This is a genomic window from Streptomyces sp. NPDC088810 (assembly GCF_044750305.1).
Taxonomy (GTDB): domain Bacteria; phylum Actinomycetota; class Actinomycetes; order Streptomycetales; family Streptomycetaceae; genus Streptomyces.
On the sequence record NZ_JBIVJQ010000009.1, the window covers coordinates 329,529 to 375,832 of the forward strand.

30 protein-coding genes are annotated in these 46,304 nt (G+C 74.4%); 11 read left to right on the forward strand and 19 right to left on the reverse strand.

Annotated elements, in window-relative coordinates; genetic code table 11:
- Positions 1-21 precede the first annotated feature (21 nt).
- The 10 genes from ACIP4Y_RS27715 to ACIP4Y_RS27760 form a co-directional block, all read right to left on the reverse strand.
- On the reverse strand, positions 22-180 hold the full coding sequence (locus ACIP4Y_RS27715) for a hypothetical protein (protein WP_401398368.1): 159 nt from the start codon (positions 178-180) through the stop codon (positions 22-24).
- A 16-nt stretch (positions 181-196) separates the two neighbouring features.
- Complete coding sequence (locus tag ACIP4Y_RS27720; protein WP_401398370.1) at positions 197-1,549, reverse strand: MFS transporter; 1,353 nt, start codon at positions 1,547-1,549, stop codon at positions 197-199.
- A gap of 11 nt (positions 1,550-1,560) precedes the next feature.
- Positions 1,561-2,379 carry an ABC transporter ATP-binding protein gene (locus ACIP4Y_RS27725; RefSeq protein ID WP_401398372.1) on the reverse strand — a complete coding sequence of 273 codons (819 nt, stop codon included), beginning with the start codon at positions 2,377-2,379 and terminating at the stop codon, positions 1,561-1,563.
- Positions 2,376-3,449, reverse strand: a complete 1,074-nt coding sequence (locus tag ACIP4Y_RS27730) for a FecCD family ABC transporter permease (RefSeq protein ID WP_401398374.1) — start codon at positions 3,447-3,449, stop codon at positions 2,376-2,378. Before ACIP4Y_RS27730 ends, ACIP4Y_RS27725 begins: the two co-directional genes overlap by 4 nt.
- 2 nt (positions 3,450-3,451) lie before the next feature.
- A complete protein-coding gene (locus ACIP4Y_RS27735) occupies positions 3,452-4,531 on the reverse strand; it encodes an ABC transporter substrate-binding protein (protein WP_401398376.1) in 1,080 nt (359 codons plus the stop codon).
- 158 nt (positions 4,532-4,689) lie between these two features.
- Complete coding sequence (locus ACIP4Y_RS27740) at positions 4,690-5,337, reverse strand: sigma-70 family RNA polymerase sigma factor (RefSeq protein ID WP_401398378.1); 648 nt, start codon at positions 5,335-5,337, stop codon at positions 4,690-4,692.
- Positions 5,338-5,516: 179 nt separating this feature from the next.
- On the reverse strand, positions 5,517-6,194 hold the full coding sequence (locus ACIP4Y_RS27745; protein WP_401398380.1) for a hypothetical protein: 678 nt from the start codon (positions 6,192-6,194) through the stop codon (positions 5,517-5,519).
- Between the two features lie 140 nt (positions 6,195-6,334).
- On the reverse strand, positions 6,335-6,853 hold the full coding sequence (locus ACIP4Y_RS27750; protein ID WP_401398382.1) for a copper chaperone PCu(A)C: 519 nt from the start codon (positions 6,851-6,853) through the stop codon (positions 6,335-6,337).
- Entirely contained in the window at positions 6,850-9,102 is a 2,253-nt protein-coding gene (locus ACIP4Y_RS27755) for a heavy metal translocating P-type ATPase (protein ID WP_401398384.1), read from the reverse strand. Before ACIP4Y_RS27755 ends, ACIP4Y_RS27750 begins: the two co-directional genes overlap by 4 nt.
- Positions 9,102-9,335 (reverse strand): hypothetical protein, encoded by a 234-nt coding sequence (locus tag ACIP4Y_RS27760; protein ID WP_401398386.1) that lies wholly within the window; start codon positions 9,333-9,335, stop codon positions 9,102-9,104. The genes ACIP4Y_RS27755 and ACIP4Y_RS27760 overlap by 1 nt, the downstream gene beginning before the upstream one ends.
- A 257-nt stretch (positions 9,336-9,592) precedes the next feature.
- On the opposite strand from ACIP4Y_RS27760, the gene ACIP4Y_RS27765 reads away from it, so the two are divergent.
- The 5 genes from ACIP4Y_RS27765 (at position 9,593) to ACIP4Y_RS27785 (ending at position 13,609) form a co-directional block, all read left to right on the forward strand.
- Positions 9,593-9,910, forward strand: coding sequence for a hypothetical protein (locus tag ACIP4Y_RS27765; protein ID WP_401398388.1), 318 nt, complete (start codon positions 9,593-9,595; stop codon positions 9,908-9,910).
- An 875-nt stretch (positions 9,911-10,785) separates the two neighbouring features.
- On the forward strand, positions 10,786-10,989 hold the full coding sequence (locus ACIP4Y_RS27770) for a cold-shock protein (protein ID WP_007383480.1): 204 nt from the start codon (positions 10,786-10,788) through the stop codon (positions 10,987-10,989).
- A 245-nt stretch (positions 10,990-11,234) separates the two neighbouring features.
- The gene (locus ACIP4Y_RS27775; protein WP_401398390.1) at positions 11,235-12,812 is read left to right on the forward strand and encodes a DEAD/DEAH box helicase; all 1,578 of its coding nucleotides are present in this window, start codon (positions 11,235-11,237) and stop codon (positions 12,810-12,812) included.
- A 79-nt stretch (positions 12,813-12,891) separates the two neighbouring features.
- Positions 12,892-13,290, forward strand: coding sequence for a CBS domain-containing protein (locus tag ACIP4Y_RS27780; RefSeq protein ID WP_401398392.1), 399 nt, complete (start codon positions 12,892-12,894; stop codon positions 13,288-13,290).
- 31 nt (positions 13,291-13,321) lie between these two features.
- Positions 13,322-13,609: an SCO5918 family protein gene (locus tag ACIP4Y_RS27785; RefSeq protein ID WP_358647776.1), complete on the forward strand. Its 288-nt coding sequence runs from the start codon at positions 13,322-13,324 to the stop codon at positions 13,607-13,609.
- 69 nt (positions 13,610-13,678) lie between these two features.
- Here ACIP4Y_RS27785 and ACIP4Y_RS27790 read toward each other — a convergent pair whose 3' ends face one another.
- From ACIP4Y_RS27790 to sbnA, 3 genes are all read right to left on the reverse strand, one after another.
- On the reverse strand, positions 13,679-13,888 hold the full coding sequence (locus ACIP4Y_RS27790; protein ID WP_401398395.1) for a hypothetical protein: 210 nt from the start codon (positions 13,886-13,888) through the stop codon (positions 13,679-13,681).
- Between the two features lie 375 nt (positions 13,889-14,263).
- Complete coding sequence (locus ACIP4Y_RS27795; RefSeq protein WP_401398397.1) at positions 14,264-15,007, reverse strand: thioesterase II family protein; 744 nt, start codon at positions 15,005-15,007, stop codon at positions 14,264-14,266.
- Positions 15,008-15,064: 57 nt separating this feature from the next.
- Complete coding sequence (gene sbnA / locus ACIP4Y_RS27800; RefSeq protein WP_401398399.1) at positions 15,065-16,036, reverse strand: 2,3-diaminopropionate biosynthesis protein SbnA; 972 nt, start codon at positions 16,034-16,036, stop codon at positions 15,065-15,067.
- Positions 16,037-16,812: 776 nt separating this feature from the next.
- Here sbnA and ACIP4Y_RS27805 point away from each other — a divergent pair.
- Positions 16,813-17,736, forward strand: a complete 924-nt coding sequence (locus ACIP4Y_RS27805) for an AfsR/SARP family transcriptional regulator (protein ID WP_358646790.1) — start codon at positions 16,813-16,815, stop codon at positions 17,734-17,736.
- A gap of 769 nt (positions 17,737-18,505) precedes the next feature.
- Here ACIP4Y_RS27805 and ACIP4Y_RS27810 read toward each other — a convergent pair.
- The gene (locus ACIP4Y_RS27810) at positions 18,506-19,450 is read right to left on the reverse strand and encodes a TauD/TfdA family dioxygenase (protein ID WP_401398402.1); all 945 of its coding nucleotides are present in this window, start codon (positions 19,448-19,450) and stop codon (positions 18,506-18,508) included.
- Positions 19,451-19,614: 164 nt separating this feature from the next.
- Here ACIP4Y_RS27810 and ACIP4Y_RS27815 point away from each other — a divergent pair, with 164 nt between their 5' ends.
- The 5 genes from ACIP4Y_RS27815 to ACIP4Y_RS27835 are packed head-to-tail and all read left to right on the forward strand — an operon-like array spanning position 19,615 to position 32,717.
- Complete coding sequence (locus ACIP4Y_RS27815) at positions 19,615-24,237, forward strand: amino acid adenylation domain-containing protein (RefSeq protein ID WP_401398403.1); 4,623 nt, start codon at positions 19,615-19,617, stop codon at positions 24,235-24,237.
- A 52-nt stretch (positions 24,238-24,289) separates the two neighbouring features.
- Positions 24,290-25,351: a ketoacyl-ACP synthase III family protein gene (locus tag ACIP4Y_RS27820; protein ID WP_358646785.1), complete on the forward strand. Its 1,062-nt coding sequence runs from the start codon at positions 24,290-24,292 to the stop codon at positions 25,349-25,351.
- Positions 25,352-25,382: 31 nt separating this feature from the next.
- Positions 25,383-30,590, forward strand: coding sequence for a type I polyketide synthase (locus ACIP4Y_RS27825; RefSeq protein WP_401398405.1), 5,208 nt, complete (start codon positions 25,383-25,385; stop codon positions 30,588-30,590).
- Positions 30,591-30,648: 58 nt separating this feature from the next.
- Positions 30,649-32,205, forward strand: a complete 1,557-nt coding sequence (locus tag ACIP4Y_RS27830; protein ID WP_401398407.1) for a tryptophan halogenase family protein — start codon at positions 30,649-30,651, stop codon at positions 32,203-32,205.
- Between the two features lie 56 nt (positions 32,206-32,261).
- Positions 32,262-32,717 (forward strand): flavin reductase family protein, encoded by a 456-nt coding sequence (locus ACIP4Y_RS27835; RefSeq protein ID WP_401398409.1) that lies wholly within the window; start codon positions 32,262-32,264, stop codon positions 32,715-32,717.
- A gap of 109 nt (positions 32,718-32,826) precedes the next feature.
- On the opposite strand, the gene ACIP4Y_RS27840 is transcribed toward ACIP4Y_RS27835, so the two are convergent.
- The 5 genes from ACIP4Y_RS27840 to ACIP4Y_RS27860 all read right to left on the reverse strand — a co-directional run bounded on the left by ACIP4Y_RS27840 (position 32,827) and on the right by ACIP4Y_RS27860 (position 46,295).
- A complete protein-coding gene (locus tag ACIP4Y_RS27840) occupies positions 32,827-34,170 on the reverse strand; it encodes an NAD(P)/FAD-dependent oxidoreductase (protein WP_358646777.1) in 1,344 nt (447 codons plus the stop codon).
- Entirely contained in the window at positions 34,167-34,445 is a 279-nt protein-coding gene (locus ACIP4Y_RS27845) for an acyl carrier protein (RefSeq protein ID WP_358646775.1), read from the reverse strand. The genes ACIP4Y_RS27840 and ACIP4Y_RS27845 overlap by 4 nt, the downstream gene beginning before the upstream one ends.
- A 47-nt stretch (positions 34,446-34,492) precedes the next feature.
- Positions 34,493-39,538, reverse strand: a complete 5,046-nt coding sequence (locus tag ACIP4Y_RS27850; protein ID WP_401398412.1) for an amino acid adenylation domain-containing protein — start codon at positions 39,536-39,538, stop codon at positions 34,493-34,495.
- Between the two features lie 137 nt (positions 39,539-39,675).
- Entirely contained in the window at positions 39,676-40,974 is a 1,299-nt protein-coding gene (locus ACIP4Y_RS27855) for an MFS transporter (RefSeq protein WP_401398414.1), read from the reverse strand.
- Positions 40,971-46,295 carry an amino acid adenylation domain-containing protein gene (locus ACIP4Y_RS27860; RefSeq protein WP_401398416.1) on the reverse strand — a complete coding sequence of 1,775 codons (5,325 nt, stop codon included), beginning with the start codon at positions 46,293-46,295 and terminating at the stop codon, positions 40,971-40,973. Before ACIP4Y_RS27860 ends, ACIP4Y_RS27855 begins: the two co-directional genes overlap by 4 nt.
- Between the last annotated feature and the right edge of the window lie 9 nt (positions 46,296-46,304).

Below are 46,304 nucleotides of genomic sequence, written 5' to 3' on the forward strand. Positions count from 1 at the left end.
CACATACGGGTGACTCCTCGATCAGGGACGAACGGCGGGCAACGCGAGCAGGGATACGGCGAGACACACACCGCCGGCACCCGGACCGCGCGGCGAGACGGTGGCGGTCATGGCCTCGATGACGGGAGCCTGGGCACGGGCGTCGTGGTGGAAGGACACCCAGCCGGTGATTCCGCACATACGGGTGACTCCTCGATCAGGGACGAACGGCGGGCAACGCGAGCAGGGATACGGCGAGGCAGGCGGCGGTGGCGGCCAGGGCCGGACCCGCGCGGGGCACGCCGGTCAGTCCCCAGGCGGCGGTGGCCAGGGCGGGGCCGAGGGTGAAGCCGAGGCTGCGGGCGAGCTGGACCGTGGAGCCGGCGGTGGCGAGGCGGTCCGGTGGAGCCGTGCCCATGACCAGGGCCTGGGTCGGGCCGCCGTTCAGGCCCATGCCGAGGCCGGCCAGGGCCAGCCGCCAGGCCACGTCCAGCGGTGACCAGGCGCCGTCCCACGGGACGAGCAGGAGCAGGCCGGTGGCGGTGAGGGCGGCGCCGGTGACCGCCATGGGCCGGGCGCCGTACCTGTCGGCGAGGCGGCCGCCCGGCGGGCCGGCCAGGCCCATACCGAGCGGGAAGGCGAGCACGGTGAGCCCGGTCGTCGTGGCGCTGACGCCGTCGTCGCGCTGGAGGTGCAGGGCGACGACGTAGTGCGTGGCGGCGAAGCCGGCCGCCAGGGCCAGCACCGCACCGTGCGCCCGGAGCAGTCCCGGGACCCGCAGCACGCCGGTCACCGGACGCCCGCCGGGACCGCGCGACCACCACCACAGCGGCGGCACGGCCGCGAGCGCGAGCAGCAGCCACGCCGGACGGTCCGGCGCCAGCGTCAGCGCCAGCAGCAGGACCGCCACACCGGTGGCCACCGGCAGCGCGTCCCCGGCCGACCGCCGGTCGGGCCGGCGCAGCCCGCCGTCCGGCGGCAGCGCGCGCCAGGTCACCACCAGGGCGAGCACGCAGAGGGGGATCTTGACGAGGAAGACGGAGTGCCAGCCCAGGTGGTCCAGCAGCAGTCCGCCCACCGCCGGTCCGGTCACCGCGCCGAGGGGGCCGAGGGTGGCGGGCACGCTCATCGCCCGCGCTCGTTTCGGGGGCCGTACCGAGCGGATCGCGAGAACCGGCATCAGGACGAACAGCACCGCCCCGAACGCGCCCTGCGCGAGGCGGGCGGCGATCAGCCAGGCGATCCAGGGAGCGGCGGCCGCCAGCAGGCTGCACAGCGCGAAGCCGGCGGTCGCGGCGAGGACCGCGGAGCGCGTCCCCACGCCGTCGAGCCATCGCCCGGCAGGCAACAGCAGGGCCACCACGGGGAGTTGGTAACCGAGGACGGCCCACTGCGCGGTCGCGGCGGAGACGTGCAGGCCGTCGGCGATGTCCGCGAGAGCGACGTTGACGATGTTCATGTCGAGCATCGCCACGAACGACAGCAGGCCCGCCACGGCCACCAGCATCCAGCGGTCCTCACCGGCGGCTATGTGCCCGGGCCGGTCCGCACCGGGACCGTGGTCCGTCATCCTTCCGCCCCTCACCGTCGTGGCCGGGCCGCCCGAGGGCAGCCCCGTCCCGTCTCGTCCGCCGGCGCACGGTGGTCCACGGCGATCAGCGGATCGCCGGTGAGGGGATGCTCGGCGACCGCCGCCCGCACCCCGAACACCTCCGCCATCAGGGCCGGTGTGAGCACCTCGCGCGGCGGCCCGGAGGCGACCACCGATCCGGCGTGCAGGACGTGGAGGCGGTCGCACACGGACGCGGCGGCGTTGAGGTCGTGCAGCGAGACCAGGGTCGTACGGCGCCGGCCGCGCAGCAGGGCGAGCAGTTCCACCTGGTGGCGGATGTCGAGGTGGTTGGTCGGCTCGTCGAGGACCAGGACGTCGGCCTCCTGGGCGAAGGCGCGGGCCAGCAGCACGCGTTGGCGCTCTCCGCCGGACAGGGCCGTGAACCGGCGTTCCGCGTGGGTGTCCATGCCGACGTCGGCCAGGGCACGGGCGACGGTCGCCCGGTCGGTGGCGTCCTCCCCGGCGAAGGCCCGCTTGTAGGGGGTGCGGCCCATGGCGACGACCTCGCGCACGGTCAGCTCGAAGTCGCTCTCCCGCTCCTGCGGCAGGGCCGCCACGTGCCGCGCCGACCGGGCCGCGCTCAGCTCGCGCAGGTCGGTGCCGGCCAGCAGCACGCGTCCCGCGGTCGGCTTCAGGTGCCGGTAGACGGTGCGCAGGAGCGTGGACTTGCCGCTGCCGTTCGGGCCGACCAGGCCGGTGATCTCGCCCTCGGCCGCGATCAGACGGGCGCCGGCGACGACGGTCCGGCCGGCGTAGGCGACGTGCAGGTCCTCGATGGCGATCCTCAACTGCCGCTCCCCAGGCGCCGGTCCAGCAGATACAGCAGGGCCGGAGCCCCGAGCAGCGAGGTGACCACGCCCACCGGCAGCTCCTGGGTGTCCAGGGCCGTACGGCAGACGATGTCCACGACGACCAGCAGCACCGCCCCGAACAGCGCGGAGACCGGCAGCAGGCGCCGGTGGTCGCCGCCGACGACCAGGCGGCAGACGTGCGGCACCATCAGGGCGACGAAGGCGATCGCGCCGGAGACGGCGACCAGCACGCCGGTCAGCACGCTGGTGACGGTGAACAGTTCGCGGCGCAGCCGGGTGACGTCGATGCCGAGCCCGGCGGCCGTCTCGTCGCCCATCAGCAGGGCGTTCAGGCCCCGGGCGCGCGCCTGCAGCCAGAGCAGGGCGACGGGTACGGCGACGGCCGGTGCCGCGAGCAGCTGCCAGGTGGCCCCGCTCAGGCTGCCCATGAGCCAGAACAGCACGCTGCGGGTCTGCTGCTCGTCCCCGGCCTGCACCACCAGGTAGCTGGTGAACCCGGACAGGAACTGGCCGATCGCCACCCCGGCGAGCACCAGCCGCAGCGGTGCGAAGCCCCCGCTGCGCCGGGCCACCGCCCACACCGCGGCGAAGGTGGCCAGGGCCCCGGCGAAAGCGGCGCCGGACAGGCCCAGTCCGAGCGCCCCGCCCGCGCCGGCGCCGAGCACGATCGCGGCCACCGCCCCGAGGGAGGCGCCGTTGGAGACACCCAGCAGGTAGGGGTCGGCGAGCGGGTTGCGCACCAGCGCCTGCACGGCCGTACCGACGACACCGAGTCCGGCGCCGACCAGGGCGGCGAGCAGGGCGCGGGGCACCCGCAGCTGCCAGACGATCAGGTCGTCGGTGCCGGGCCGCGGCGCCTGTCCGGACAGTCTCCTGCCCACCACGCCCCACACCTCGCCGGGCGGAATGGACGTCGGGCCCCAGGACACGGCCGCCGTCAGCGCGGCCAGCAGCGCCACGGCGAGTACGGCCGACAGGGGACCGGCGCGCAGGCTGCCACGCGTTCCGGAGTCCGCCGTCTTCCGGCGCACCAGCGTGAGGGCCACGGTCAGCCGGCCTTGCCCGGGTGGACGGCTGCGGCGATGGCCGCCACCGTGTCGGCGTTCCGCACTCCCGCGATGGTCGTCTGTTCGGAGCCGATGCGCAGGAGGCGGCCTTCCTTCACCGCTTTGAGGCCCTTGGTGGCCGGGTTGGACTTCAGCCACTGTTCGGCCTCGTCGAACGCCTCCTTGTTCGCCGCCTCGCTGCCCCGGTCGCGGACCCCGAGCTGGATCCAGTCCGGGTCCTTGGCGATCACGTCCTCCCAGCCGGCCTGCCGGTAGTCGCCGTCGCAGTCGGCGAAGGCGTTGCGTGCGCCGGCCAGACTGATCACGGCGTTGGCGAGCTGGCGGTTGCAGGTGACGACGGGCTGCTTCGTACCGGCGTCGTAGTCGAAGAAGAAGTACGTCGGCCGTTCGCTCTCCGCCGTGCCGCCGACCGCCTTCCGGACGGCGGCCACCTTCTCCCGCATGCCGGTGACGAGTTCCTTCGCCCGCGCACTCGTGCCGGTGACGGCGCCGAGGGAGGTGATGTCGGCCTCGACCGCGGACAGGTCGGTCACCGGGGCCTTGCGCTGGGCCGCGCAGGCGGTCGACTTCAGGTAGATGTGCCGGATGCCCGCTGCCTTGAACTCCTCCGGCGTCGGCGCGTCGCCCGTTCCGCCGCCGCCCATGCTCCCCATGGAGGCGAAGGTGTCGATGTAGAGGTCGGCACCGGAGCCGAGCAGCTTCTCCTTGGGGATGACGGTCCGGCCGAGCACCCTCACCTGCTGCGCCTGCGCGTCGAGCGGGCCGGGCAGTGTGCCCTTGCCGGGCGGGAAGCCGGTGCCGATCACCCTGTCGCCGGCGCCGAGGCGCAGCAGCAGCTCCAGGCTGGAGGCGTTGCTGGTGACGATCTTCTTCGGGGCGGCGGAGAAGGCGGTCCTGGCGCCCGTGCAGTCGGTCACGGAGACCGGGTAGGCGTCCTGGCCGGAGCTTCCCGCCTTCTGCGCACTCTGGCTCCCGGTGTCCTTCCCCCCGCCGCCGCAGCCCGCCGCCAACAGCCCGGCGAGCACGACGGCCGCCGCAGAGCTCCCCACACGAGAACGCATCGAACAACTCCCGGATCCACTCGGTACGCGGGCGAGCCTCCGTCACCCGGTCCAGAAGTCGGGGCGCAGGCGCCGTGAGTTCCCGGGCAGTCGCACCGCTTCGGTGCCGGGTGCCGGTGCCGGAGTGCGACCGGCCGGCACCGGCACCTCCCGGGTCGTCAGGCCGCCAGGGCGGCGGGTGCGTCGGCCGCGTCCAGCAGGGCCAGCAGGGTCGCGCGGGCCCGTGCGACGCGGGAGCGGACCGTGCCGATCGGGCAGTCGCTGACCTCGGCCGCCTCCGCATAGGGCAGGCCGAGCAGCTGCGTGAGGACGAACGCCTCGCGGCGGTCGTCGGGCAGCGAGTCCAGCAGGTCCAGCAGGGCTATGCCGTCGTCGAAGCCGGGCAGGCCCTGCGGCTGGGCCCGTTCGACGGCCATCCGCCAGTCCGGGACGTCCGACAGACGGGGCCGGGCGGCGGCGTACCGGTAGCTGTCGATCACCGCGCGGCGGGCGATGGACAGCAGCCAGGCCCGGGCCGAGGAACGCCCCTCGAACCGGTGCAGGCTGCCGAGCGCCCGCAGGAACGTGTCCTGCGCCAGATCGTCCACAGCCTGGGGATCGCCGCACAGATGGGCGACATAACGCTGCACGTCCCGGTGCAGGGCGCGCACGAACCGCTCCACCGCGTGCACGTCACCGCCTCGGGCGGCCAGTGCCCATGCGGTGATCGACGCGTCGAGCGCGGCCGTCGTGTCACTGGCTGTCTCACTGCTCTTCACACTGCTTCTGTCGCTTCGGACATACGAAGCGGGCAGGGCGGAGGTCATCACCTGGTGTCCTTCTCGGGTCGACCGTGATCCGGACCGTGGGCACGCGCGAGCGGCCGGTCCGGTGAAGGGGGGAGACGGCCCTACGGCGCCGGGGTGACGAAGCGTCCGCCCCGCCGGTGCGGTCGTACGGCCGTGGCCCGAGGCGCGAACGGGCGGCCTCGGGGAACCAGCTGTCGTCAGGCGACAGCCGTCTCCGCGGGCGGACCCCGAGAAGTGATCGCGTGGACGAGAAGGAGCAGGCGCGGCGCCCGGTCCGAGCGGCGGCGCCGGATGCGGACGCGCGGACGGTCCGGGGTGACGGGCAGGGCGAGCAGGAACCGCAGCGGCGCCGCCAGCCATCCGGCCACCGCCCGCAGGATCCGGAAGGCGGCCTTCTCGCCGTACGCCAGCCACAGGCCGCACAGCAACGCGGCGAGCAGGTGGGCGGCGAGCATGCCGAACGACGAGCCGCCGCCCATGGAGTGGCCCGTCTGGCCCATCTGGCCCATGTGGTGCGCGCCCATGTGCCCCATGTCCATGGAGCCCGTGTCCATGGAACCCATCTGCATCGAGCCCATGTCCATGGAGACCATGGTGTCCATGGCGTCCGAACCGCCGGACGCCGACTGGGCGCGGGCGAACGCCTCGTGCAGCACGGTCTGGGCGGCGACCACGACCGTCACGATCAACGGCAGCCCGCGCTCACGCCCCGCCAGAGCCCAGCCCGCGGCCCCGGTCCCGACCAGGCCGGCGGCCAAGGCCCAGGCGGGCACATCGCTCCCGGACATCAGGACGTGGCCCAGGGCGGCGAGCACGACGCATACGGCCGCGAACACCGCGGCCCGTATCGTGCGAACACACCACCCTGCTGTCATGGCGCCTCATCCTCGCATCCGGGGTGCGGTCGTCGGGGACGGGTACGGAAATTGTCCGGGCATCGCACTCAATCCCCGGGCTGTGATCCAGACCACGGCGTCCCGCCGGAACCGACCGGCGTTCCCGCCCGACATCCTGTTCAGGACGCCCGATCACCGGGGCGGGTCACCACGGCGAGCGTCCTGACCGGCGCGCTGTGCTCGAAGTGCAGCGTGAAGGGCACGAGGTCGCCCGCCTGCCGGCCCGGCCCGCGCAGGGTCACGTCCACGCCGTGCGGCGACATGACCAGCTCGCCGCCGGCCGGGACGGTGACCGCGTCCACGTCGGCCTTGTACGCGGCTCCGCCGCCGGTGCTGCGGTGACGGCTGAGGGAGATCCTGCCGCGCGTGCCGGTGGAGGTCACCCGGACCAGCCGGTCGTCGGAGCCTCCGAGGTTGGAGACGGTGAAGAACGCCGCGGTCTCCGTGCTGCCGCCGTACGGCAGGAGGACCCGCCCGGACGAGACGGTGATCCGCGGCGGGCTGCCCGCCTGCCCGGCCCCGACCCAGGTGGTCAGGCCGCCCAGGGCGAGGCTGCACGCGGCCACGGGCGGGAGTGCGGCGAGCAGGGTGTCGGTCAGCCGGCGGGCCGTCGGCCGCCAGGGGTGCTGTCCGGTCATCGGGTGGGCCTCCTGGCGGGCGCGGGCTGCCAGGCACGCAGCCGCAGGCTGTTGCCGACCACCAGCAGCGAACTGGCCGACATGGCTGCCGCGGCGAGCATCGGGTCGAGCAGGCCGACCATGGCGAGCGGCACGGTGACGGCGTTGTAGCCGAACGCCCAGACGAGGTTGGCGCGGACGGTGCCCAGCGTGCGCCGGGCGAGCCGTACCGCGTCCGGGAGGGCCTCGATGTCCCCGCGGACCAGCGTCACGTCGGCCGCTGCGACGGCCGCGTCGGTACTGGTGCCCAGGGCGATGCCGAGGTCCGCGCCGGCCAGCGCAGCGGCGTCGTTCACCCCGTCCCCGACCACCGCGACCCGGTAGCCCTGCTCCTGCAGGCCGCGGACGAGAGCGGCCTTGTCCTCGGGCGAGCAGCGGGCGTGCACCTCGTCGACGCCCAGGGCCGACGCGACGGCCCGCGCGGGCGCCTCCCGGTCGCCCGTGGCGAGCACCGGCCGGACACCGAGGCGCCGCAGCCGGTCCACGGCACGGTAGCTTCCGGGGCGCAGGACGTCCCCCACCTCGATCAGGGCCTCGGCCACGCCGTCGACGCGGACCAGGACAGGGGTGCGGGCGGCGGCCTCGGCCACGGTCATGGCGTCGGCGAGGGCCGGGGGCAGCGCGTCGTCCGGCGCGAGGACTTCGACCAGCCGTCCCTCGACACGGCCCCGTACCCCCCGGCCCGGCACGGCGCTGAAGTCGCTCACCTCCGGCAGCGGCGCGCTCGGCGGCACGCGTCGGGCGTACGCGGTGACGGCCTGGCCCAACGGGTGCTCCGAGCCCCGCTCGACCGCGCCGGCCAGCCGCAGCACCGCGTCCCCGCCCAGTCCGTCGGGTACGGCCGTGACCCGGGCCACCGTCATGCGGCCCGAGGTGAGCGTGCCGGTCTTGTCCAGGACGACGGCGTCGATGTGCTGCAGCCCCTCCAGCGCCTGCGGCCCGCCGACGAGCACGCCCAGTCGGGCGCCCCGCCCGGTCGCGGCCATCAGCGCGGTCGGTGTCGCCAGGCCCAGGGCGCAGGGGCAGGCCACGACCAGGACCGCCACGCACGCGGTGACCGCGGCCTGCGGATCGGCTCCGGCGCCGAGCCAGAACCCGAGCGCCGTGACGGCCAGCGCCAGCACGACCGGTACGAAGACACCCGCCACCGCGTCGGCCAGCCGTTGCGCCCGCGCCTTGCCGGCCTGCGCCTCGGTCACCAGCCGGGTGATACGGGCCAGCTGGGTGCCGGCGCCGACGGCCGTCGCCCGTACGAGCAGCAGCCCGCCGGAGTTGACGGCTCCGCCGACCACGGCGGCGCCGGGCCGCACCTCGACCGGCTCGCTCTCGCCGGTGACCAGGGACAGGTCCACCGCGGAGCTGCCCTCCACCACCTCGCCGTCGGTGGCGACCCGTTCCCCGGGCCGTACGACGAAGAGCTGCCCGACGGCCAGCCGCTCGATCGGGACGAGCCGTTCGGACCCGCCCTCCCGGACCGAGACCTCCTTGGCGGCGAGCCGGGCGAGCGACCGCAGTGCCGCCCCGGTCCCGCGCCGGGCCCGTGCCTCCAGGAACCTGCCGGCCAGGACGAACAGGGGTACGCCGACCGCCGCTTCGAGGTAGAGGTGAGCGCCGCCGTCCGGGGCCGAGGGCACGAAGGTGAACGGCATGCGCATGCCCGGCTGACCGGCACCGCCGAGGAACAGCGCGTACGCCGACCAGGAGAAGGAGGCCGTCACGCCCAGCGAGACCAGGGTGTCCATGGTCGCCGCCGCATGCCGCACGCCCCGCAGGGCCCGGGCGTGGAACGGCCAGGCACTCCACACGGCGACCGGCGCGGCCAGCACGAGGCACAGCCACTGCCAGTTCCGGAACTGCAGGCCCGGCAGCATCGACAGCACGAGCACCGGCAGCGCGAGCAACGCCGTGATCAGGAGCCGGTCGCGGTCCGGCCGGCCGCCCTCGGCATCCTCGTCCTGCTCCCGCTGCCGCGCGGGCGGTTCGGGCAGTGCGGCCGTGTACCCGGCCTGCTCGACGGTCGCGACGAGCTGCTCGGCACCGATCTCCGCCGGATGGTGCACCCGGGCCCGCCCGGTGGCCAGGTTGACGGTGGCCGTCACCCCGTCCAGCTTCCCGAGCTTCTTCTCGACCCGCCGCACGCAGGCCGCGCAGGTCATCCCGCCGACGGTCAGGTCGGTCGTCACCAGGGCCACCACGGGCTGCCCGCCCATCAGCGACTCCCCCCGTGCAGGTCTCCCATGTCGTCCATGCCTCCCGCGCCGCCGCCCCGGCTCGTCCCCGTGCCGTGCATGCCGGGCGCCACGGGCCCGGCAGCGGCGCCGACGGCGTACGACACCGCGAACACCAGAGCCAGCAGCAGGAGGAACCCGCAGAGGGCGGGCGGGGGCGCCGGCTTTCGCAGCCGCGCAGCCGCGCCGGAGGGGGATCGCCGGGATTCGTCCATCAACCGCGTCTCCAGTCCACGTCGTACGGCCCCGGCAGGATGAGCCGTGCCGCTTCAGAAGTCGGACCGGTCGGCGGCCGAGTTCCGGAAGGCATCCCCGTCCTCGTTCGTCTCCGGTGCGGTAGACCGTCTGCTCCCGTGCAGTCGGCCGCTTCGGCGTAGTCGCCCGTCCGGCGGATGCCGGGATGCAATGCGGTGGCGGGCCCGTACGGTCGGTTACAGGCCGGGATGTGCCTGGCCGCACGTCAGGAGGGTCCATGCGCCGCATCGGCTCGACACTCGCCACACTCGGCGCCGCCGGGGTGCTGGCGCTCGCCGTTCCCTCGTCGGCGTTCGCCGCGAACGGGTTCCTGGTGATCGACGGAGTCCGTCACGACAACCCGAACGGCTGCTTCGAAGTACCCCACCTGTCGACCGTCTTCAACGTGACGGACATACCCGCCCTGGTCCACGACGTCCCCGGCTGCGCCGGCACCTTCGTCCACGTCATCCCCCCCGGGCTGGCGGAGCGGGTGCCCGGGACGCACAGCATCTTCATGGGCGAACCGGCGGCGGACCTGCTGCCCCCCGGGTGACGGGCCGGCGGTGCGCCGCCGCTCAGCCGGTGAAGTACCGCTTGTCGCGGGCGATCGCCAGCAGCTCGTCCATGGTCAGCCCCGGCCGCGGGCGGGTCACCGGAGCGCTCTCGGCGTAGGAGTTGACCTCCCGCACCGCGACCCGGCGGCCGTCCGGATCCAGGATGCCGACCAGCCATACGACGGCCGAACCGCCCTTCTCCGAGGGGCCCTCGACCGGCGAGCAGCACGAGCACGGTCAGCGACCCGCGGCGGCGGGGCCTCCGAGGAGGAGGATGCCGAGCCGGCGGCGGCCCGGGACGCCGTCGACCGCCTGATCTCCCGGCGCGGCTGGCGGACGAACGCGGCGAGCCCCGCCGCCGACGACCTGGCCAAGGCCCTGGCCGCGATGGCCGCACCGCGCGGGACGAGCTGAACCGCGCGGAAATCTGTCACGGCGAGACCAGATCTCCGCGCCCGGCGGCGTTAGGGTTACGGGGGGAGGCAGAGGGCGCTCGGCCTGCGGAGCGCGGGTGCCACGCACGCCTGGGTCCCCCGTCGAGGCCGCGTGCCGCGTCCTCTCCCTCGAGGACCAGCTGGACGACGCCCTACGCCCGAGGCGGGACATGCGCCGGGAGCTGGGCGAGCGCGGACCGAATACCTAGTCCCGCCGGTGCAGAATTTCGGTCTGCGACGGCACGAGAATTACCGGACGTCACGCAAAACACCCGGGCGATGCCAACCGACGTGTGTTAGCGTGATAGCAGTTGCAGTTTTGGTTGCCAGAGATTTTTTTCTTTGCAGAGCTTTCCGGATCTTTCCGGAGGGGTGATCATCGCGGCGACTCGGCTCCGCAAAGTGCGGAGTCCGGCACTGCCCTCCGAGGGAGATTCAATATGGCATCTGGCACCGTGAAGTGGTTCAACGCGGAAAAGGGCTTCGGCTTCATCGAGCAGGACGGCGGCGGCGCCGACGTGTTCGCGCACTACTCGAACATCGCCACCTCCGGCTTCCGCGAGCTTCAGGAAGGCCAGAAGGTGACCTTCGACGTCACGCAGGGCCAGAAGGGCCCGCAGGCCGAGAACATCGTTCCCGCCTGACGCTGACGCGAAATCGTCGCGAACCAGCGGTTCGCGCATCATGTGGCTGGGGCCCGCGCTCTTGGGGTGCGGGCCCCCGCTCATTGTCTGAGCCCCTTTCCGGATTCCCCGGACCACGGACGCCTCCGGCCGCCACGCCGAGAGCTCCGGCTCTTCACTTTTCTTCGGCTCATTCTTGCGAATCCTCGCGCGGTCGTCACCGCCGGACGGAATCCTCGATACGCCGCATCGAGGAAGGTTCCTCCATGAACCGCACCCCCCGTCGCTCCGGCGGCACGTCCGGCGGCTTCCGCGCGGACCGCAGGTCCACCCGCTCGGCAGGAGCCGCGCGCGGCGGCCGCCTCCGTACCCAGGAGCCGGGCCGCCAGGGCCCCCGCCCGGGCACCGGACGCAAGGGCGGCCCGGCCGCGCACTCCTCCCCGCGCCGGCAGGAGTTCGCCCTGCCGGTCACCCTCACGGAACCGCTGCCGGCGGTCGAGACGTTCGCCGAACTCGACATGCCCGCACGGCTGTTGGCCGCACTCGGCACCGAGGGCGTCACCGTGCCCTTCCCGATCCAGGCGGCCACCCTGCCGAACGCGCTGGCCGGCCGGGACGTCCTGGGCCGGGGCCGTACCGGCTCGGGCAAGACCCTTGCCTTCGGCCTGCCGCTGCTGGCCCGGCTGGACGGACAGCGGGCCCAGCCGCGGCAACCGCTCGCCCTCGTCCTCGTCCCCACCCGGGAACTGGCCCAGCAGGTCACCGACGCGCTCGCGCCCTACGCCCGCGCCCTGCGGCTGCGGCTCGCCACCGTGGTCGGCGGCATGTCGATCGGCCGGCAGGCGAGCGCGCTGCGCGGCGGCGCCGAGGTCGTCGTCGCGACGCCCGGCCGTCTGAAGGACCTCATCGAGCGGCGCGACTGCCAGCTCGACCAGGTCTGCGTCACCGTCCTGGACGAAGCCGACCAGATGGCCGACATGGGGTTCATGCCCCAGGTGACCGCACTGCTCGACCAAGTGCCCGCCCACGGCCAGCGGTTGCTGTTCTCGGCCACCCTGGACCGCAACATCGACCTCCTGGTACGCCGCTACCTCCACGACCCCGTGGTGCACTCGGTCGACCCGTCCGCGGGCGCCGTCACCACCATGGACCACCATCTGCTGCACGTGCACGACGACGACAAGCAGACCGCCGCGACCGAGATCGCCGCGCGCGACGGACGCGTGATCATGTTCCTGGACACCAAGCACGCGGTGGACCGGCTCACCAAGCACCTGCTGTCCGTCGGGGTGCGCGCCTCGGCCCTGCACGGCGGCAAGTCCCAGTCCCAGCGCAACCGGACGCTCGCCCAGTTCAAGGACGGCCAGGTCACGGCTCTGGTGGCCACCAACGTCGCCGCCCGCGGCATCCACGTCGACGGTCTCGACCTCGTCGTGAACGTCGACCCGCCCGGCGACCACAAGGACTACCTCCACCGCGGCGGCCGTACCGCGCGCGCCGGCGAGTCCGGCACCGTCGTCACCCTCGTCCTGCCGCACCAGCGGCGCACGGTGGACCGCCTCATGACCGACGCCGGTATCGCCGCGAACACCGCCCGGGTCCGCCCGGGCGAGGCCGAGCTGCAGCGGATCACCGGCGCCCGGACGCCCTCCGGCGTGCCCGTCGTCCTCGCCGCGCCGGCCGAGAACCGTCGCGAGGGCAAGGGATCGTCCGCCGGCCGGCGCCGCAGGGGCGGCGCGGGGCGCGGCAAGGGCGCGGGGGCCGTCCGCGGGGAGGGCGGCCAGGGCACCGGCCGTGGCGGGGAGGCCCGGGGCCGTCGGCCCGCTCCGCGGAACAACGCATAGTCCGAGCACGGGGACGCACTCCCAGCGGACCGGACGAGCCGTCGCCCGTCCCGTCCGCCCCGACGAAGAGGAGAAGCCCTTGACGCCGTTTCCGCCCCGAACCCGGCAGGCCTGCGGCACCGGCCTGACCGCCCGCGACGCCATGCACGCCCCCGGGCCGCAGGTCGACGACCACATGGCGGTCGACGTGGCCCTGTCCGTGCTCATCGGTGCGCGCGTCCCGCACCTGCTCCTGCGGGACGAGGACGGGCGGTGCGCGGGCCTGGTCACCCGGGCCCAGCTCGCCGCGCACCGCGGCGGCTCGTGGTACAGCGACCGGACGCGGCTGCGGGACATCGCGCTCGACCGCGGACCGTTCACCTCGTCCCGGGCCGCGCTCGGCGAGGCGGAAGCCGCCATGCGGGTGCGGACCCTGGACGTGTCCCCCGTGATCGACGAGCACGGATACGCCCTGGGCGTCCTCGCCCTCACGCCCTGACCGCCGTCTTCCCCACCCTGTGGAGGCATCCATGCGCTGTGTCATCGCCCGTTTCCCCTTCGACCTGATCAAGAGCGAGGTCGAGCAGGCCATGAGCGGCATCACGCCGGAACCCGTCACCGGCGTGTCCGTGAGCATCGGCCGCCGCGTCTACCCCGTGATGCAGGTCGGCGAGGTCATCACCCGGCAGAACCGCCGCGACTTCACGGTGGCCGAGATGCGCCGGGCCCTGACCCGCCTCGGCTTCACCTGCCACGAGCCGCGCCCGGTCGCCCCGGCCCTGGAGGTACGGGCCGACGAGGACGCGCTCGGCTGGTGACGCGCAGGGTGTAGCGGGAGAACGGTGGAGCGGGCTGCACCCTGGGGTGCAGCCCGCTCCACTTCGCCGTCAGAGGGTGACGCTGACGCTGACGTGGTCGTACTGGGCGACGGTGGCCAGGACCTGGTTCCCGACGGCGCCGAGGCCGGCCAGGACGTCCGCGTCGCTGACCGCCGTGGGGCCGGCGGCCAGGCCGGCGTGCGGGCTCAGGCCGCCGGAGACGCTGTCCAGCTCGGCGTCGGCGATCTCGGCGGTCCGGACCTGGGGAGCGGAGTTCATGAGGAGACTTCCCTTCGTATGGATGAGCCACAAGGGGGGCGGCCCCGCGGGGGACGGAACGCGGGTCTCGCGGCGCTGGGGATCAAAGCACGGACCACGCCCGTCATCCAGCCAACCGGCGTGCCCGCAGAGGAAGTCGGGCGTGCGGCCGTCGCATCCGTGCAGGCGCGCACACGGCGCCCGGACAGCCTCTCCATGATTCCCGCGGCTCCGTGACCCGGCGCGGCATGCGCCCCCGCCGACGGAACGGGACACTCCGCACGAACGGGGAATCCTGCGGCGGGCCCGGGCGCCGACTCCCGGCGCGCGGGCGGGGATTGCGCACGCGGTGTGCAGATTCACCGAAGCCGGCGGATCCGCCACCGCCGGCGCGGTTCAGCCGGTGTGCACGCCGAGGGTGGCGTCGATGAGGGCGGCCACCTCGGTGAGCCGCTCCTCCAGGTAGAAGTGGCCGCCGCGGAACTCGGTCACATCGGCCCCGGCGACGGAGTACGCGGACCAGCCGGCCGCGGCCTCGGCCGTGGCCACCGGGTCGCTGTCGCCCACCAGCGCGCTGATCCGGCAGCGCAGCGGGGGCCCCGGGGCCCAGGTGTAGCCGCGCAGCGCCCGGTAGTCGGCGCGGACGGCCGGGAGCACGAGGGCCATCAGGTCGGGGTCGTCGAGGACGACCGCCGCGGTGCCGCCGAGTGCGCGCAGTTCCGCGACGATCTCGGCGTCGTCGGCGGCGATGCCGTAGTCGCTGCGCCGGTCGCGGGGCGGCACCTGCCCGGAGACGAACAGCCGGGACGGTTCCGGGAGCCGCCACCGTTCCAGGCGGCGCACGGTCTCGTAGGCGAGCAGCCCGCCCATGCTGTGGCCGAAGACCGCGTAGGGGCCGTCGGTGAGCGGGCGCAGGGCCGCGGCGATGTGGTCCGCCAGCCGGCCGAGGTCCTCGACCGGCGGCTCGTCGAACCGCTCCTGGCGGCCGGGGTACTGGACGGCGACGACGTCGACGTCCGGCGCGAGTTCCCGGGCCAGCGGCAGGAAGCTGCTGGCGGCGCCGCCGGCGTGGGGGAAGCACACCAGGCGCGGCCCGCGGGCCGTGGTGGTGTCGAACCGCCTCAGCCACTTACTGTTCACGGTCGTTCCCGCCTTCTCCCATCGCGCTGTGCGTCCTTTGCGGCGCCGGTGCCGCCGTCAGGCGTCCAGCAGTGCGTCCAGCAGTCCGGGTCCGTACGACCGGGTCAGCCACTCCTGGTCGTAGACGGTCTCCAGGTAGCTCGCACCCAGGTCGGGTGCGACGGCGACCGCGGTCAGTCCGTCGCCGCCCCGGGTGGTCAGCCAGTCGAGCGCGCCGCTGACGACCGTGCCCGTCGAGCCGCCGAAGAGGAAGCCGTGGCCGACCAGCCGGTGACACATGCGGACCGTGTCGGGCTCGGAGACGTACACCACGTCGTCGAACAGCGAGGGGTCGAGGATCTGCGGGCGCACCCCGGTGCCCAGGCCCGGGATCAGCCGGCGTCCGGCCGGTCCGCCGAAGGTCACCGAACCCGTCGTGTCGATCGCGACGACCCGGACCGAGGGCAGGTTCTCCCGGAAGTAGGTGGCGCAGCCCATGAGCGTGCCGGTGGTGCCCGCGCCGATGAACAGCACGTCCAGGCCGGGAAAGGCCTCGGCGATCGCCGGGGCGGTGGTGCGGTAGTGGCTCGTCCAGTTGCCGGGGTTGGCGTACTGGTTCAGCCACAGGTATTCGGGGTTCTTCTCCAGCAGCCGCTGGACGAGGGCGAGGCGGGCGCCGAGGAATCCGCCCTCGGGGTCGGGCTCGGTGACGACGTGGACCTCGGTACCGAAGGTCTCCATGAGGCGGCGTGCGGTGCCGGTGCTGCGGACATCGGTCACGCAGACGAAGCGGTAGCCGCGGCTCGCGGCGACGAGGCCGAGGGCGACGCCCATGTTTCCCGACGACGACTCGATCAGCGTGTCGCCCGGGCGGATGTCGCCGGCCCGCTCTTTCTCCCGGACCATTTCGGCGGCGGCCTTTATCTTGACCGAGCCGGAGAAATTGAACCCCTCACACTTGAGGAAGAGCTGCCGTCCGAGACTGGGCATCAGGTCGACATAGAGATCCTCCACATTGAAATCGACGGGGTTCGAGATGACAGTCGCCATGTGGTGCAGCCCAATCTCGTCCAGGAGGGGCAGCCACACACCATCGGACACCCCAAGCGGAGACGCTCCTTCGACCGCCCGTCGATCATCTGCGCGGCTTCGATATTTGGCCTATACCGAGCCTATGCACAGGCCCGTCACCGAAGGTCGGCACGGGTGCGCCGGGCGCGGCCCCGGGGTCCGCGGCCGTGTCGTGTGCACCGCTGCTGAGCGCCGGTGAAGCGGGTGCCGCCGGCCGTCGCCGATCGACCGGATTCAGGCGGGCGCTCAGGGAAAATTACACCTGCCAAAGATCATTTGCAGGTGGCTGGAACCGAAAGTTCCGAGTGGCGGCCGACCTGGGGATGTCCCCCGTTCCGGCCCTCGCAACCCCCCGCAACTCAGACATAGCCGAAGATCCACATATAGCGTCAGCAGGACGTCATCTCCTCCTTCATTCGCAATCCAGCCACCCTTTCGATCCGGCCTCCGGCGCAGGCGGAGACCGCATTTTCCACCCCTTGACGCACGTTCGCACACGTGATTACGCTCACGGAGTCGGCCAATTTTGACCGATCCGACCAGGTCAAAGCCGACGAGGAAACGGGGGCTTGATCATGTCTTTCTTCCGCGACCGCGCGAGGTCGCGCATTCCTTCCATTGAGCTGAACGCTCTGGAAAATCCTCTTTAACGGCGCCAAGCAGCCAAAAAACGTCCTGTCGCGACACCTGGCGTTTGTGTGTTCGCCATGTGCCCGCTGCGCGATCAGCACGGCCGATAAGGAGCACAGTACGTGATGCAATTCAGAATCCTGGGCCCGGTCGGAATATGGTCAGGCGCCGCGGAGGTCCCGCTCAGCGGAACCAAGCAGCGCACCATGCTCGCCGCCCTCCTGCTGGCCGGCGGGCGGGTCATCCCGGACTACCGGCTCAGCCAGGCCTTATGGGGGAGCGAGCCGCCCTCCACCCATCAGGCGCAGCTCTACACCTACGCCTCCCGGCTGCGCCAGCACCTGGAGGACCACGCGGAGATCGTCCGCAAGGGGTCCGGCTACCTGATGCGCATCACCGCCGGACGGTTCGACTACGGGGACTTCACCGTGCTGTGCCGGGCGGGCCGCGACGCGCTGTCCTCCCGCCGGTACGACGACGCGGCGGACAACCTGCGCGCCGCCCTGTCCCTGTGGCGGGGCCCCACCCTCACCGACGTGACCGACCACCTGGGCGAGACCGAGCGGCCGATCATCGAGGAGGCCTACATGGAGGCGCTGGAGGGCCGCATCCTCGCGGACCTCGCGCTGGGCCGGCACGACCAGCTGGCCTCGGAACTCATCGGCCTGGTCCACGCCCACCCGCTGCGCGAGACCCTGCGCGCCCAGCTCATGGTGGTGCTGTACGCGTCCAACCGGCAGGCCGAGGCCTTCGCCGTGTACCACGAGGGCCGCCGCAGGCTGGAGGAGGAACTCGGGGTCGACCCGGGCTCGGCACTGCGCCGCACCTACGAGGCGATCCTCGCCGGAGGCATCGACCAGAGCTGGTACGCCCAGCTCATCGGCGTGCCCGCGCAGAGAGCGGAGCGACGAGGCGGCGCCCCGCTCACCGCGATGGCCATCCGCACCCCGATCATGACGCCGTCGGCGGCCGGCCCGTTCGCCCACCCGTGGCACGAGGAGGCTCCCGCCGACCGCGGCCCCCTCAGCCGTAACGTCATAGTGCGCTGAGGAAACCGGGGACGGGCCGCGGGACGGCGTCGCGGCCCTTCCGACTTCCCGTCCCTTCCGGCTTCCGGACCCGTCCGATTTCCCGACCCGTCCGGCTTCCCGACCCGTCTGACTACCCGGTCCCTCCTGCTTCCCGGCCCCTCCGATTTCCCGACCCGTCCGGCTTCCCGACCCGTCTGACTACCCGGTCCCTCCTGCTTCCCGGCCCCTCCGACTGCCCGGCCCTTCCGGCTTCCCGATCCGTCCGGCTTCCCGGCCCCTCCGACTGCCCGGCCCTTCCGGCTTCCGGGCCCTTCCGGCTTCCCGACCCGTCCGACTACCCGACCCTTCCGGCTTCCGGACCCGTCCGACTGCCCGGGCCCTCCGACTACCCGGGCCCTCCGACTACCCGGCCCTTCCGGCTTCCCGGACCCTTCCGACTACCCGACCCGTCCGACTACCCGGACCCGTCCGACTGCCCGGGCCCTCCGACTACCCGGGCCCTCCCGGGCCCTCCGGCTACCCGGGCCCTCTGACTACCCGGCCCATCCGGCTTCCGGACCCTTCCGGCTTTCCGACCCGTCCGACTACCCGACCCGTCCGACTACCCGGACCCTTCCGACTACCCGGCCCGTCCGACTACCCGACCCGTCCGACTGCCCGGCCCGTCCGGCTTCCCGACCCATCCGGCTTCCCGGCTCATCCGGCTTCCGGGCCCCTCCGACTACCCGCACCCCTCCGACTACCCGGACCCACTGACTACCCGGCCCCGGAAGGCTTCGTGGTCGGCTCAGTCCGACATGGCCACCAGGACGCGGCGCGGGCCCGTGAAGGGGCGTCGGCCGTGGGCGACGAGGACGTTGTCGATGAGCAGCAGGTCGCCGGCCTGCCAGTCGACGTCGACGGCGGCGTCCAGACCGCGGTCGCGGACCTGGGTGACGTAGGCGTCCGGTATCGGGGAGCCGTCCGCGAAGGACACGGACTGCGGCAGGTCCCGCTCCGGCATGATCCGGCTGAGCGCCGCCGCCGTCTCGTCGCCGAGCCCGGCGGCGTGCCACTGGTCGGCCTGGTTGAACCAGACCTCCGTGCCGGTGACGGGATGGCGCACGGTCGCCGGCCGCACCTGCGTCACCCGCAGGCCGCCGTCCGGCTTCCACTCGTACTGCGCCTCGGCGCTCTCCAGGAACTTCTCGACGTCGTCCCGGGAGTCGGTCTCGAAGGTCTCCTGCCAGCTCTTGCCGAAGCCCCGCCCGCCGTGCAGGTTCTGCGTGTAGCGCACCCCCTGCGCGAAGCTCTCCCGGACCTCCGGGTCCAGCAGCCGCAGCCAGCGCGCGCCGTCCACCACCGGGGTGGCGCCGCCGGTCTCGGGGGCGCGCTCGCAGAAGAACAGCAGCCGGGCGGGCCACTGGTGGGCGTAGCTCATCTCGTTGTGCATCGAGATGGTGTACTGCGGCGGGTACTCGGTCGAGGTGTAGACGTTCTGGCCCACCTTGGTACGCGGCGAGTTGCCGTGGACGTAGGCGAGCCGCCGGGGCAGCAGCGGTGCCATCACCGTGTCCAGCTCGGCCGGGTCGATCCCGAAGCCGCGGAAGACCACCGCCTTGTGCCGGGCCAGCAGCTCGGTCAGGTCGCCGAGCTCTTCCAGCAGGCCGAGCAGCCCCTGCGCGGTGGCGGGGGTCCGCGCGTCCGGCCTGACGACATGCGGTGCCCATGCGTCGTCGCGGTCTTCCTCCACGGCTTCTCCTTTCGGCGTCAGCTCGCTGAAGAGCCTGAGGACGGCTTCTATATTTCTTCGCTATTCGGTCGATAGCCGGGGCCGTATAGATCGGCTATAGCAGCTGTCCCCATGGTGGCCGGGATAGGCGAGCAATGGAGTCGAGAATGGGAGACAGGGACGCGATGCGACTGCCTTTGTCCGCCGGCCAGCAGGGAATCTGGTTCGCCCATCGGCTGGATCCCTCGGGGCAGCGGTTCACCTGCGCCGAGTACATCCTCATCGACGGCGCCGCCGACCTCGGCCGGCTCCGCGCCGCCTGGGCGCTGCTGCGGGCGGAGGCCGAGGTGGTGCGCGTCCGCGCGGTGGTCGAGGACGCCGGCCTGTGGCAGGTGGTCGACCCGGAGCACGCGGCCGACCTGCCGTTGATCGACTTTTCGGGGTCCGACGCGGCGCTCCGGGACGCGCTGCGCTGGATGCACGAGGACGTGCGCCGGCCCATCGACCTGGCCACCGGGCCGCTGTCCGCGTTCGCCCTGCTGCGGCTTTCCGAGGCTCGTACGATCTTCTACTATCGAATACACCACGTCGCCGTCGACGGATACGGAGTTCATCTCCTGGGCCGCCGCCTGGCGGAAATCTATTCGGCGCTGGAGCGGAACCCCGAGCCCCCCGGTGAAGAGGCGTCCGACGGCGCCTTCGGAACGCTTGCCGACCTGTATGCGGAAGAGCGGAACTACCGCGACTCCGACGATTTCGCGGCCGACCGCTCCTATTGGCTCGACCGGTTTTCCGACCGGCCCGAACCGGCCCGCGTCCCCGCCCCGGCCGGCCCCCTCGCCCCGCTCCCCGAGGACCTGCTGCGACCGCGCCTGACCCGGCTGCTCCAGCCCGCCGACGTCGGCCTGCTGGAGAAGGCGGCCGCGGCCACCGGCACCACCTGGCAGGTGGTGTTCGCCACCGCGGTCGCCGCCTACGTGTCCCGCCTGTCCGGCCGCGCCGACGTGGTGCTCGGCCTTCCGGTCACGGCCCGGCGCAGCGTGGCGGCCCGCCGTACTCCCGGCATGGTGACCAACACCGTGCCCCTGCGGCTGGACGCCGCGCCCGGCAGCACGCTGGCCGGGCTCGTGCCGCCCATGACCCGCGAGATGCACCGGGCGCTGCGGCACGAGCGGTTCCGGCTGGAGGACCTGCACCGCGAACTCGGCGCGGACGGCGACATGAGCGCGCTGCTGGGCCCGATCGTCAACTTCATGCCGTACGGCGGTGCGCTGCGCTTCGGACCGCACCCGGCCACCTCGCACAACCTGGCCTCGGGCCCGGTGCCCGACCTCTTCGTCACCGTGCGCCCGGACCCGACGGGCGAGGCCACGATGCTGGTCCTGGAGGGCAACCCCGACCGGTACGACCTGCCCGCCCTGGAGGAGCACCTGGCGCGGCTGACCCGGTTCGTGCGGACCGTCGCCGAGCAGCCGCACGCCGTGCTCGACACGGCCGACGTGCTGCTCCCCGCGGAACGGGCCCGGCTGTTCGCCGCGGGCGAGGGCGCGCCTGCCCCCGCGGACGACGCCACCGTGGTGGCCCTGTTCCGGCAGCGGGCGGCCGGCGCACCCGACGCCGTCGCGGTCGTGGACGGCCCGGCCGAGCTGTCGTACCGCGAACTCGACGTGCTTTCCGAGCAGTTGGCCGAGCGGCTGGCCGAACGCGGGGTCGGGCCCGGGGACCTGGTCGGCATCGCGCTGCCCCGCTCCGCCGGACTGGTGGCCGCCCTGCTGGCGGTGCTGAAGGCGGGGGCGGCGTTCGTACCGCTCGACCTGGCGCATCCGGCCGAGCGGATCGCGTCCATCCTCGACGACACCGCGCCGGCCCTCGTGATCAGCGTGGCGGGCAGCCGCTCCCGGCTGCCCGCCACGACGCCGTGCCTGCTGCTGGAGGAACGGCAGAGCGGACAGGACGGGCGGGCCCCCGCCGGCGGGAGCAGGGGGAGCGCGGCGCGGCCCGACCCCGACCCGGAGCTGCCGGCCTACGTGATCCACACCTCCGGCTCGACCGGCCGCCCCAAGGGCGTCGTCGTGCCGCACCGGGCGCTGCGCACCCTGATCGCGGACCACATCGACCGCTACGGCCTCGGCCCCGACGGCCGGGTGCTGCAACTGGTCTCGCCCGGCTTCGACGTGGCGATGGCCGACATCTGGCCCGCGCTGGCGGCGGGCGCCCGGCTGGTGCTGGCGCCGCCCGGCCGCATCACCAGCGGCGAGGCGCTGGCCCGGCTGCTCCGCGCCCACCGGGTCACCCATGCCGCGATCCCGCCGGCGTTCCTGACCCGGCTGCCCGCCGACGACCTGCCGGCCCTGCGCGTGCTGATCACCGGCGGCGAGCCCCCGGCCCCCGAGGTGCTGCGCCGCTGGACCGGCGGCGGCCGGCGCGTCTTCAACGAGTACGGCGTCACCGAGGCGACCGTGACCAGCACGGTGAGCCGGCCGCTGGACGACGGACAGGACGTGCCGGTCGGCACCCCGGTCGCGGGCTGCCGGGTGTACGTGCTGGACGAGGCCCTGCTGCCCGTCGTACCGGGCGCGGTCGGCGAGCTGTACATCGCCGGCGACGGGGTGGCCCACGGCTATCTGGGGCGTCCCGCGCTGACCGGCGAACGGTTCCTGCCCTGCCCGTACGGCGCGCCGGGGGGCCGGATGTACCGCACCGGCGACCTCGTCCGGTGGCGGCCCGACGGCCAGCTGGCGTACCTGGGCCGGGCCGACGACCAGATCAAGATCCGCGGGTTCCGGGTGGAGCCCGGCGAGATCCGGGCCGTCCTCGCCGCCCACCCGGCGGTGGACGCCGCGGTGGTCACCGTGCGCGAGGACCGGGCCGGCCACCGGCAGCTGGTGGCCTACGTCGTCCCCCGCCCGGACACCGACGCCGACCCGGCCGGACTGCGCCGGTTCGCGGCCCGCTCCCTGCCCTCGCACATGGTCCCCGCGGCCGTGGTCCCGCTGGCCGAGCTGCCGCTGTCGCCGAACGGCAAGGTGGACGAACGGGCGTTGCCCGCCCCGGACTTGGGCGCGGACACCGGGGAGTTCCGGGAGCCGCGCACCGCCCGGGAGAAGGAGCTGTGCGCCGTGTTCGCCGATGTCCTCGGCGCGGACCGGGTGGGTGCCGGTGACTCGTTCTTCGACCGGGGAGGCGACAGCATCGGCGCGCTGAAGGTGGTGACCCGGGCCCGCGAACGCGGCCTCGCCGTGGAGCTGGCCGACGTCTTCGCGCACCCCACGCCCGCCGGACTCGCACCGCTGGCCCGGCAGGTCACCGACGCCGAGCCGGCCGGGCCGGCCGCCGCCGACCTGGTCACCCTGGCGCCGGACGAGCGGGAGGCGCTGGCCGTGGCCCACCCCGGCCTGACCGAGGTGCTCCCGCTGGCCCCGCTGCAGGAGGGGCTGCTCTTCCACAGCATCCTGGCCGAGGGCGGCGTCGACGCCTACGCCGCCCAGCTCCGCCTGGACGTCCAGGGGCCACTGGACCAGGGACTGCTGCGGGCGGCGGCCACCGCGCTGCTGGACCGGCACTCCGGGCTGCGGGTGGCGTTCCGGCACGCGGGGCTGTCCCGGCCGGTGCAGGTGGTCTGCGCGGACGTCCGGCCGCCCTGGACGGAGGAGGACCTGACCGGCCTGCCGGCGCAGGACCGGCCGGAGCGGGCCGAACTGCTGGCCGCGCGGGAGCGGGAGCGGCCCTTCGACATGACGGCACCGCCGCTGCTGCGGTTCCTGGTGCTGCGGCTGGCCGACGACCGCCACCGGATCGTGCTGACCGGCCATCACATCCTGTGGGACGGCTGGTCCACGGGGATCCTGGTACGGGAGCTGTTCGCGCTGTACCGCAGCGGTGCGGACGCCCGCGCGCTGCCCCCGGCTCCCGCGCACCGGGAGCACCTGCGCTGGCTGGCCCGGCAGGACCGCGGGGCCGCCCGGCAGGCCTGGGGCGAGGCGCTCGCCGGGCTGCCCGGACCCACGTACGTCGCCCCGGACGTGTCCGGGCCGGCGCCCGAACGGCAGCAGCACCGCGAGCGCGCCCTCGACGAGGAGACCACCGCGGCGCTCACCGCCGGCGTCCGGGCCCACGGGCTCACCCTGAACACGGCCGTGCAGGCCGCGTGGGGGCTGCTGCTGGCGCGGCTCACCGGCAGCGACGACGTCGTCTTCGGCACGTCGGTGTCGGGCCGGCCGCCGGAGCTGCCCCGGGTCGCGGACATGGTGGGACTGCTCACCAACACCGTGCCGGTCCGCCTGCGGCTGCGCCCCGACGAGCCGCTGCCCCGGATGCTGGCCCGCCTGCAACAGGAACAGACCCGGCTGCTCCCGCACCACCACCTCCCCCTCGCCGACATCCAACGCCAGGCACCCGTCACGGGTCACCGGGACGGCACCCTGTTCGACACCGCAACCACCTTCGTCACGTACGCCTTCGACGCCACGGGCGCGGGGGGCGTGGAGGCCACGGGCGGCGCAGGCGGACCGGACGGCGCCTTCGGCGCACACGCCACGAGCAACCCGGATCGCGCAGGCGGCACGGACGCTGTTGCCGACGCGGGCGGCACGGGCGGCACGGACACCCCTGCCGGCGCGCGCGGGCCGCGGGTCGTCGGGGTCGAGGTGCGGGACGGGACGCACTTCGCGTTGCGGCTGGTCGCGCTGCCCGGGCCGCGGTTGCGGCTGCGGCTCGGGCACCGTCCCGACGCGTTCTCCCGGGCCGAGGCCGACGCACTGCTGGACCGGCTGGTGCACGAGCTGACGGACACGGCCGCCCGGCTCTGACCGGCACCCCCCGCACCACCCGACGTAACACGACCGAGGAGGCGAGGCGGCCTTGCGCACGCCCGACGTATTCATCAAGGGACTCGGGGTCTACCTCCCGGGCACCACGAGCATCGACGAGGCCGTCGCCCAGGGGCTCTACCCCGAGTTCGAGGCCGAGCTGCACGAGCTGGCCGGCGCGGCGGTGGCCGGGGACACCCCGGCCCCCGAGATGGCGCTGCGGGCCGCCGAGGAGGCGTGCAAGCGGGCCGGCCACCGTCCCGACGACACCGACCTGCTGCTGTACGCGGACTCCTGGCACCAGGGCCCCGACGGCTGGCAGCCGCAGTACTACCTGCAACGGCACCTGGTCGGCGACCAGGCCCTGGCGGTCGAGGTACGCCAGGGCTGCAACGGCATGTTCGCCGCCCTGGAGCTGGGCTCCTGGTACCTGCGCGGCCGGCCGGCACCTCAGAGCGAGGACCAGGCGCCGACCGCGCTGCTCGTCGCCTCCGACAACTTCGGCACGCCGATGATGGACCGCTGGCGGATGGGGCCGGGCTATGTCGCGGGCGACGCCGCCAGCGCCGTACTGCTCACCACACGGCCCTCGTTCGCGCAGCTCCTCGCGGTGGAGTCGGTCACCGTCTCGGAGGCCGAGCAGATGCACCGCGGCACCGAACCGCTCTTCCCGCCCGGGCCGACGACCGGCCGGGCCCTGGACTTCCAGGCGCGCAACGCCGAGTACAAGCAGGCCGCGCTGGCCTCGGGCACCGGCACCGCCGCCCTGGTGAAGGTGCACGCCCGGACCCTGGAACTCGTCGACCGAGTCCTCGACGCCTCCGGGATCACCCTGTCCGACGTCACCCGCGTCGCCTACATGAACTACTCGCGGGAGATCGTCGAGCAGCGCTGCATGGCCGCCCTCGGCCTGCCGATGGAGCGGTCGACCTGGGAGTTCGGCCGGACCGTCGGCCACCTCGGCGCCAGTGACCAGATCGTGTCGCTCGACCACCTGCTGCGCACCGGCGAACTCGGCCCCGGGGACCACCTGCTGATGCTCGGCGTGGGCCCGGGCGTGACCCTCTCGTGCGCCGTCGTACGGATCCTGCACCCCGCTCCGTGGTGCGGCTGACCAGGCGATGCCAAGGCAAGGAGACGAAGTAGTGACTGCTGACGAACCCATTGCCGTGATCGGGGCCGGGTGCCGGCTCGCCGGTGACGCCGACTCGCCCGCCGCTTTCTGGGACATGCTGCTCTCCGGCCGGGACGGCATCGGCCCGGTTCCGGACGGCCGCTGGGACGCCTACCGCGAGCAGGGCCCGAGCCACGGCGCGGCGGTGCGCCGCGCCGACATCCCCGGCGGATTCCTCAAGGACATCGAGGGATTCGACTCCGCCTTCTTCGGGCTCAGCCCGCGCGAGGCGGAGCTGATGGACCCCCAGCAGCGGCTGCTGCTCGAAGTGGTGTGGGAGGCGCTGGAGGACGCGGGCATCCCGCCGCTCAGCCTGGCCGGCGGCGACACCGGGGTGTTCGTCGGCATCGGCTCCGACGACTACGGCCGCCGGCTGCTGGAGGACCTGCCGACCATCGAGGCCTGGACGGGCATCGGCAGCGCGCTGTGCGCCGCCGCCAACCGCATCTCCCACGCCCTGGACCTGCACGGACCGAGCATGGCGGTGGACACCGCCTGCTCCGCCTCCCTGGTCGCCACCCATCTGGCCTGCCAGAGCCTGCGCGCCGGGGAGAGCGGCATCGCCCTGGTCGGCGGGGTCAACCTGATCGTCGGGCCGGGCCTGTCGCTCACCCTGGAAGCCGCCGGCGCCACCGCGCCCGACGGGCGGTGCAAGCCGTTCGACGCCGCGGCCGACGGCTACGGGCGCGGCGAGGGCGGTGCCGTCCTCGTCCTCAAGCGGCTGTCCGACGCCCGGCGCGACGGCGACCGGGTCCTCGCGGTGGTCCGGGGCAGCCATGTCTCCCAGGACGGCCGCACCAACGGCATCATGGCGCCCAGCGGCACCGCGCAGCAGCGGCTGCTGGCGGAGACCCTGCGCCGCACCGGCGTCGACGCCGGCACCGTGGACTACGTGGAGGCGCACGGCACCGGCACCCGGCTCGGCGACCCGCTGGAGGCCGGCGCGCTGTCCGCGGTGTACGGCGCCGGGCGGCCGGCCGGGCAGCCGCTGCTGATCGGCTCGGTGAAGCCCAACATCGGCCACCTGGAGGCCGGTGCGGGCGCGGCCGGGCTGCTCAAGGCCGTTCTCGCGCTGGCGCACGGGGAGATCCCGCCCACGCTGAACCACACCCGGGGCAACCCGGCGATCGACTGGGACGGCAACGGACTGCGGGTGGTCACCGAGCGCACCCCCTGGCCGCGGCACGAGGGGCCGCGCCGCGCCGCGGTCTCCGGGTTCGGCTACGGCGGCACCATCGCCCACGTGCTGCTGGAACAGGCACCCGAGCCGGCCGGCGCCACCGGTGCGCAGCCGGCCCACGATTCGGGCGAGGCCCGGTTGTTCCCGCTGTCGGCCCGGTCCCGGGAGGGCCTGCGCGCCGCGGCCCGCAACCTCGCGGAGTGGCTCACCGGCACCGGGCGGCAGACCACGCTCGACTCGGTCGGCCACACCCTTGCGCTGCGCCGCTCGCACCTGGAGCACCGGGCCGCGGTCGTCGCCGCCGGCCACGCCGAACTCGCCGCCGGGCTGCGGCTGATCGCCGACGGCGAGGAGTCCCGGCAGGCGGTCACCGGCACCGCCCCGGCCGACCCGGGGGCGGGCCTGGTCTGGGTGTTCTCCGGACACGGCTCGCAGTGGGCCGGCATGGGCCGCGAACTGCTGGACAGCGAACCGGAGTTCGCGGCGGCGATCGACGAACTGGAGCCCGTCTTCCTGGAGGAGATCGGCTTCTCCCCGCGGCAGCTGTTGCTCGACGGCGACTTCGAGACCGTGGACCGCATCCAGACGATGATCTTCGCGGTGCAGATCGGACTGGCCGCCGTATGGCGTGCGCACGGCGTGCAGCCGGACGCCGTCATCGGGCACTCGGTCGGCGAGATCGCCGCGGCCGTGACCGCCGGCGCGCTGTCCGTGACGGACGGCGCCCGGTTGATCTGCCGCCGCTCGCTGCTGCTGCGGCGGGTGGCCGGCAAGGGCGCGATGGCGATGGCCGGGCTGTCCCTCGCCGAGACCGAGGCCCGGCTCGACGGCCGTACCGACGTCGTCGCGGGCATCGCCTCCTCGCCGGGCTCCACCGTGATCACCGGTGAGCGGGCCGCGGTCGAGAAGCTGATCGACGCCTGGCAGGCGGACGGCGTGCAGGTGCGCCGGGTCGCCTCCGACGTCGCCTTCCACAGCCCGCAGATGGACGGGCTGGTCGCGGACCTCGCCGCCGCGGCCAACGACCTCACCCCGCGCGCGCCGCGCATCCGGATGTACAGCACCGCGCTGACCGACCCGCGGACCACGCCGGCCGCCGACGGCGCCTACTGGGCGGCCAACCTGCGCAACACCGTCCGGCTCGCCGCGGCCGTCGAGGCCGCCGCCGAGGACGGGCACCGCCGCTTCCTGGAGCTGTCGGCCCACCCGGTGGTGGCCCACTCCGTCCGCGAGACCCTGACCGAACAGGAGCTGACCGAGGGCGTGTTCGTGGGCTCCACGCTGCGCCGCGACCAGTCGGACCGGCTCTCCCTGCTGGCCGCGCTCGCCGCCGCGCACACCGCGGGCATCGCGGTGGACTGGCGCCGGCTGCAGCCGTGCGGCGCCCTGACCACGCTGCCGGCCGCCGCCTGGCAGCGGCTTCCGCACTGGCGCAGGACGTCCCCGTCCGGCGCCGCGGGCAGCCTCGAACACGACGCCGACACCCACGCGTTGCTCGGCTCGCCCACCAGCGTGGGCGGCCGCCCGCTGACCCTGTGGCGCACCCACCTGGAGGAGGGCAACCGACCCTACCCGGGCAGCCACACCATCGACGGCGTCGAGATCGTCCCCGCCGCCGTCCTGCTGAACACCTTCCTGGCCGCCACCGGCGGACCCGGCGCGCACACCCTGCGCGATGTGGCCCTGCGGGTGCCGCTGACCGCCGCCGAGCGGCGCGAGGTGCAGGTGCTCCGCGAGGACGACGCCGTGCGGATCGCATCCCGGCCCGCCGAGGGCGACGGCGACTGGCTCGTGCACACCACCGCGGTGAGCGCCGTCCCCGAGGCGCCGTCCGGCACCCTGGCGGAACTCCCGGCCGACGCGGCGGACGCCGACCCGGCGGAGATCCTGCGGCACCTGGCCTCGGTGGGCGTGCCCACCATGGGCTTCGAGTGGACCGTGGAGGCACTGCGCCGCGCCGAGGGCCTGCTGCACGCGCGGGTGCTGGCCCGCCAGCCGGAGCGGGCACCCGCCACCTGGGCCCCGGTCCTGGACGCCGCCCTGTCCATCGCCCCCTCCGCCTACCCGGGACCGGCGGCGCTGCGCATGGTCGCGGGCGTCGCCGAGGTGCGCGTCGCGCCGGAACCCCCGGCGGACGGCACGGCCGTCGACGTCCGGGTACGGCACGACGCCGCCACCGGCACCGTCGACGTCCTGATCGCCGCGGCCGACGGCCGGGTGCTCGCCGCGCTGCGCGGGGTGCGGTACGCCGACGTCGGGAACGGCGCCGCGGGCGCGACCCCGGCGCGCCGGCTGGTGCACGAGATCCAGTGGCGGCCGGCCGCACTCGGCGGTCCCCGCGAGGGACGCGGTGTCGAGGACGTCGTGCTGGTCGGTGCCGTCGGCTCCGCGACCGCGGTGGCCCTCGGCGAGCGGCTGACCGCCGGCGGGGCGCGGGTACGGCTGCTGAAGAGCGCCGCCGAACTGGACGGCCTGCCCGGCCTCGCGGAGGCCACGGACGTCGTCGTGCTGCCCGACCCGGCCGTCCCGGACGACACCGGCACCGCGCCGGCCTGGCTGCTGCTGGACACCACCCGGCGGCTGGCCGCGCTGGACACCACCGTCTTCCCGCGGCTGTGGGCCCTCACCACCGGCGTCCTGGAGAGCCGGGAGGCCACCGCACCGGCCCAGGGCGCACTGTGGGGCCTGGGCCGGGTGGTCGGCGGCGAGCACGGCGAGCTGTGGGGCGGGGTCGTCGACCTGCCGGCCGGTGATCCGGCCGGCGCGGTGGACGCATTGCTGGACGTGCTGCGCGCGGCGCCCGGTGAGGACGTTGTCGCCGTCCGGGACGGTGCCGTCACGGTGGCCCGGCTGGCCCGCCCGGACCGGGAGCCGGCCGCGCAGCCGTTCGTGTGCCGGCCCGACGGGACCTACCTGGTCACCGGCGGGCTCGGCGTGCTCGGGCTGCGCATCGCCCGGTTCCTCGCCGAGCGGGGCGCCCGCCGCCTGGTGCTGGCCGGCCGGACCGGCCTGCCGCCGCGCGCCGAGTGGGAGGCGGTCACCGACGCCGCCACGGCCGAACGCATCGCGGTGGTACGGGAGCTGGAGGCGACGGGCGTCACCGTGCGGGCGCTCGCCCTGGACGTCGCCGACGCGGCGGAGGCCGCCCGCGCCCTCGCCCCGGACGCCCTCGGTCTGCCGCCGGTGCGGGGCGTGGTGCACGCGGCGGGCGTGCTGGACAACCGGCTGGTCCCGCACACCGACGAGGAGTCGCTGCGCGGGGTGCTGCGGCCCAAGGCGGCCGGCGCCCGGGTGCTGCACGAGCTGTTCCCGGCCGGCACGCTGGACTTCTTCGTGCTGTTCTCCTCCTGCGGCCAGCTGCTCGGCCTGCCCGGCCAGGCCGCCTACGGCTCGGCGAACGCCTTCCTGGACGCGCTGGCCCTGCACCGCAACGCGGCCGCTGCCGCGGACGGCCTGCCCGCGGACGCCACCAGCTTCGCCTGGACCTCCTGGCGCGGCCAGGGCATGGCCGTCAACGAGGTGGTCGACCTGGAGCTGCGGGAGCGCGGCGTCACCGACATCACGGCCGACGAGGCGTTCGCCGCCTGGGAGTACGCGGCCCGCCGCGGCCCCGGCTGCTACCCCGTCCTCGGGCTCGGGCCGGTGCCGGACGGCCGGCCGCTGCCGGTGCTGAGCGAGGCCGTCGACGCCGGCACCCCTCAGGTCCAGGCCCCGGCGGGCGGCTCGTCGTACGCCGGTCTGAACACGGAGGAACTGCGCGCGCGGCTGCTGGACGACGTCGCCGAGGAGATCGCCGGGGAGATGCGGCTGCCGCGGGCGTCGCTGGACGTGCGCCGCTCCCTGGTGGAGCAGGGGCTCGACTCGGTGATGACCATGGTCGTCCGCCGGCGCCTGGAGAAGCGCTTCGGCCACAAGCTGCCGGCCTCGCTGCTGTGGCAGCAGCCGACGGTCGCCGCGATCGGCGAGCACCTCGTGGAACTGCTGTCCGCCCGGCCGTGACCGGCCGCGCGGACCACCCTCGCGGGATCTACCGAAAGTCACCGGATTGGGGACACACATGACCAACAAAGTCGTGATCGTCGGCGGCGGCACGGCGGGCTGGATGACCGCCTCCTACCTCAAGGCCGCCTTCGGCGACCGGATCGACATCACGCTCGTGGAGTCGGGCAAGGTCGGCACCATCGGCGTCGGCGAGGCCACCTTCAGCGACATCCGGCACTTCTTCGAGTTCCTCGGGCTCAAGGAGTCCGACTGGATGCCGGCCTGCAACGCCACCTACAAACTGGCCGTCCGCTTCGAGAACTGGCGAGAGAAGGGCCACTACTTCTACCACCCGTTCGAACAGGTGCGGTCGGTCAACGGGTTCCCGCTGACCGACTGGTGGCTGCAGCAGGGCCCCACCGAGCGGTTCGACAAGGACTGCTTCGTGATGGCGTCGGTGATCGACGCCGGGCTGAGCCCCCGCCGGCTCGACGGCAGCCTGCTCGACACCCCCTTCGACGAGAGCGCGGAGGAGATGCGGGGGCTGACGATGTCCGAGCACCAGGGCAAGACGCAGTTCCCCTACGCCTACCACTTCGAGGCGGCCCTGCTCGCCAAGTACCTCACCAGGTACGCGGTGGAGCGCGGCGTCCGGCACGTCGTGGACGACGTCACCGACGTCGGCCTGGACGAGCGGGGCTGGATCAAGGGCGTCATGACGGCAGGGCACGGCGAGCTGACCGGCGACCTGTTCGTGGACTGCACGGGCTTCCGCGGCCTGCTGCTGAACAAGGCCCTGGAGGAGCCGTTCATCTCCTACCAGGACACGCTGCCCAACGACAGCGCGGTCGCCCTCCAGGTGCCGATGGACATGGAGCGGCGCGGCATCCGCCCCTGCACCACCGCGACCGCCCAGGACGCCGGCTGGATCTGGACGATCCCGCTGATGGGCCGGGTCGGCACCGGGTACGTCTACGCCCGCGACTACCTCTCCCCGGAGGAGGCGGAGCGCACGCTGCGCGAGTTCGTCGGCCCCGCGGCGGCCGACGTCGAGGCCAACCACATCCGGATGCGGATCGGCCGCAGCCGCAACTCCTGGGTGCGCAACTGTGTCGCCGTCGGCCTGGCCAGCGGCTTCGTGGAGCCCCTGGAGTCCACCGGCATCTTCTTCATCCACCACGCCATCGAGCAGCTGGTGAAGCACTTCCCCGGCCCGGACTGGGACCCGGCCCTGCGCGACCGCTACAACGACGGCGTCGCCCATGTCATGGACGGCGTACGGGAGTTCCTGGCGCTGCACTACCAGGCCGCCAAGCGCTCCGACACCCAGTACTGGCGGGACACCAAGACCCGCGCGGTGCCGGACGGCCTGGCGGAGCGCATCGAGAAGTGGCGCACCCAGCTGCCGGACAGCGAGACGATCTACCCGTACTACCACGGCCTGCCGCCCTACTCGTACATGTGCATCCTGCTCGGCATGGGCGCCATCGACGTCAAGCCGTCGGCGGCGCTGGCCCTGGCGGACTTCTCCGCCGCGCAGCAGGAGTTCGACGCGATCCGGGACAAGGCCCAGCAGCTGGTGAAGACCCTGCCGGAGGCGTACACCTACTTCTCACGGATGCACCAGCCGTGAGCGGCACCCTTCGTCCTCCGGCGGCGGTCGCGTCGCCGGAGGACTTCCGCACTCTCATGAGCGGGTTCCCCAGCGGAGTCGCCGTCGTCACCGCCCGGGACGACGACGGCACCCCCCGCGGCATGACGTGCTCCTCGCTGTGCGGGGTCTCCCTGGAGCCGCCGGTGCTGGTGGTGTGCCTGCGCGCGGGCAGCCCGACGCTGGCGGCGGTGGCCGGCTCCGCGGGCTTCGCGGTGAACCTGCTGCACTCCGGTGCCCGGGAGACCGCGCAGCTGTTCGCCTCGGGCGACCCGCACCGGTTCGACCGGGTGTCCTGGACGGCCGGCCCGCACACCGGCGGACCGCATCTGCCGGCCGACGCGCACCGGGTCGCCGACTGCGCGGTGCTGCACGCCCAGCCGATGGGCGACCACGTGGCGGTGTTCGGGCAGATCTGCCGGGTCACCCGGCACGACGAGCGGGCACCGCTGCTGTACGGCCTGCGGCGGTTCGCCGCCTGGCCGCCGGCCTGACCGCCGGCCTGACCGGCTTCGCGCCGCGGACGGCAGCAGCGGCAAGGGCCGCCCACCGGAACTCCTCCGGTGGGCGGCCCTTGCGTCGTGCGTACCTGCGCCCGGCGGGTCAGAACGCGGGTGCCGTGGCGGGCGCCCTGAGTGTGCCCAGGTACGGGTGCCACAGGTGCTTGGGGTTGTTCTCCACCTCCCGGACGACCTCCCGCATCGCGGTCAGCGCCTTGGGCTCCTCACCGTCGTACACGTCGCCCTGGAGCATCTTCAGCACGTCGACGCGGTAGCGCGGGTCCTGCACGAAGGCCGTGAACAGCACGTTCAGCCGGTAGTAGATCGAGATGAACTCGTACCAGTACTGCACCGCGCGGCGCAGCTTGCTCTCGTACGTCTCGAACCGCTTGCGGGTGTAGTCGCCGGCCGCGTGGGCGGCGATGATGTCCTGCGCGGCGATGCGGGCGCTGTTCAGGGCGACGCTGACCCCGCTGGAGAAGATCGGGTCGACGAACCGGGCCGCGTCCCCGATGAGCACGAACCGGTCGCCGCAGATCTGCTTCATGGCGTAGCTGTAGTCGCCCTCGGCCTTGAAGTCGCGGACCCGGCGGGCGCCGCGCAGGGCGTCGTGCAGCTCGGGCCGGCTGGCGACGAACTCCCAGAAGAAGCCCTCCCGGTCGGTGCCGGCGGCGGCGAAGCGCTTCTTCTGGGTCACCACGCCGATGCTGGTGATGGTGTCGGTGATCGGGATCTGCCACACCCAGGTGTCCTTGATGGGCAGGAAGTGCACGAAGATGTGGTCGACCTGGGCGGCGTCGCGGGCGATCGCGGTGCGGTCCAGGCCCTCGAACCAGGTGTGCACGGCGTACTGGTCGAAGACCGGGTCGGCGACCTTCACCTTCAGCTGGCGGCCCAGCAGGGTCTGCCGGCCGGACGCGTCGACCACCATCCCGGCGGTGTACCGCGTCTCCTTGCCGGCCGTGCGCACGGTCAGCTCCACGGCCTCGGGGTCGTCGAAGTCGACGTTCAGCACCCGGCCCCCGTTGACCACCGTCGCGCCCTGCTCGGCCGCGTGGCGCAGCAGGATGGCGTCGAAGCGGCCCCGGTCGACGTGGTAGGTGTAGTCGCGGTCGACACCGGGCTGGTTGCGTTCGACGAAGGCGATGTCGGCGGTCCAGCCGTGGGTGAGCCCCTTGTAGTCCAGTACGGGGATGTCCCGGGACTCGGCCGACGTCCAGGACGCCCCGTACTTGCGGGGGAAGCCCGCCTCGTCGATCTTCTCCAGGGCGCCGATCTCGTGCAGCACGGGAGTGGTGGCCGGCACCAGCGACTCGCCGACGTGCGGCCGGGGGAAGGTGTCGCCCTCGAACACGGCCACCGACAGTCCGGCCCGGGCGAGATAGGACGCCATCGTGGAACCGGCGGGTCCGCCGCCGACGACCGCGACATCGAAGTCCGTGCTCATGCCCTTGCCTCCTTCTGCCCGTCCGCCGACAGCTCGTGCAGCATGCGGGCGATGGTCCGTACGTCCTTGAAGTGGTCGGTGTCGATCAGCGCGGGCGACACGTGCACGTGCAGCTCGTCCCGGATGTGGGTGAGCAGCAGCGCGACCCGCAGCGAGTCCAGCACCCCGGACTCCATCAGCGGGAAGGTGTCGGTGAACCCGGCCGCCTGGTCCGCCGGGAGGATCTCCTCCCTGACGAAGGCCACCAGCCTGGAGACGTACTCTTCCTCGGTCATCCCATCTCGCTTTCTGTGCGACGCGGGGGCGTCCCGGTCCGCTGCGGTCACCGGTCCGGTTCCTGTTCGTCCAGCTGCCGGGCCCGTTCGATCAGTTCGGCCGGCGCCATCCGCTCGATCTCGGCCCGCACCTCCGCCTCGACGGCCGCGGCCAGTTCGGCGACGGTGGCGCCCTCGAAGACGGCCCGGGCGGGGAAGTCGATCTCGAAGGCGTCCTGGATCTGCGCGATCAGCCGGATCGCCAGGATCGAGTTGCCGCCGGCCCGGAAGAAGTGGGTGTGCCGGCCGGCCCGGCCGCCGAGCAGCTCGGCGAAGATCTCCGCCAGCCGTTCCTCGACGACACCGTCCGGCTCCTCGTCGCCGACGGGCGCCTCGGTGCGCGGCCGGGGCAGGGCGGCCCGGTCCAGCTTGCCGTTGGCGTTCAGCGGGACGGAGCCGATCGCCGTGAAACTGCCCGGCACCATGTAGTCGGGGAGCCGCTCGGCGCAGTGCGCGGCGAGTTCCTCGCGCAGCCGCTCGGCCGCCTCCCCGGCTTCGGCGGGCACCCAGTAGGCGGCCAGCGCGTGGCTGCCGGCGCCGTCCTCGACCGCGACGACCACGGCCTCGCGCACCGCCGGGTGCCGCTCCAGCACGGCCCGGACCTCGCCGGTCTCCACCCGGTGGCCGCGGATCTTCACCTGGCCGTCGCGCCGGCCCACGAAGTCCACCGTGCCGTCCGGGAGCAGCCGGGCCAGGTCGCCGGTGCGGTAGAGGCGGGCGCCCGCGGGGCCGTAGGGGTCGGGGACGAACGCGGCGGCGGTCGCCTGCGGCCGGGCGCCGTAGCCGCGGGCGAGGCCGAGGCCGCCCACGTACAGCTCGCCCACGACGCCGACGGGCACCGGACGCATCAGGTCGTCCAGGACGTGCATCGTGACCCCGGGCAGCGGGCGCCCGATGGGCACCGTGGTGCCGGGCACCGGGGCCGTCACGGGGTGGGTGCAGGTGCCGACGGACGCCTCGGTGGGGCCGTACTCGTTGACGAGCCGGCCCGGGCCGAGGGTGCGGGCCCAGGCGTCCGCGCGGGCCGCCGGGAGGGCCTCGCCCGCGGCGACGACGACGGAGGCGAGCCCGGCCAGGCGCTCCGGGTCGAGCTGCTGCGCCAGGATCTCCAGGTGACCGGGGGTCAGCTTGAGGAAGGACAGCGGTCCCGCCGCCGCCAGCCGGCGCCCCAGCTCGGACAGGTCCAGGTCGTGCGGCAGCAGATGCAGGGGCTGCCCGGCGAGCAGCGGTGCCCAGAGGTTCGGTACGACGAGGTCGAACGCGACCGAGGAGAACAGGGCGGCGCCGCCGCTGCCGCGCCCGGCCAGCTCCTCGACGGCCCAGCGCAGGTGGTTGGCGAGGCCGCGGTGGGTGATCTGCACGCCCTTGGGCGAACCGGTGGAGCCGGAGGTGTAGATGACGTAGGCCAGCAGGTCCAGGTCGCGGCCCTGCCGGGGGTCGAGGTGCGCGGGGTGGTCCAGGGGGCCGTCGGGGCGGGCGGCGATCTCGGCCGCGTCGGTGTCGACGGCGACGACCTCGCCGGTGAAGCCGGGCGGGAGCAGGTCCCGGTGCGCCGACTGCGTCACCACGGCCCGGACGCCGGCGTCGGCCAGGACCCGGCCCAGCCGGCCGGCGGGGGTCGCCGGGTCCAGCGGCAGATAGGCGCCGCCGGCCCGCCACACCGCGAGCAGCGCGGCCGGCAGGTCGGTGCCCCGGTCCAGCAGGACCGCGGTGACCGTCTCGGGTCCCACGCCCCGGGCCCGCAGCTGCCGGGCCAGCCGGTTGGCCCGGCGCTCCAGGTCCGCGAAGGTGACCTGGGTGCCGTCCGCGATCAGCGCCGGCCGGCCGGCGGCCGACCGCGCGGCCTGTTCCAGCAGCGCGGGGACGGACCGGTCCGGCGCGGGGGTGACGGTGTCGTTCAGCCGGGCCAGCGCGGCGCGTTCGGCGGCGGGCAGCAGGTCGAGGGCGTCCAGGCGGCGCCGGGGCGTGCGGGCCGCGTCGGACAGCAGCTGCCCGAGGTGTCCCGCCATCCGCTCCACGGTGGCCGCCTCGAAGAGCGAGCCGGCGTACTCCAGCGCGCCGAGCAGGGTGCCGTCGGGCTGCCGGCGCATGTACAGCGTGAGGTCGGTCTTCGCCACCGACGACACCTCGACCACCGCGTCCAGTTCGCCGGCGTCGGCGGCGGAGCCGGTCATCGCCTCGTCGTGGTAGTCGAACGCCACCTGGTAGAGCGGGGTGCGCGAGGGGTCCCGCTCGGGGGCCAGTTCGGCCACCAGCTCCTCGAAGGGCAGCTCCTGGTGGCCGAAGGCCTCCTTGCACACGTCCCGGACCCGGTCCAGGGCCTCGGCGAAGGTCAGCGATCCGTCCAGCGGGCAGCGCAGCACCAGGCTGTTGAGGAAGAACCCGACGACGCCCTCGACCTCCGGCCGCTCGCGGCCCGCCACGGGGGCGCCGACCACCACGTCCCAGCGGGCCGTGTACCGGGCCAGCAGCGTCGAGAACGCCGTGAGCAGCACCATGAACGGGGTGGCGTCGGCGCGCCGGCCCAGCTCGGTGAGCGCGTCGCTGACGTCCGCGGGGACGGTGAAGGTGACGACCGCGCCGCGGGCGTCGCGCACCGGGGGCCGGGGCCGGTCGGTGCGCAGCGCGAGCGGTTCGGCGCCGGCCAGCACCCGCTTCCAGTGCTCCAGTTCGCGGGCGACGACCTCCTCGGTCAGCCGGCCGCGCTGCCACAGGGCGTAGTCCGCGTACTGCACGGGCAGGTCGGGCAGGTCAGGGTCGTGTCCCTCGCGCAGGGCGCGCAGCACCCGGTGGAACTCCTCGCGCAGCACGGTCGCCGACCAGCCGTCGGCGACGATGTGGTGCATCAGCAGGACGAGTGTCCGCTCGCCGGTGCCGTCCGGGGTGCCGATCAGCAGGGCGCGGACGACCGGGCCGTGTTCGAGGTCGAAGCCCTGCCGGGCGCTGTCCTCGACGATCTCGCCGACGCGGTCCCGGGGCGCCGCCACGCGGTGCAGCTCCATCGGCGCGGGCGGGTCGACCAGCTGCGCCGGTTCACCGTCGGCGTCGGTGACGAACCGGGTGCGCAACGCCTCGTGCCGGGCCCGGAGCAGGTCCAGGGCGGCCTGCACGCGCGCGTCCGGTTCGCCGGCCGGCACCCGCAGGAACACACCGGTCACCCACTCGCGGCCGCGCGGGTCGATCCGGTCCAGCAGCCACAGCCGCCGCTGGCCGGGCGAGAGCGGCAGCGCACCGGTGCGGGGCACGGGCCGTACGGGGGGCACCGTGTCGGCGTCCCGGGTGACGAGCCGGGCCTGCGCCGCCACCGTGGTGGCAGCCAGCAGCCGGGACAGCTCCACCGGGCGGCCGGTCGCGGCCCGCAACCGGTTGGCGAGGACGGTGAGTTGCAGGGAGGAGCCGCCGAGCCGGAAGAAGTCGTCGTGCGGGCCGACGGCGGGCACGCCGAGCACCTCCCGCCACACGCCGGCGACCAGTTCCTCCGCCTCGGTCGCGGGTGCCTCGACCGGGCCGTCGTGCGCGGCGGGTTCGGGCAGGGCGCGCCGGTCCAGCTTTCCGCTGGCGGTGCGCGGGAAGGAGTCGGCCGGCAGGCACACGGCGGGCAGGTGGCTGTGCGGCAGCCGGCCGGCGAGGAAGCCGCGCAGCTCCTCCCAGTCCGGGCCGCCGCCGTCGGCGAAGCGCACGTGGGCGGCGAGCCGGGTGGCCCCGCCGGGTGCCCGGTAGGAGGTGACGGCGGCCTCCCGGACCCGGGGGTGGGCCTCGAGGGCGGCCTCCACCTCGCCCGGTTCGATCCGCACGCCGTTGATCTTGACCTGGTCGTCGGCCCGGCCCGCGTACACCAGGGCGCCGTCGGCCCGTGCGCGCACCAGGTCGCCGGTGCGGTACAGGCGGGCGCCGGCCGGCCCGGACGGGTCGGGCACGAAGCGTTCCGCGGTGAGGTCGGGGCGGCCCAGGTAGCCCTGGGCGAGGCCGATGCCGCCGACGTACAGCTCGCCCTGCTCGCCGGCCGGCACCGGGTGCCCGTCCGGATCCAGGACCAGCAGGCGCAGGCCGTCCACGGCCGTGCCCACGGGCACCGGGCCGGTGCGCTGCAGCGGGTCGTGGCGGTGGCCCGCGACCTCGTTGGAGCACTCGGTGGGGCCGTAGGTGTTCCACACCTCGGGCGGGGTGGCGTCCTCGGGCAGCCGGGACAGGAAGCGCCGGACCAGCTCGGCGTGCAGCTGTTCGCCGCCGGAGGACAGCAGCCGCAGGGTGGTGCAGCGCGACCAGCCGGGGTCGTCGGCGAGGAGGCGCAGCAGCGAGGGCACGACCTGGAGCACGGTGACCCGGTGGCCGGTCACCGTGTCGAGCAGCAGGGCGGGGTCGCGTTCGGCGCCCGCGGGGGCCATCACGACGGTGCCGCCGGAGACGAGCGGGGCGAAGATCTCCCAGCCGGCGGCGTCGAAAGTGACGGGGGTCTTGTGCAGCACCCGGTCGGCAGGGCCGAGGCCGTGGGTGCGCACCCGCCAGGCGACCTGGTTGGCGAGGCCCTCGTGCGGGACGACGACGCCCTTGGGCCGGCCCGTCGACCCGGACGTGTACAGCACGTAGGCCGGCTGCGGGCCGGCGATGCCGAGGTCCGGTGCCGTGTCCGGCAGGCCGTCCAGGGCGGTGAGGGCGGGGTCGACGGTGACGGCGCGGATCGAGCCGGTGACCCGGTGGGCGTGCTCCGGGCCGGTGACCACGTACCGGGCGCCGGTGTCGGCGAGGATGCCCTCGGTGCGGGCGGCGGGGTGCTCGGGGTCCAGGGGGACGTAGGCGGCACCGGCCTTCCACACCGCCAGCAGGGCGACCGCGAGCCGGGCGTCACGGTGCAGCAGCACCCCGACCGGGGTCCGGGCGTCGGCGCCGGAGCGCAGCAGCGACCACGCCAGCTGGTTGGCCCGCCGGTCCAGTTCGCCGTAGGTCAGCTCGCGCTCGCCGTCGACGACCGCGACGGACCCGGCGGTGGCGGCGGCCTGGAGCGCGATGCGGGCGGGCAGCGGCCCCGGCGCGGACAGGTCTGGCGACGCGTTCATAGCTTCTCCCCATGGATCGGCGGTGCTCTGGCCGCCCCGGCGGGCGGGCCAGGGCACGAACGGTCCCTCGGCCCGCCTCCGGCTGATGCTGGTCAGTGCGCCGATAGCGGGCCGATAGCGGACCTATACCGAGGTGGTCAGTGGGTGTCGGACGGGTCGGACGGGGCCGACGGGGCGGACGGCGCAGGCTCGGGGCGCCGCGCGGTGCGGACGGACGGGATCAGGGCGGCGGCGAGCGTGGTCGCCGCCATGACCGCTCCGACGCCGAGCAGGGTGCCGGTCGAGCCGGTCTGCTCCAGCGCGTAGCCGCCCCCCAGCGAGCCCAGCGAACTCGCCCCGGAGCTGAGCAGCCCGGCGACACCGCCGACCCGGCCCTGCAGCTCGTCCGGGGTGGCCTGCACCTGATAGACGCCGGCCATCACGTTCAGCACCGCCCCGGCGAACGACGTCCCGGCGAACAGGGCGCCGAGCAGCACCACGTCGGCGGTCAGCGCGACGAGCGGCATCAGCAGTGTCCAGACGGCGAAGACGCAGATCATGACGGTGCCGGGGCGCAGCCGCCGGACGACGTGCGAGCCGGTGAGGGCGCCCGCGATGCCGCCGAGGCCCGAGACCACGCCGATGATCCCGATCTCGGCCGGTGAGCCGCCGCCCTCCTTGATGACCAGGACCAGGGACAGACTGAGCGCCTGGAAGAGGATGTTGGTCACCGCGACCAGGGAGATCGCCGCCCGCAGGAACCGCTGCCCCAGCAACCAGGCGAAGCCCTCGGCGAGTTCGGCGCGCGGCCGCCACGGGGCGGGGGCGCGCGGGGTCTGGAACTTCCTGCGGATCAGCAGCAGGCCGGACAGGGCGAGCAGATGGCCGAGCGCGGCGGCCAGGAACGGCGACCAGCGGGCCGCGCCGTACAGGGCGCTGCCCAGTGGCTGCCCGAGCAGTCCGGCGGCGCGCGCCCGGGCCTCGTTCTGGGACAGCGCGGTGGACACCTGCCCGGTGCCGACCACATGGGGCACGGCCGCCCGCTCCGCCAGCCGGTAGAAGATGGCGGCGGTGCCCTCCACGAACGCCACCGCCATGATGTGCGCCAGCCACAGCGTGCCGTGCAGCAGGGCGGCGCCCAGGCTGACCATGGCCACCAGCCCGGCGAGGTCGCAGACGACCATCGTGGTACGGCGGTCCAGCCGGTCGACCAGCACCCCGGCCGGCAGCTGGAACAGCAGCATCGGCAGCAGTCCGGCGAACCCCACCAGGCCGGCCTGGCCGGGCGAGCCGCTGTACCAGATCATCAACAGCGGGAAGGCCACGGTGGCGGCGCGGTCGCCGAGCACCGACAGGCCCGCGCCGAGCCACAGCAGCAGGAAGTCCCGGTTGCGGCGCAGCGGCGGGGGCGGCGGCTGCGGGCCGGCGGTGACGGCCGGCCCGCCGACCGCGCTCACCGCGACCGGTCCGCGGGCCGGGCGTCCAGCAGCGGCACACAACGCCTGGCCACCTCGGCACCGGCGTCGCCGTTGGTGAGGACCACGAACCCGCTGCCCTGCCCGATGCGGCACATGGCCAGGGCGTGGTAGCCGGCGCCCGCACCGCCGTGCCCGAACTGCACGTCGGTGCCGAGGTCGTCGACGACCGCGCCCAGCCCGTAGGCGCTGTGCGGGTGCTGCGGGGTCAGCAGCTGTTCGGCGGTGCCGGGGCGGAGCAGCGCCAGGGGCCGGCCGAGCCGGGAGCGGCGGATCTCCAGCAGCAGCTTGGCCAGGTCGGCGGCGGTCGTCCACAGGCCGGCGGCCGCCGTGTCGGGCCACTGCCGCCAGCCGCCGTCGACCGGGCGCCCGTCGGCGTCGTGCCCGCACGCCACCGGGTGGGCGCTGTGCTCCGGGCGGCTCTGGTCGAAGCTGCTGCCGGTCATCGCCAGCGGCTCGAACACCAGGCGCCGCATCAGCGCCTCCAGGCTCTCGCCGGTGACGTCCGCGAGGATCTGCTGGACCACGGAGAAGTGCACATTGGCCTTGCGGAAGACGGTGCCGGGCGGCAGCTCCGCGCGGACCGGCTCCAGCAGCTCGGGCAGCGGTACGAGGGGTTCGCCGCGCCGCTGGCCGGTGCTCGGGGTGGGCGTCAGTCCGGCCAGGTGCGCGAGCAGCCGGCGCAGCGTCACCCCGGTGCCGTCCGGCAGCCGCCAACCGGTGAGGTAGGCGTCGACGTCCCGGTCCAGGTCGAGGACGCCCTCGTCCACCAGCCGCAGGGTGCCCAGTGCGGTGACGAGCTTGCTCACCGAGCCCGCCTGGAACGGCGTGTGGACCGTGACCTCGCCGCCCCCGTCGGCGGACACCACTCCCTCCGTCCGGACGTCCACCAGCTCACCGTCGGCGATGACGGCGAGGCTGGCGCCGGGCACGTGCTCGGCGAGCAGCGACTGCGGTGAGCCGGTGGCGGTCGTGGCCCGGGCCGCCGCTTTCCGCTCGGCCGGTGCGGCGGCCCGTGCCGTGTCGACGGCCGCCGCCACCGCCTGCACGCTGTCGTCGCGGTAGAGCATCAGCAGGGACAGCGGGTACCCGGCGCGGCGGGCCGCCGACAGGACCTTGAAGACCAGCAGGGAGTGGCCGCCGAGGGCGAAGAACCGGTCGCCGCGGCCCACCCGGTCGACGTCGAGGACCTCGGCCCACACGCCGGCGAGCCACTGCTCGGTCGGGGTGCGCGGGGCGTCGTAACCGCGCCGTCCGTAGGCGGTGTCGTCGGGGGCGGGCAGGCGGTGCCGGTCGAGTTTGCCGTTCGCGGTGAGCGGCAGCGCGTCGAGCGTCACGAACGCCGAGGGGACCATGTACGCGGGCAGCTGCCGGGACAGCAGCTCGCGCAGCTCCTCCGCAGCCGGTGGCGCGCCCCGCCCGGCGGCGACCAGGTAGGCCACCAGCCGGGCGTCGGACGGGCCGTCGCCCCAGCGCACCACCCGGGCGTCGGCGACACCGGGGTGCCGGGCGAGCGCGGCCTCGATCTCGCCGGGTTCGACCCGGTAGCCGCGGATCTTGACCTGCCCGTCGCCGCGGCCCAGGAAGTCCACGGAGCCGTCCGGCAGCACCCGGGCGAGGTCGCCGGTGTGGTACAGCCGGGCGCCCGGCGGGCCGTAGGGATCGGGGACGAACCTCTCGGCGGTCGTCGCCGGCCGGTCGACGTAGCCGCGGGCCACGCCCGCACCGCCGATGTACAGCTCACCGGTCACACCCCGCGGGACGGGGTTCAGCCACGCGTCGAGGACGTGCGCGGTGACGCCCGGCAGCGGCCCGCCGACGGGTACGGCGTCACCGGGGAAGGGGTCGGGGACGACGAACTCGTTGCTCACCACCGATGCCTCGGTGGGGCCGTACGAGTTGACCACCCGGCCGCCGCCGTCCAGCAGCGGGCGGGCCTGCGCCACGCTCCGCGCGGTCACCGTCTCCCCGCCGACCACCAGCGCCCGGGCGATCGGGCTCGCGGTCTCGCCGCCCGACTGCGCGGAGATCAGCTCCAGGTGGCCGGGGGTCAGCTCGACGAAGTCGAACGGGCCGCTCTTGGCCAGCCAGGCACCCAGCTCGTCGAGCTGCCGGTGGTGCGGGAAGAGGTGGACGGTCCGCCCGGCCATCAGCGGGGCCAGCAGGCCGGCCACCGCCATGTCGAAGGCCACGGAGGAGAACACGGGCGCCCCGTGCGTGCCGTCGGCGAGATAGGTGTCCACCATGTAGCGCAGGAAGTTGGCGAGCCCCCGGTGGGTGATCTGCACGCCCTTGGGCCGGCCGGTGGAGCCGGAGGTGTAGATGACGTACGCGATGCCGTCGGGGTCGTCGGTGCGTTCCGGCGCGGTGGCCGGCCGGGCCTCGATCCGCTCCCGGTCCCGGTCGAGCAGCACGAGGGGCCCGTCGAAGACCGCTGTGCCGTCCGCCGTCTGCGCGGACTCGGTGACCAGGGCGGCGGCGCCCGAGTCGGCGAGCAGATACCGCAGCCGCTCCGGCGGGAAGGAGGCGTCGAGCGGCAGGTAGGCCGCACCGGCCTTCCACACTCCGAGGAGGGCCGCCATCAGGTCGCGTCCGCGGCCCAGCAGCAGGCCGACGGTGGCCCCGGCGCCGACGCCCAGCGCGCGCAGCTCGTGCGCGATCCGGTTGGCGGCGGCGTCGAGTTCCCCGTACGGCACCGACTCGTCGTCCACGACGACGGCGGTCGCGCCCGGGGTGCGGCGGGCCCACTCCTCGAAACGGCCGGGCGGGCACCAGGCGGGCGGCTCGGCCGGGTGGGCGGACCAGCGGGCGAGCAGCTCGCGTTCGCCGTCCGGCAGCACCGCCGTACGGGCGTCGCCGTCCGGGTCGGCGGCCATCGCCTCGAGGACCGCCCGGTACAGGGACACCAGGCGGGCCCCGTCGGCGCGGCCGACCGCGCGGCCGTCGAGGTCGAGGACGATCTCGTCGCCGCCGGCGGTCACGGCGAGCGGGAACTCGTCGTGGCTGGAGCCCATGGCCCCGCCGTCGCCGTCGCGGGCCGGCGCGGTGTCCGGGACGCCGAAGTCCTCGTAGCTGAAGTACACCTGGACCAGCCGTGTCCCGTCGCCGTACCGGTGCTGGACGGCCGGCATCGGGAAGTGCCGGTGCCGCCACACCTCCAGCTCCCGGTCGAAGACCTGGCGCACCCACTCACGCCAGCGGGCGGGCAGCGGGCCGGCCGGGAACGGCAGGGTGTTGAGGTGGGTGCCGTAGACCCGGTCGGCACCCGGCGCCTCGGGCCGGCAGTGGGTGACGAGGCCCGAGGAGAAGCGGGGCTCCGGGGTGAGCCCGGCGAGCACCTTCAGGTGGGCCGCCAGCAGCACGCTCTTGACGGGCACGCCGGCGGCCGCCGCGAGGGCGCGCAGGCCGTCGGTGAGGTCGCCCACCGGGACGCGCAGCTGGTAGCCGTCCCGCGTGGCGCGCGAACCGTCGCCCCAGCCGTCCGGCAGGGCGAACGGAACGTGCCCGGTGACGGCCTCCCGCCAGTAGGCGTCGTCCTCCTCGGAGGCCAGGGCGGTCAGCTCGGCGGCCACGGTGTCGGCGAACCGCACCGCGGGCGGGTCGTACGGCGGGACCGGGTCGCCGTCCCGGAACGCCCGGTACAGGGCGAGGAGTTCGCCGCGCAGGGTGGCGAAGGTCCAGCCGTCGACGATCAGGTGGGACTGGGTGACGGTCAGCTGCCAGGCGCCGTCGCCGAGCCGGTGCACCAGCAGGCGCAGCAGCGGAGGGGTGTCGTGCGGCAGCGGGGTACGGCTCTCCTCGGCCAGCATCTCCCGCAGCGCCCGGTCCTGCCCGTCCGCGTCCACGCCGGTCAGGTCGACCACGCGCAGCGGCACCGGGGCGGTGTCCCACACCAGTTGCAGGGGCGTGCCGAACGACTCCGCGTCCACCGTGGTGCGCAGCGCCTCGTGCCGGCGGATCAGCTCCTGGACGGCCCGCTGCAGGGGTTCGCGGGAGAAGGGCTCGTCGGCGCCCATCCGCACCGAGGACACCCGGTGGTAGGCGAGCGGCCCGCCGTCGGCGGAGAGCATCTCGGCGAGCATGCCGGTCTGCGTCTGGGTGAGCGGGTAGGCGTCGCTCAGGCGGTCCGGCAGGGCGGCCCGGTCCTCGGCGGACAGCAGCGCGAACGGCGCCACCGGCACCACGGTCTGGGCCGGTGCGGCCGAGGCGGCGGCGCGGGCGCACAGCGCCTCGACGGTCTGGTCCTCCAGCACGTCCCGTGCGGTGACGTCGTGACCGGCCTCGCGCATCAGCCCGGCCACCGCGACCGCTTTCACGGAGTCGCCGCCCAGGTCGAAGAAGCCGTCCTGGACACCGACCCGCTCGACGCCGAGCACGTCCCGCCAGACCGCGGCGATCCGTTCCTCGGCCGGGGTGCGCGGGGCGAGGTAGGCGGCGCGGGCGTAGGCGGTGCGGTCGGGGGCGGGCAGGGCACGCCGGTCGAGCTTGCCGTTGGCGGTCAGCGGGAGCCGCTCGATGCGCTGGTAGGCGGCCGGAACCATGTAGCCCGGCAGGTCGCGCCCGAGCCAGTCCCGCAGCCGCGCGGGCTCCACCGGCTGCTCCCCGGCCGGTACGACGTACCCGACGAGGGTGTCGTCACGGGCGACGACGACCGCCTGGAGGACCGCCGGGTGGGCGACGAGGGCGCTTTCGATCTCGCCGAGTTCGATCCGGTAGCCGCGGATCTTGACCTGGTCGTCGGCCCGGCCCAGGAACTCCAGGCTGCCGTCGGGCCGCCGCCGGGCGAGGTCCCCGGAGCGGTAGAGCCGCGCGCCGGGCGGACCGAACGGGTCGGGCACGAACCGCTCGGCGGTCAGCTCCGGCCGGTTCAGATAGCCCCGGGCCACACCGGGACCCCCGACATGGATCTCACCGCGGGTGCCGTCGGGTACCAACTGCCCGTTGTCGTCGAGGAGATGGACGGTGAGGTCGCTCAGCGGGCGGCCGATCGGGTTGCCGGCGCCCGGTGCGAAGTCGCGCTGGGTGAGCCGGTGGTAGGTGGTGTGGACGGTGGTCTCGGTGATGCCGTACATGTTCACCAGCGCCACGCGGCCCAGACCCCATCGCTCGGTCCACGGCGTGAGTTCGCCGACCTCCAGCTTCTCACCGGCGAAGATCACCGAACGCAGGGCCAGCCGGCCGACCCGCTCGTCACCGGCGGCGGCGGCCGAGACCAGGGAGCGGAACGCCGACGGCGTCTGGCTGAGCACCGTCACCCGCTGCTCCACCAGCAGGTCCAGGAACTCCTCCGGCGACCGCGTCACCTCACGCGG

Bases quoted from the DNA above. Each gene is read 5' to 3' on its own strand.
- ACIP4Y_RS27715 (WP_401398368.1), bottom strand. From the start codon at position 180: ATGTGCGGAATCACCGGCTGGGTGTCCTTCCACCACGACGCCCGTGCC.
- ACIP4Y_RS27720 (WP_401398370.1), bottom strand. From the start codon at position 1,549: ATGACGGACCACGGTCCCGGTGCGGACCGGCCCGGGCACATAGCCGCC.
- ACIP4Y_RS27735 (WP_401398376.1), bottom strand. From the start codon at position 4,531: ATGCGTTCTCGTGTGGGGAGCTCTGCGGCGGCCGTCGTGCTCGCCGGG.
- ACIP4Y_RS27740 (WP_401398378.1), bottom strand. From the start codon at position 5,337: ATGACCTCCGCCCTGCCCGCTTCGTATGTCCGAAGCGACAGAAGCAGT.
- ACIP4Y_RS27745 (WP_401398380.1), bottom strand. From the start codon at position 6,194: ATGACAGCAGGGTGGTGTGTTCGCACGATACGGGCCGCGGTGTTCGCG.
- ACIP4Y_RS27750 (WP_401398382.1), bottom strand. From the start codon at position 6,853: ATGACCGGACAGCACCCCTGGCGGCCGACGGCCCGCCGGCTGACCGAC.
- ACIP4Y_RS27755 (WP_401398384.1), bottom strand. From the start codon at position 9,102: ATGGGCGGGCAGCCCGTGGTGGCCCTGGTGACGACCGACCTGACCGTC.
- ACIP4Y_RS27760 (WP_401398386.1), bottom strand. From the start codon at position 9,335: ATGGACGAATCCCGGCGATCCCCCTCCGGCGCGGCTGCGCGGCTGCGA.
- ACIP4Y_RS27765 (WP_401398388.1), top strand. From the start codon at position 9,593: ATGCGCCGCATCGGCTCGACACTCGCCACACTCGGCGCCGCCGGGGTG.
- ACIP4Y_RS27770 (WP_007383480.1), top strand. From the start codon at position 10,786: ATGGCATCTGGCACCGTGAAGTGGTTCAACGCGGAAAAGGGCTTCGGC.
- ACIP4Y_RS27775 (WP_401398390.1), top strand. From the start codon at position 11,235: ATGAACCGCACCCCCCGTCGCTCCGGCGGCACGTCCGGCGGCTTCCGC.
- ACIP4Y_RS27785 (WP_358647776.1), top strand. From the start codon at position 13,322: ATGCGCTGTGTCATCGCCCGTTTCCCCTTCGACCTGATCAAGAGCGAG.
- ACIP4Y_RS27790 (WP_401398395.1), bottom strand. From the start codon at position 13,888: ATGAACTCCGCTCCCCAGGTCCGGACCGCCGAGATCGCCGACGCCGAG.
- sbnA (WP_401398399.1), bottom strand. From the start codon at position 16,036: ATGGCGACTGTCATCTCGAACCCCGTCGATTTCAATGTGGAGGATCTC.
- ACIP4Y_RS27805 (WP_358646790.1), top strand. From the start codon at position 16,813: ATGCAATTCAGAATCCTGGGCCCGGTCGGAATATGGTCAGGCGCCGCG.
- ACIP4Y_RS27815 (WP_401398403.1), top strand. From the start codon at position 19,615: ATGCGACTGCCTTTGTCCGCCGGCCAGCAGGGAATCTGGTTCGCCCAT.
- ACIP4Y_RS27830 (WP_401398407.1), top strand. From the start codon at position 30,649: ATGACCAACAAAGTCGTGATCGTCGGCGGCGGCACGGCGGGCTGGATG.
- ACIP4Y_RS27835 (WP_401398409.1), top strand. From the start codon at position 32,262: ATGAGCGGGTTCCCCAGCGGAGTCGCCGTCGTCACCGCCCGGGACGAC.
- ACIP4Y_RS27840 (WP_358646777.1), bottom strand. From the start codon at position 34,170: ATGAGCACGGACTTCGATGTCGCGGTCGTCGGCGGCGGACCCGCCGGT.
- ACIP4Y_RS27845 (WP_358646775.1), bottom strand. From the start codon at position 34,445: ATGACCGAGGAAGAGTACGTCTCCAGGCTGGTGGCCTTCGTCAGGGAG.
- ACIP4Y_RS27850 (WP_401398412.1), bottom strand. From the start codon at position 39,538: ATGAACGCGTCGCCAGACCTGTCCGCGCCGGGGCCGCTGCCCGCCCGC.